We start from the raw sequence: 49,290 nt of genomic DNA on the forward strand, positions 1-49,290 counted from the left end.
TTTTAAAAAGAACTTTCGAGGAATGTGTTTCACTGTTCAGTTATCAAAGATCAGTTTTGCATTGCCGTTTGTCTCAAACAGCTTTGCTATTATATCATGTCGTTTCCTGCCTGTCAAGAACTTTTTTTAACTTTTTTGAAGTTGTTTTGCTTCTCTCTTGCAGCAACTTTGGCATCTTATCACATCCAACCGGCTGTTGTCAAGAACTTTTTTCATTTCTTTTTGACAGCTTTGTGATCTCTATGAGATCTCTCAGACGCAACTCTGATAGGATACCATTGTATACATGGTTTGTCAACAGTTATTTTCATGTTTTTTTATTTTTTTGTGAATAACCAAAATATCAGATTTTTCATGTCTTTTATTTCATTTCCCCTTCATTCGCCTCTTCCAGTGTCACTTCCGTTTCCGGTTGTCCCTGATCTTCCACATAATCGAAGCACAGGACCGCCTGTGGCCAGTTCAGGCTGATACGGGCACTTTTCTGTTTTTCTTTTCCGGCTTTCCGGATCAGTTCAAGAAGTTCTCTGAGGATCTCCCGGGTGAGATATCCTCCACGCCAGTGAAAAGTAAACACTCGACCTTTTTTTGCAGTCTGTAATGCTCGCTTATACACATCCTCCTGCTTCGTGAAGGACAGTTTCTTTTCCCTATAATAGAAGTGATCCCCATCCGTACAGTGTGGAGCCGGTGCGATCAGCGGTTCGTGATCCCGGAAGATATTTTTGTCATCCAGATTGAAGTAGTCGTAACGGATGTCATTGTGACTCAGGGAATTGTCAAAGGTGACATCCATGTGATAATATTTGCCACCCAGTTTTACGATATTCCAGGTGTGGCGGTATTTGATCCCTTTTTCCGGGTTGTTGCCGCAGATAACGATCATACACCAGAGCCCCAGTGCATCGCACAAAACTTTTACTGCCTTGGCAATCCCCTCGCAGACACCCACACCCTGTCCCAGCGGTCCGATGATCTCATGGGAATAGGCTTTCTTTAATTTATCATACCGGACATTCTCGCATATAAAGTCGTGGACAAATTTTTCTTTTTCCCACTCGGACTTACCCTTTACCGGACGTACCAGCTTTTCTACTCTCGCCTGCATGGCGCGCTGGTGTTCTTTTACTTTATTTTTCTCAAACAGATATTCCGGCACAAAGATCAGATTCGGGGAATCCTGATAATATTTGTAGCGAAATCCCGTCGCCCAAAAAATCTCCGGGTGATCCAGACGGAGCTGGAAAAACACATTGTAGAGTTCTTCCGGCTCCAGACGTGGAAGCAAGATTTCATCTGCCATGTTCTGAATTCCCTGAAGGATATTATGGTAGGCAGACTGCTGCGTTTTGTTCATGTGGTTATAATAATATGTTTCGATGACGGTTCTCCTTTGTATTTCTTCTTTTCACAAATAAGGGTGTAAAATGCGATTCTGCGCCTTTTATTTTGTTTCCTATTTTCTATATTCTTCAATCATACTTTCCTTATACGTTATACTACAACGGTCACTGCCAACAGCACAATTGCAAAGACTATATTCCATACCGTAAAATGCCGAAAATATTGCCCTTTTGTACCAGCTGTTTCATTCTTTTCACTTTCCTGTACATAAAATTTATAAGAGATCAGACTTGCCAGGGAAGCGATCAGGGTTCCCAGACCTCCAATATTCACTCCCCGGAGAAGCATAGGATAGTCTGTAGTAAAACCGGAAAGTAAAATAGCCGCCGGAACATTGCTGATGACCTGGCTGGCAGCAAAACCAAGAATAAGTTCATGTCCTTCCAGTACTTTTATCAGCAGTTCTTTTACGATTGAAATCCGCCCCATATTTCCGATAAATACAAAAAATGCAACAAAAGTAAGAAGCAGACTATAATCTACTCTCAGCGGTAAAAATTCTTCTTTTCCACTTCCGAAAAGGAACAGACAAATCAGAAGTGTAATTCCCAGAAGCACTGGCCAGGACAGCACACGTAAAACCGTTGCCAGACTTACGCAAAAAAGGAAGAGCAAAATCAGATTTTCAGCTGTTTTGTTCTTTTTGGTTTTTCTCCTGATCTGTTCTATCTGCATGCTTTCATTCTTCTGTAACAGACAGCCCCCGATCAGAAGAAGCAAAGATACCAGCGACAAAGGTCCCATGACCTTTACAAAAGACAGAGCAGACATTCCGGAGACGGAATACAAATACAGATTCTGCGGATTACCCACCGGAGTTGCCATACTTCCAAGATTGGCAGCTATCGTCTCCATGGTAATCACCGGAATCATCCGCTGATCCAGTTTTGCCATACGCAGCACCAGAATCGTAAACGGCACAAAAGTCAGAAGTGCCACATCATTGGTAATCCACATAGAGCAGAAAAAACAAAGTCCCACCAGAACCAGCATCAACTGCCGGAAAGTGTGTACCTTTTTCAGCAGTGTATTCGCCATCTGTTCAAATAACCCAGTCTTCTTAAATCCCTCCATGATCGTCATCAGACAAAACAATAAAGCCAGTACTCTGGTGTCAATATATCCTGCATAAGCTCGGTCCGGTCTGACAAAAAACATGGAAATAACAGCAAGAAAAACCGCGATACAAAGCACGGTTTCTCTTTTTAAATATACAATTACTCTCTTCATCTTCTTATACCAGTGTCAGAACCCGGCTCGTCAGGGATATGACCAGAATGATCACCGCGATGATTCCCACGATCCGGAAGATTTTTGTCTGTCGTACCGACTGATACTTCATGCCTCTTGCAAATCCTTTTGGGTTGATCGCCATGAAAAGGGCAATGGCAAGGCAGATCGTATCCAGAATAATACCTATCCAAAATTCCATAGATGTTCTCCTTTATGTTTTCTGTGTTCCAGTATACCGCAATTTTCAGGAAAAGAAAATCCTTTTATCCGATCCCCGCAATCGCCGTCAGCAGCTTCAGCACTCCTGCCAGTGCCATCACAAGTACCGGGTTCCATTTTGTTTTCCGAAGAAGGATCAGGCAGATCACAAAGATTCCCACCATCACCCAGCGGGTGTCCGCCAGTGCGATGACATCCGCCCCGTTCCAGAAGGCAGATACCAGAATCGATACGCCCGCAGACGCGATCATCGCCACAACCGCCGGTCGCAGAGACTGTAAGACGCTCTGCAACAGATCCATTTTCTGATATTTCAGATACATCCAGGCAAGTAACGTTACCAAAATGCATGAAGGCAGAATACATCCCACTGTGGAAACCACTGCTCCCGAAATCCCGGCAATCTTGGTTCCGACAAAGGTTGCGGAATTGATCGCGATGGGACCCGGTGTCATCTGGGAAATGGTGATCAGATTAGTGAATTCTCCCATGTCCAGCCATCCGTGACGGCTCACCACCTGTTCCTGAATTAACGGCATCGCGGCATAACCGCCTCCGAAGCTGAACATGCCGATCTGAAGAAAACTGAAAAATAACTGAAGATAAATCATTTCTTCCGTTTCCCCCTTCCTGCCAGTACCGTGCGGATCACTCCCATCGCAATACAGATCAGCACGATATACACCACCGGAACTTCCATCACATAAGAAGCGATAAAAGCGGCTGCCATGATCACAATCGATGTCCACTCTTTTTTCTTCGCGATCCCCGCTGCCATATCCCATACCACGGAAGCGATCACTGCTCCCACGCCAGCCTGCATCCCGTCCAGAAGCTCACTGATGATGAAATTATCCCGAAATATCTGATAAAAAACAGAGATCACAGAGATGATAAGAAAAGGGGGTAGAACTGTTCCGAAAATTGCTGTCAGTACCCCTGCAAGACCGGCCAGTTTATAGCCAACCACAATTGCTCCATTTACCGCGATCGCCCCAGGTGCCGACTGTGCAATAGCAATCAGATCCAACATCTCATTTTCTTCGATCCAATGGTACTTATCCACGAACTTATCCTTCATCAGCGTAACGATCACATATCCGCCACCAAAAGTAAAGGCACTCAGATATAACGTGGACAAAAACAATTTCCAAAGCACCTTTTGTTTTTTCCTCACATTCTTCCTCCTGATTTTCATCTGTTTTATCTTTTCAGCAACATACGCTTTTATTGTATCAGTTTCTTTTTTTCTTTACAATCACTTCCGTAGTTCAACAGAACAAAGAACGTGTTCTGACACATCCGCATGAAACATTTTTCATTTACAGAAAAGCCTTTTTTGACATAGAAAAGGGTGCATCGATTTTTACAAAAATCGATGCACCCACCTCTAATGATCCGACAGCATTTTTCTGCCTTTATTTTTTGATGCCAAATGCTTCTTTTCCCGGAAATACTGCTGCTTCACCGAGTTCTTCCTCGATTCTTAACAGCTGGTTGTATTTTGCCACACGTTCGCTTCGGCTTGGTGCACCGGTCTTGATCTGACAGGTGTTCAGTGCTACTGCGAGATCTGCGATCGTGGTGTCTTCTGTTTCACCGGAACGGTGAGAGGAAATGGCGGTATACCCTGCTTTGTGTGCCATCTTGATAGCTTCCAGTGTCTCGGATACGGAACCGATCTGGTTCAGTTTGATCAGGATGGAGTTTGCACAGCCAAGGCCGATTCCTTTTGCCAGGCGTTCGGTGTTGGTTACGAACAGATCATCGCCAACCAGCTGTACCGTATCTCCCAGCTCTTTGGTCATCATCTGCCATCCTTCCCAGTCTTCCTCATCCAGACCGTCTTCAATGGAGTAGATCGGATATTTGCTGCACAGTTCTTTCCAGTGTGCTACCAGTTCTTCCGATGTAAATTTCTTTCCGCATTTTGGCAGAACGTATTCGCCCCTCTTGCTTCCTTTCCACTCACTGGATGCTGCATCCATAGCCAGTACGAAATCTTTGCCCGGTTCATAGCCTGCTCTTTTAATCGCCTCCAGAATGCACTCGATGGCTTCTTCATCGCTGCCAAGATCCGGTGCGAATCCACCTTCGTCACCTACGGAAGTAGCCAGACCTTTCTCTTTTAACAGAGCTGCCAGTGCGTGGAAGACTTCCGTACACCAGCGCAGACCTTCTTTGAAGCTTGCTGCGCCTGCAGGCATGATCATGAATTCCTGTACATCTACCGTGTTGGCTGCATGTGCACCACCATTCAAGATGTTCATCATCGGCAGTGGCAGGCGATTGCCGTTTACACCGCCCAGGAAACGGTACAGTGGCAGATCCAGTGCGTTTGCTGCCGCTCTGGCACCTGCAATCGATACTGCCAGAATAGCGTTTGCGCCCAGATTGGATTTGTCTTTGGTTCCGTCTGCTTTGATCATAGCTGCATCTATCGCATAGATATCCAGCGCATTGACGCCTTTTAATGTTTCATTGATTACTGTGTTTACATTGGCAACCGCTTTGGATACGCCTTTGCCTCCGAATTTTTCTTTATCTCCGTCTCTCAGCTCCAGTGCTTCGAATTCTCCGGTAGATGCACCGCTGGGTGCGGTTCCTCTTCCCATGGTTCCGTCTGACAGATAAACCTCTGCTTCTACGGTAGGATTGCCTCTGGAGTCAATAATTTCACGTCCGATTACTTTTTCAATTGTCAAATGTTTCATACTATCCCTGACCCTTTCCCATGGATGATCCTCTGCTCCCATTCCGCAGAAGCAGAAAGGATCTTCCCACGACTTATTCACATGATGGTTAGCTTTTACTAACTGCAATAAGTGTATCGCAACTTTATAGGATTTTCAATAGGTTTAAACGGGATTTTTTCTCAGTAACCGTAAGATTTTGTCACTCAATTCTTCCAGCACCTGACCACGCCAGCCGAACAGTCTGACAGCATAATCGCCCTCTGCAAGCCGTGTGATTCCACCCTGGCAGTTTTTCCGCTCATCTTCCAGGAGATTCCGCACCTCTTCGCAAAAAGCTTCCCCATCCTCCGGTTTTGTCACAAACAGATTTGCCTGATGGGTAAATCCTTCCATCATACCTGTCTCTTCCATAGAAAACAGTTCCGGCTCATACCAGGTATTATCCCGGTAGATCAGCCGCCCGCCTCTGCGGATCTCCACATAATTACGAAAACTCCGGTATGCAAATCGTTCTCCTCTTGCGTATCGTCCACAGGTAAGGATCTCACACATCTGAAAAACTGCTGTTTCATCTTCCAGCTCGATCTCCATCCGGTTTTCAAAAGCGGATCCTGCAAACGGAATCGTCGGCTGCGGATGAAAACAGAAACTGCCCCCGGATGCAACCGATATTTTCGTCTCACGTTTTGCATCGCCACTGTCCATCGGATGAATCTTATCATAGGACTGTGACAGGAACTCGACCTTTGCCCCGGGTAAAATATGAAAAGAAAATGCCTGTCGGTCTCCTTCCATAATTCCCGCCGATGCAGCAAGAAGCATCACCTGAATCCCCCCGTCCGGCAGTAAAAAAGGCTGCATAATTTTATAAGGTGCCGTAAATCTCACATCAGATAAAACGGTCTTTCCCTCCCGCTTTCCTGCCTCCAGGGAAAGGGTGGATACTTTCCCAAACTGATTTTCTTTCATATCGGTATCCTTTCGTTTTCCTGTATCTTTCTGCCTTTTGTCATCCGCTGCTTCGCCTTTACATTCCTTCCAGCAGGACATTGCTTTTGATCCATGCGATCACATCATCCACATGTTCTTCCCCGCGGATATTGGTAAAAATAAACGGGCGGTCTCCCCTCATTTTTTTCGAATCCCGTTCCATCACACCAAGATCTGCGCCCACATACGGTGCCAGATCGATCTTATTGATCACCAGAAGATCCGAACGGGTGATACCGGGACCTCCTTTTCTCGGAATCTTATCACCCTCTGCCACATCAATGACAAAGATTGTTGCATCCACCAGTTCCGGTGAAAACGTGGCCGACAGATTGTCTCCTCCGCTCTCAATGAAAAGCAGCTGAATATCCTGAAATCGTTCCATCATCTCATCCACCGCTTCCAGGTTCATGGACGCATCTTCCCGGATCGCCGTGTGGGGACAGCCACCGGTCTCCACACCGATGATCCGTTCTCTCGGCATGACACTGTTTTTCGCCAGAAATTCCGCATCTTCTTTTGTATAAATATCGTTGGTGATGACACCGATACTGTATTCCTCCGCCATTCTCCTTGTCAGCGCCTCGATCAGTGCTGTTTTTCCCGAACCTACCGGTCCGGCAACTCCTATTTTGACATATGACATGACTGTCTCCTCCTTTTTTGTTACTGTTCACTCCGTTCCCAGTAACCCTTTTTTCTCTAATCTACTCTCGGAATCTCAGGACATATATAACCTGGAATACAACGTTTCATGCTGTATACACCGAAGATCAAACCCCGGCGTGGATGCACAGAGCATTTCTTCAGGCACATTATTTACCTTTTCTGTCATCTCTTCCAGCAGTGGATGCAGACGAAACAACAATTTCTGTCCTTCAGACTGACTCAGTGGAATGGTCTTTACACAGTTTGTCACCATCGCTGAAGTCTGGGCATATAAAAATCCTGCCAGAACTTCCTGCTTCTCCATACCCGCAGCCGCACATAACGTTCCATACGCACAGGGATGACACGTTGTCTTCCCCGCTCTTTTTTCCAGATAGTCCTTCCAGCGCGGAAGTTGTGAAAGTGTCTCCATCCCGTTGATGGTTTTTACAAATCTTCTTCCCAGTTTTTTCGATGCTTCCCGCACTTCCTCCGGTATGCGAGATGCTTCCATCTCCTCTTCCAGACGATCCAGTTTTCCCATCTGTTCGCCCACCGCTGCCTCATAAGCCAGTCGTACCGCCAGCAGATCCGTGTAGAAAATGCTGTAACGCAGACGATTGCGGATAAACCTGTCCGCCGTCGCTGCGTCCTTTACCAGACCATATTGAATATAGGTTTCCAGTCCATAGGAATGAGAATATCCCCCGATGGGAAACAGTGCATCATTGATCTGCAGAAGAAGAAAATGATGATTTCTTTTCTCCATATTCGCTCCTAATGATGATGATTGTGGATCGATGATGAGATCCGTTTTTCAAAGCAAAGTCTCTGTGTAACTTTTTTTACCTCCACGCCGTGAAACCGGCTTAGCATCTGAAGCATCGGCTCGTTGTACGGCGTGATAAAAGACCACGCATCCTCACCGTAAAACAGCGGGGCGTGACGGTTCCCGATCTCGTAACAGACCTTCGGAACCATCTCCGGATGATCTTTTGCAACCTGAATCACCACAACTTCACAGGGCGGTGTATGCACAGCGATCACCAGCTTCTCATCCAGATAAATCACATCCCCTTCATACAGTCCCCGGGAAAGAATGGAATCATCCATACGGATCCCCACTTCTCTTCCGCTTTCTGTCTCTTTTCTGTGAATTTTTTTAAAAGCCTCATGCCATTCGATGGGCACATACTCCACCGTTTTTCCTTCTATGTCCAGATCTTCCAGTCGTCCGACCACTGTTTCACATATCATTTTCATTCCTCCCGTCAGTCTGTCATCATTTTCTGTACTTTTCGGGGATCCATCTCTTTGGTTCTTCCCTGCAGCACGATGGAACCTTTCTCCATCACATACAGTGCATCGGAAATACCAAGTACAAAGTCCAGATACTGTTCCACGATCAGCACCGTGATATCCAGTTCTTTGTTCACTCTTCGGATCGCTTCCCCGATATCCTGAATGATCGATGGCTGAATACCCTCGGTCGGCTCATCCAGGATCAGGATTTTCGGGTCGGTCACCAGTGCTCTTGCGATTGCAAGCTGCTGCTGCTGACCACCGGAGAGGTCTCCTCCCTTTCTTTTTGCAAATTGGGGAAGGATCGGAAACAGATCATATATATACTCCGGTACCTTTCCCTTTCCGCCAAGAGCCTGCAGACCCAGTTCTATATTTTCCTGTACCGTCATCTGCGGAAAAATATCTCTTCCCTGCGGTACATAGCCAATTCCTTTTTTTACCCTGTCATAGGTTTTCATATGAATGATGTCCTGATCTGCCAGAAGAATCCTTCCTGTGGGTGTTTTCACCAGACCCATAATGCTTTTTAATGTAGTACTTTTTCCCACACCATTTCTTCCTATCAGACAGGTAATCTCTCCTTTTTTTGCCTGGAGATTCAGTCCGGGGATCACGCGGCTCTCTCCGTAATATGCATCCATCTGTTCTATCTTAAGCATTCCGTTCACCGCCCCTTCCAAGGTATACCGCCTGTACCGTCTCGTCCGCAAGTACCTGATGAATGTCACCTTCCATCAGGACTTTTCCCTCATGAAGAACGGTAACACAGTCTGCAATCTGCTTCACGAAATCCATATCGTGTTCTACCACGATAATCGTACACTCTTTTTTAATTTCTTTCAACAGTTCCCCGGTTTTAAATGTTTCCGGTTTTCCCATGCCTGCCGCCGGCTCATCCAAAAGGATGATCTCCGGTTTCTGTACAAACTGCATGGCAATCTCCAGCCACTGTTTTTCCCCATGGGCCAGAGAGCCTGCCAGAATATCCTTTCTTTTTTCCAGTCCCACTTTTTTCAGTGTTTCATCAATCAGTGCTTTTTCTTCCTCACTGGTTCTGTGAAAAACACTTTGCCACACTCCCTTATTTTCTTTCAGAGACAGTTCCATATTTTCTTCTACTGTCAGATTGACGAAAACCGAAGGAACCTGAAATTTCCGGACAACGCCTTCTTTTACAATCTTATATTCTTTCATTCCCGTCAGACGGACCTTTTCCCCATCTGCCGGATAAAAACTTACATTTCCTTCGGTAGGCTTTGTCTTTGCACAGATAATGTCCAGCAATGTGGTTTTTCCTGCACCGTTGGGACCGATAAAAAAGTGGATACTGTTACGTTTTACCTTTACATTTACATCGGTCAGTGCCTGAAAACCGTCAAAGACTACAGAAACATTCTTTATTTTCAATACAGTATCTTGTTCTTTTCCCATCGCTATTCCTCCGCTTTTACCGGTATCGGCTGATGATCTCTGCCTTCTTTTTCTGCTCTGGATCTTCTTTTCTGCAGCAATGCCGGAATCTGATCCTTTACAATTCCCACAATTCCACCTTTAAAGAACAGAATGGTGATCACAAACAGAAGTCCGATGATATATTGCCAGCTTTCCGCCATACTTCCGGAACTCAGGTTATACTCGCACAGGTTGATCAGGAAAGCACCGATCACCGCTCCGATCAGCGTTCCTCTTCCTCCGATCGCTACCCAGATGACCATGGTGATAGAATAAGTAATTGACATCTGGGTCGGTGTGATGGATCCGTTAAAATTGACAAACAGTGCTCCGGCAACCGCTGCAAAGATAGCAGACAGCATATAGATCACATTTTTATAATTGCTGACACAGTAGCCGGAAAAATACGTTCTGTTTTCTCCGTCCCGGATGGCAATCAGGATCTTTCCGAACTTTGTATGTACCAGAAAATAGGACAGTGCATAAATCAGGATCAGAACCACCAGTGCCACATAAAACAGTGTCACAAGGTTTCCTTCATTTTTCGGTCCTCGGAGGCTTCCAAGCACCGACTGTATCTGGCTGATTCCCACATTTCCGTTGGTATACGGAGACAGGGCAATAAAAATGGAATATGCCGCCCAGGTAAGTGCCTGCGAAATAATTGAAAAATAAACACCTTTTACTCTGTTTTTAAAGATGAAATATCCGATCAGCCCGGAGACCACCAGCGGTGCCAGAAAGATCATCAGAAAAGTTCCCGGAAGTGACAGAAACGGTTTCCAGATCAATGGAAGTTCTGTCAGACCTCCCACCTGCATAAAATCTGTGATTTTTCCATGGGTTTCTACCATTTTCAGATACATTCCCATACCATAAGCACCGAGGCAGAAATATAAGCCGTGTCCCAGACTTAAGATTCCGGTATATCCCCAGATCAGATCCAGTCCGATCGCCACGATGGCAAATGCCATGCATTTTCCAAGAAACAACACTGTGGTGCTTTTTACAAATCCATTCAGTAACAGCAGGGGCATCAAAGCCAGTGCGATCACAATAACAGTAAAGCACAGATTATATCCGTTCTTTTTTAACAGCTTCATCTTTCACCCCTCCTATTCGTCCAGTGCTCTGCTTCGTACGGTAAACAGTCCCTGTGGTTTTTTCTGTAAAAAGATAATAATGATCAGTAATACGATGGCTTTCGCAATAGAGGAAGATGTCATGGTTTCAAATCCTATGCTGGAGAATCCGATAATGGAAGAACCAAGTACAGTTCCAAGCAGCTTTCCTACACCGCCAAGAACGACCGCCATAAAAGTATTTACAATATAATTCTGTCCGACTGTGGAATCTATGGATCCCAGCAGTGCGATGGAACATCCGGCAATTCCCGCCAGACCGGAGCCGATGCTGAAGGTCAGGTTGTCAATTTTTCTGGAATTAATTCCCATACACTGAGCCATGGAACGGTTCTGCATAACCGCCCGCATCTGCCGTCCAAAATTGGTCCGGTACATCAGAAACCATACCAGAAGCAGACAGCAGGCAACCAGGGCGATAATAAACAGACGGGTCATGGATAAGGACGTTTTCCCGATCCGGATGCTTCCGGATAACACTTTTGGTGTCGTAACCAGAACACCCTGTGTACCGAATATGGTTCTCGCCGCCTGCTGAAGAATCAGGCTGATTCCCCAGGTAGCAAGAAGACTGTCGATCTCCCGGCCGTACAGTCTGGAAACCACCAGGGTTTCCAGAAGTGAGCCGATGAGAAAGGTGACTGCAAATGCAATAATAATAGAAAGAAAATATCCGACATCCGCACCGCTGTTTCCAAGCCAGGTCTGTAACAGATTCTGAATTACATAACTGGTGTAGGCACCGATCATCATGAACTCTCCGTGAGCCATATTGATCACCCGCATCAGACCAAAGGTAATGGCAAGTCCAAGGGATGCCAGCAATATAATAGAAGATAAACTTAATCCATTAAACAGAAGATTCATGAAGTGCCTCCTTTTCGTTGTTTATTCCAGTGGCTGTACCCCTGCTTTTACTGCCCAGTCATAAGTCGTCAGATATGGATCCGGCTCTACCGGTCCGTCTGTCGCGGATACTTCATAGATCAGACCGTCCTCTTTCACTTCACCGATACGAACCGGCTTGGAAATATGCTGATTTTCTCCGTTGACTGTGATAGTTCCTTCCGGTGCATCGATGCTCAGTCCGTCCAGTGCCTCTCTTACCGCATCCGTATCAAAACTTCCGGCTTTTTCACAGGCTGCTTTCCACATATAAACCGCATCATATGCTGCTTCTGCAAGATCTGACGTTACACGGTCTTCGCCGTATTTTTCTTTATACGCTTTTACAAATTCCTGGTTTTTCTCCGTGTCGGTTGTCTCGTAGTAATTCCAGGATACCAGGTTTCCTTTCAGGATATCTGCCCCGATGGTCTGTACTTCTTCCTCCGCGATAGAGAAAGACATGGTCATCATATCATCAGATGTGATATTTCTGTCTGCCAGCTGTTTGAAGAAAGAAACATTACCGGTACCGTTCAGTGTATTGATGATCACATCCGGCTGTGCCGCTTCGATTTTGGAAATAATGGAGGAAAATTCGGTCTGATCCATGGCCGCATATTCTTCTCCCACCACTTCTGCTCCGTCCACCGCATCGATCTGTGCGTTAATGATCATGTTAGCCGTTCTCGGGAATACATAATCCGAACCCAGCAGAAAGAATCTGGTATATCCCTGATCCAGCAGGTATTCAATCGCCGGTACGATCTGCTGATTTGGTGCTGCTCCCATATATACAATATTTTTGGAAGATTCCATTCCTTCATACTGTACCGGATACCACAGAAGGCTGTTATAATCTTCGAAAATCTGTTTTACTGCTTTTCTGGAAGAGGAAGTCCAACATCCGAACACAGTTGCCACCTCATCTTCTCCCAGCAGTTTTTCTGCTTTTGTTGCAAAGGTTGACGGCTCCGATGCACCGTCTTCCTCGATATATTCAATCTGTTTTCCCAAAACACCGCCGTCGGCATTGATCTCGTCGATGGCCAGCACTTCTGCATCTCTTATTGATCCTTCACTGATGGCCATGGAACCGGTCAGGGAGTGAAGAAGACCAACCGTTACGGTATCCTCTCCGCTGTCTGCACTTTTGTCCGTTCCGCTGCTGCCACATCCGATCATGGAAAGTGCCAGGGTCGTACAGGTAACTGCCGTAAGTAAATCTCTCATTCTTTTTTTCATAATCTCTCTCCTCCTCGTCTGGCTGATTCTGTTACTGCTGAACAGTTCTCGCCAGTCTGATATCTTTAAAATGGGCGATAATCTCTGTACAGTCATCGTAACCGATGCGTTCACTGTTCAATGTCATATCATAGGCCACCGGATCGGTCCAGGAGCCTCCTCCGGTATAATAGCTGTAATAATTGGCTCTGTATTTATCTGTCTGGTAGATCATCTGATCCGCCTCCTGTGCTGTCACATCCAGCCGTTCCATGATCGTGGCCCGGCAGGCACGCCTTGGTGCCTCCACATAGATACTGATCACATTGCTGAAATCTTTCAGAATGTAATTGGCACATTTTCCAATGATGATACAGGATTCTGTCTTGGCCAGTTCCCGGATGATCTCCGCCTGAATATTAAACAGATTCACATCCGATACAAAGTCTTTCTGACTGGGTTCTGCCAGCCGGTTGATCTTTGGAAATTTCTTCAGTGCCATGGCAATCTTTTTGCCGTTCAGTTTTTCATCGGATTTTACAAACAGTGACTTGTTGATCCCGCTGTAATCCGATGCCATCTGTAAAATCTGTTTCTCATAGCAGGGGATTCCCAGTTTTTTTGACAACCGGAGTCCGATCTGCTTTCCACCGCTGCCAAATCCTCTGGCAATGGTGATCACATAATTATCCATCTCGCAGCCTCCTTCCTTTTCCGAAACAAAGTTCTGGAACCGAAAAAGGAGCTGCTCTCTATGTTTCCATAGAAATCAGCTCCCTTGCCATCTCTTTGTTTTGATGGGACTATGATAGCATACGTTTTTTTCTTCGACAACCGGACAAATCCGGCTTTTTTCCCCGAAGAAACCGTCATCGTTACCGTCATTTCCGATACTGTACCGGTGTCTGCCCGGTATATTCTTTAAATAATTTTGAAAAATAATCTGTCGTTTTATATCCGAGTTTTTCACCGATCTCATAGATTCTGTCATCGGTATGTTCCAGAAGATACTTTGCATATTCCATCTTGTATTTCAACACAAACTGGTTAAAGTTCTCGTGCATCTGCCGTTTGAAAAGCTTCCCGAAATAATCCTTACTCAGCAAAAAAGCATCGGAAATTTCTTTCTGATTCAGGTCTGTATGTTCCTGAAAATACTGCATCAGTTTCTGTACAAATCCAGAGTGAACATCCGCACCGCAGGCAAGAAAAATCTGTTCTTCCACATTCTGCTCTCTTTCTGACTCCAGTTCCTCCCGAACCGTCCGCAGACATTCCTGCAGTTCTTCTTCCGTCACCGGTTTTAACAGATAGTCCATAGCTCCCAGTTTCATTCCCTGCCGTACATAGGAAAATTCATTATAGTTACTGACAATGATCCTCGGCGCTGTAATTCCTCTGTTTTTCAGTTCCTGTAAAAATTCCAGTCCGTTCATCACCGGCATCATCACATCCACGAAAAAAGCATCAAACTGCTCTGTTTCCATCTGCTCCAGTGCCCTTTTTCCGTTTTCTGCCTGACCGCCGATCACAAATCCTTCCTGCTGCCATACCGGAAGTTTTTCATAAAACAGCCGGTTGGTTCTGTCGTCTTCCACAATCAAGATCCGATACATCACACATCATTCTCCTTTATCACATATCTGCGGATCGCCTCCATGGTTTGTAAAAAAACGTCTGCAAATGCCTGCCAGTCTGCTTCTTTCCAGATCTGTTTTTTTATGCCGTTGAGACAGAGTTTCGCTTTTTCTTCCAGGGGACGGCAGCACAGATTACCGCTGACTCCTTTGATCCGATGCACTTCCATCTCCAGCTGTTCCCAGTTCTGCTCTTTTTGCAGCTGTTGTAACCGTTCCAGGACTCCCTCGTTATCCTCTGCAAAGATGGTCAACAGTTCACGGACTGCTTCCTGATCCCCGTAAAACTGCTGTTCCAGACTCCGGAAAGCCACCAGTTTCCCTTCTTCCCCTGTGGAATGTTCTTTTTCTGTAATATGTATTTCGTTTGTATATTCTTCCAACAGATTCTTCAGCCGTTCCATTGGTACCGGTTTGGGAAGGTAATCGTTCATCCCCGCTTCCCGCACTTTTGCCTCCACATCTTCTCCGATGTTTGCTGTCATTGCCACCAGAATCACATTGTTCCATTCCGGATTATTCCGGATCTGTCTGCTCACCTCATAGCCGCTGATCTTTGGCATGGAAAGATCCAGAAATACAAGATCATAGTCCTGCTGACGCATTCTTTCAATCACCTGTTCCCCATCGGCTTCTGTGTCTGCAACATAGCCAAATTTATGAAGCAATTCCGCTTCCAGTATCAGGTTCACCGGGTGATCGTCCACGATCAGAACCGATAACTTTCTTTTCTTCTTTTTCTGTACCGCCGTTTCCTTTTTCCGTACTTTTTCTTTTTTTCCATAGAGAAAATCCATGTCAAAGAAAAATCTGCTGCCACAGCCTTCTTCACTTTCCAGAAGAAGGCTGTACTGTCCGTGACTCATTTCTTCCACTATTTTCCGGCAAATAGGAAGGCCCAGTCCGGTACCTCCGTATTTTCGTGTGATACTCTCGTCTGCCTGGGCAAACGCGTCAAAAATCACCTGTCTCTGTTCCCGTTTGATCCCGATTCCCGTGTCTTCCACAGAAAACTCAAGAACACAATGTTTTCCGGTAAAGTGCAGACCTCGGATAGTCACTTTCACCCCTCCGGTTTTGGTGAATTTGAATCCGTTATAGACAAGGTTTGTCAGTACCTGACGAAGCCGCAGGGGATCACCGTAGATATATTCCGGTACTTCTTCTCCGATTTCCACTGTAAATGACAGATTTCTCTGTTCTGCCTCATTTTCCAGGATCCCATGCAGCGTATCGGTCAGTTGACGCAGACTGAAGTTTTTCTCCTCAAACGTCATTTTACCGGACTCCAGTTTGGAGTAATCCAGAATCTCGTTAATTTCTTCCAGCAGCAGATCCGTGGCCAGATGCATATTTTCCGCATACCGTTTCTGTTCACCGGACAGCTTTGTATCTTCCAGCAGGAAAAGATATCCCGAAATTGTATGCAGTGGAGTCCTAAGTTCATGAGACATCTGCGTCAGAAACTGACTTTTCACCCGGTTGGCTTTCTCTGCCTGTTTTTTTGCCTCCAGAAGTTCTCTTTCGATCCGCTCGGAACGATTCAATTCTGTCAACATCTCCGCGGAGAGTCCGTTAAATTCTTCAGCAAACTGTTGCAATTCCCACACGCCCGCCGGTTCCACAAACATTTTTCTTCTTCCATGCTGCCGTTCTATCGTCTTTTTATATAAGTTTACCGGACGGATATACCAGCGCTGAAACAGAGTCAGAAGCAGTACCAGCACGGCAAATTCCCCTATCCCAAAAAAAATCTGGATAAAGAATGCCTGCCGGTATTTCTGATTTGCCTGCTCTACGGTCTCATTGAGCCGCTGATTCATCCTTGTCTGGAATCTTTCCACATTAGCATCGATCAGACCCTTATATACTGTATAAGAACTTCCATACAGAATGCTCTCTGCCATATCACTTTTTTCTCCGTCCGTCACCTGGTAATCCTCTTCCAGCGGATAGTCTTTCACATAAGTGATCCATCGATTCAGAAATTCTTCTTCACTGCTGTCTGTCCTCCAGACTTTTGTGACCTCTTTCGCTTCCAGCATCAGGCGCATGGAACTGATCTCAATATGCATCAGGGTATCAGAAAAATACTTCGCTTTTTCCAGATCCCGTTCTTCCTGTGCCGGTATATCCGCTTTTTCGATTTCTTCCAGAATCTCTTCTCTCCGCATACGCTGTCTGGCTTCCCGCCAGTAATTTTCAAAATGCTGCATCTGTCCGGTGCTGGCAAAGGCGCGAACTTCATTCGTCAGATAATCGGAACACTCTTTCAGTTCCATGGCAAGCGTTTTATATTTGATCTGATTTTTGTAGGCTTCCTGCAGATTCTGGTTACTGACCATCTGGAGATGATTGCCCGCAAAAATCATAAGCATCTCCAGCGCGGCCAGAAGCAGAGCCATTCCGGTGATATATTTTGATTTTTTCCACTGTTTCCGGCTCTGCTTTTTCATTTCTGTTTTCCTTTCCCGATTCTGCTTTTTTCTTGCCGTACTTCCTGCTTCTGACTTTAAAACAAATTGTAGATCTGCGTCAGAGGCAGTTTTTCTGCTGGTTTGGAAGTGATCTGTTCCCCGTTTACCCGGACTTCATACGTCTCCGGATTGACCGTGATAGATGGTGTCTGGTCGTTATATTTCATATCTTTCTTTCCGATATTTCTGCATCCTTTTACAGGAACTACCGTTTTTTCCAGGTGGTATTTTTCTGCAACTCCATGTTCCATTCCGGCTTTTGATATAAAAGTCAGACAGGTTTTATACTTCGCCTTTCCGTGAGCCCCGAACATTGGGCGGTACATCACCGGTTCACAGGTAGGAATGGATGCATTGGCATCTCCCATCCGAGATGCGATGATCATGCCCCCTTTGATAATGATATCCGGTTTGATGCCGAAGAATGCCGGATTCCATAACACCAGATCCGCAAATTTTCCTGTCTCTACCGATCCCACGTAAGAGGATACTCCATGGGTAATGGCCGGATTGATCGTATATTTTGCCACATAGCGTTTTGCCCGGAAATTATCGTTTCCATGACCTTCGTCTTCCGGCAGCGCCCCTCGTTCCTCTTTCATCTTACTTGCCGTCTGCCAGGTTCTTGTGATCACCTCTCCCACACGACCCATCGCCTGGGAGTCGGAACTCATCATGGAGAAAACACCCATATCATGGAGCACATCTTCTGCTGCAATGGTCTCCGGACGGATTCGGGAATCGGCAAATGCCACGTCTTCCGGTATCCGTTTGTCCAGATGGTGACATACCATCAGCATATCCAGATGTTCGTCCAGCGTGTTCCTGGTATATGGCATAGTCGGGTTCGTGGAAGACGGAAGAATATTGGGTGCCGCAGCTGCCGTGATGATATCCGGTGCATGACCGCCTCCGGCACCCTCTGTATGATAGGTATGAATCGTTCTTCCTGCAATGGCCGCCAGCGTATCTTCCACACAGCCTCCTTCATTCAGGGTATCTGTATGAATCGCCACCTGGACATCATAAGCATCCGCCACGTTCAGACAATGATCAATCACCGCCGGAGTTGCCCCCCAGTCCTCATGGATCTTGAGTCCCATAGCTCCTGCTTCCACCTGTTCTGCCAGTGCTCTCTCATCCGAACAGTTTCCTTTTCCAAGCAAACCAATATTCATCGGATATTCTTCTGCCGCCTGCAGCATCCGCTCCATGTTCCACGGTCCCGGCGTGCAGGTAGTCGCATTTGTTCCGTCTGCCGGACCGCAACCACCTCCGATCATGGTCGTCACTCCACTGTACAGGGCACAATCCACCTGCTGCGGGGAGATAAAATGAATATGGGTATCCAGACCTCCTGCAGTCAGGATCAGGCCTTCACCAGCCAGTGCTTCCGTGGAAGCTCCCACAGTCATGCCCGGTGTTACCCCATCCATCACACAGGGATTGCCTGCTTTTCCGATTCCTGCGATTCTTCCATCTTTGATTCCGATATCTGCCTTATAGATTCCTGTATAGTCCAGAACCAGTGCATTCGTGATCACCAGATCCAGATCTCCGTCTTTACTTGTGGTAGTGACAGACTGTCCCATACCATCCCTGAGTGTTTTCCCACCGCCAAACTTGCTTTCATCTCCATACGTGGTATAATCTTTCTCCACTTCGATCACCAGACTGGTATCTGCAAGTCGCACTTTGTCCCCGGTGGTGGGACCATACATCATGGCATATTTATTTCCTGCTATTGTTATACTCATGCTGTTTCTCCTTCTTTTTAGCGGATAAACCCTCTCCGTTTTGCTTTCTCCACTGCTTCCTTTTTCGTCACTTCTGTGGCCTGTGCACAGGTCAGATCGTTCAGACCGAAGATCCTGCGGCTTCCTCCGATCTCCGTTACAGTCACTTCTTTTTCTTCTCCCGGTTCAAAGCGCACTGATGTTCCGGAAGGGATGTCCAGATGATAGCCATATGCTTTTTCTCTGTCAAAAACCAGGCAGCGGTTCACTTCAAAAAAATGAAAATGTGATCCTACCTGCACCGGGCGGTCGCCAATATTTGCTACCAGCAGTGTCTGTGTCTTCTTTCCTTCATTTATCACAATCTCTCTGTCCAGCGGCATGATTTCTCCGATTTTCATACTTCTCTCCTCCTTACTGAATAGGATTATGTACCGTTACCAGCTTGGTGCCGTCCGGAAACGTAGCTTCCACCTGAATCTGCGTTACCAGATCTGCTACTCCTTCCATTACGTCTTCTTTCGTCAGCAGTTTTGTTCCCAGCTGCATCAGCTCTGTTACCGTTTTTCCGTCTCTTGCCAGTTCCATCAGTTCTGAACTGATATACGCCACTGCTTCCGGATAGTTCAGCCGTAATCCTCTGGCCCGTCGTTCTTTCGCAAGATTGCCGGCCATATGCAGCAATAATTTTTCCTGTTCTTTCGGTGTAAGTCTCATGGGTACCTCCTTGTCTTACAAACTATACCAACAATGCACTTCTTGCACATTCTCGCAAATTTTGCTCGTTGCTCGCGTAAAAAAAGCAGACAACGATATCTCTTCGACATCGTTGTCTGCTTTGGAAAACAGATTAACATACTATAAAAAAGTTGTCAATTCCATCTTGTTTTTTCTCTTTTTCCAGCCTCGCCGTTTCCTTCCTGCATGCCTCCTGCAAATCTTCACCATCGGTACATACTGAAGGGGCACTCTTCAAAGGTTCTCTGCAATCTCATATGCCTGTTCATAGAAATATTCCTGGGCATTCAGCGGTTCTTCATCCGTTGGCAGGATCCGGTAAATTCCCTCACCGTTTTCCTGACGGGCCTGCTGATTGTCTTTCAGCATGATCCGGAACATTTCCAGAAGGCGCGCTTTGATTTCTTCGTCATAAACCGGAGCAGCTACTTCCACACGGCGCAGAGTGTTTCTGGTCATAAAGTCTGCGGACGCAATATAGATTTTTTCTCTTCCTTCACTTCCGAAAATATAGATTCTGGAATGTTCCAGAAAACGTCCGACGATACTTCGTACATGAATATTTTCCGTCTTGCCTGGAACCTGTGGAATCAGACAGCAGATTCCACGGATCACCATATCGATTCGTACACCGGCACAGGAGGCCTCCACCAGTTTCTCCATGATTTTCTTATCCGTAAGGGAATTCATCTTCAGTCCAATGTAAGCCGGTTCCCCTGCTCTGGCATGTGCAATCTCTTCATCAATCATATCCAGAATCTTATTCTGCAGGCATTTCGGAGCCACCAGCAGATGATCCACATGTTTGATCGTCTCTCCCATGGCAAGAGCCTGGAATACATTGGCTGCTTCCAGTCCGATATCTACATTATAAGTCATCAGCGACAGATCCGTATAAAGCCGTGAAGTTTTTTCGTTATAGTTTCCGGTACCGATCTGTGTATAATATTCAATCTGTTCATCTGTTTTTTTCGTGATCAGACAGAGTTTTGAATGAACTTTATAGCCATCCAGTCCGTAGATGACACGACACCCTGCATCCTCCAGCAAACGGGACCATCCAATATTGTTTTCTTCATCAAAACGTGCTTTCAGTTCCACCAGTACCAGCACTTCTTTTCCATTTTCTGCTGCTTCGATCAGTGCTTCTACTACTTTACTCTGTTTGGCCACACGATACAGCGTCATCTTGATAGAAACCACATCTTTATCGTTGGCTGCTTCGTGGAGCATATTCAGAAACGGATTGATACTTTCATACGGATAGGAAAGCAGTTTGTCCTTCTCTTTAATCTGATCCAGAATCGGACGGTCACCGGTAAAGGCCGGGGATTTTCTTGGTGTTCTTCTTTCATAAAATAATTCCGGAATCTTACGAAGAGCATCCTCGATCTGGAAAACGAAAGACAGATCCAGCGGTGCCTGACTGTAGAATACATACTGTGATTTTATTGCCAGATGTTCACAGATCAGTTTCACACTGCCCTCGCTGAGTTTTCTGGAAAGTTCGATCCGCACTGGTGCAAGTTTCTTTCTTTTTTTGATCAGATCTGCCATAAATTCCCGGTAATCCAGATCTTCATCGTACAGCGCATCGGCATCAATATCTGCATTTCTGGTTACACGAAGCAGGGATTTCTCTTTTACCTGATACCCCTTGAATACTTTTGGAATGTAGTGGAGGATCAGTTCTTCCGACAGCATATACGTATTGCCTCCCGGCAGGTGGATCAGCCGTTCAAATACACCGCTTCCACACGGTATAATCCCCAGACGCTCTTTTCCACTCTTGGTGGTCAGGACAACCACCGCATAGATTTCTTTATTTTTCAGGAATGGGAATGGCTGTCGTTTCCCCACAATGGTCGGTGAAATCAAGCCGGAAATCTCCATATCAAAATATGCTTCCAGAAATTTATTTTCTTCTTCCGTGATCCTACTGAAATCCACCAGACGAACGCCGTATTCCTCAATCTTTTCCATGAGTTTTCCATACACTTCATCTTTTCTCCTGTTCAGGATCTCCACCTGTGGAAGAATCGCCTGAATCTGTTCTTTCGGCGTCATATGTGTTTTATTATCTCTGGAATCTTTTGCCACCAGCATCTGATCGATCAGCGAGCCTACACGCACCATAAAGAATTCATCCAGATTGCTCTGATAGATCGATGCAAATGTCAGGCGCTCACACAGCGGCACCTTCGGGTTCTCCGCTTCCTCCAGTACACGTTCATTAAATTTCAGCCAGGACAGTTCCCGGTTCATATAAATTGTCTCGTTCATTGCTTATCCCTTTACTTTCTTCTACCTTTTATCCAATTGTCACATTTACAAAAGTACTATATCAAATTTTCTTTAATTCTATATTGACGCTCTGTAAAATTCATGTTAAAAACTCATTTTGCTACATATTATTTTCCTTTCAGTTCATACAGATCCGTTCTCCGTGCGGATAATAATGGCAGCTGTTCGCGGATCGCATCCACGCGGTCCAGATCTATTTCCGTGATCTGAATGCCCGGTTTCTCATCCATCTGTGTCACCACATCCCCCCAGGGTGACACGACAAGAGAATGGCCCCAGGAGATATATCCTGCCTGCTCGTCTCTTGCATCGGAAGTTCCGATCATATAGCACTGATTGTCCACCGCTCTTCCCCTGAACATTAACTCCCAGTGTGCCGGTCCGGTTGTCATGTTAAAGGCTGCCGGTACCAGGATCATTCTGGCGCCCCGCAATGTCATCAGCCGTACGATCTCCAGAAATCTGCAGTCAAAGCAGATACAGATTCCCATTTTCCCAAACTCCGTATCAAAAACGGTAATCTGGTCTCCGGCGGTCAGTGTCGCGGACTCCTGATAGCACTGTCCGCCCTTCACGGCGATATCAAACAGATGCACTTTGCGGTGTTTTGCAATCTGGTTGCCCTGCCGGTCGAAGACATAAGCGGTATTGTACACATGTCCTTCCTTATCTTTTTCCGGTACACTTCCGGCTGACAGATAAATCTGGTATTTTTTTGCAAGAGCACTTAACCGTTGCCAGGTTTCTCCCTGTTCCATTTCCGCATAGACCGGAAAACAAGGTGTCTGGTACGGGCAGTTGAACATTTCGCCCAGGGTTACCAGATCAATGTTTTCGTCCTTTATACGTTTCAGATTCCGCTCCAGTTCTTCCAGATTTTTGCTTTTTTCTTCATAAACATGAGCCTGAATCTGGGCGATTTTCACCTTCATTTTTTCTCCCCCTTTCTGTCACAAATATTTGTAATTCTCTGACTTTAGTATAGATTTTCCATAACTTTTTGTCAATTTATCCTTCAAAAAACGAGGGGATTTTCCTCATGAAGCTAACATATTTTACTTCCATTCGCGGTAAGTTTAAATCTGCGGCCCAGCATTTCCGCTGCACGTCTGCACATCAGCATCCGTGATCTTACATCAGGTTCACTGAAACAGATTTTAAAAAAATGATGAATCACCCTTTTACAAGTGTTCCATCATTTTATGAAATCAATATGAAATTTCAGATATCTTTTAGAAAAATCAACGTAAAATATTTTTATTTTCCCATCGACTGCTTTTCTCACTGCAGATTTCATTCCACTCACAGTCCCCGCAGATCTTCTCCCGCAATCCTGTATCGATTACCTTTTTCTGGACTTTCTGCGCAAATTCCAGAAAGTTCAGTTCTTCTCCTTCTGTCAGCCCGCAGGCCTCCAGCACGCCATGATCATACCGAAACACTTTTTCCTGCGCTTCACAGATTTCCTTTGTTTCTCCGGAATTTTCCTCATCGGTAAGGAACTGATGGTTCGGGCATGCGCTGCAGATTTCATCCAGCGAAACCACCAGACGGATCGGGACATCCTGTTCCAGAATGTGTAACATTTTCTCCATATGCGCGGAGAATCCTTCGCTGTATCCTTTTCCTATAAAATACGCCAGACACATCCCATGATGCGGACGCACCGGTATTCGTTTTTTCTCCATATGTTTCTCATTTCTCACAGCTATCTTCTGTGTTTTTCGTAACTGTCCAATACCTTTACAGTTACTATTGTTCTTTGTTTTCTCCCGCTGTTATTTCTGACTCAGGTACGCTTCCACACCCCGTTTCAGCCGCTCACAGCCATCTGCTATCCGGCTTTTCTGGCATGCCAGATTGATGCGTAAAAACTGCTCGCCGGTTTTTCCGTACTGTGCGCCTTCCGATACATAAAGACCTGTCGTTTTTCGAATCGCATCGGCAAGTTCTTTCGCACTGCATCCAAGTGCATTGCAATCCACCCAAAGAAGGTAGGTCGCATCTGCCTCTGTCACTTTCAGCTGTGGGATCTCTTTTCGGATATAATCCGTCATGTATGTCCGGTTCTCAAAGAGATACTCACGGAGTTCTTCCAGCCAGTCTTCTCCTTTTGTAAATGCCGCGATTGCCGCACCAATGGCAAATACATTCGGTTCTGCCACCTCATCCGTATTCAACGCACGCCACACTTTATGATGCAGTGCCTCGTTCGGGATCATCACGGCTGCCGTCTGGATGCCTGCAATGTTAAATGCTTTCGTCGGTGCAATACAGGTCACACTGATATTTTTACAAGTCTCGGAAGCCGCCGCAAACGGAATGTATCCGGTGCCCGGCCGGGTGATATCGCAATGGATCTCATCTGAAAGAACCGTTACGTGATATTTCTCACACAGTTCTCCCACCCGTGCCAGTGTCTCCCGCTCCCAGATTCTTCCCACCGGATTGTGCGGGTTACACAGGATCATCAACGAAGTCTGCGGATCTGATAATTTCTCCTCCAGCGCCTCAAAGTCCATCTCATAGTTTTCCCCGTCATAGGCCAGCGGGCATTCCACCACATTTCTTCCGTTATTGACGATGGAATTAAAGAAAATATTATACACCGGTGTCTGAATCAGCACGTTTTCTCCCGGTGTGGTCAGCTTGCGGACCGTACTCGAGATCGCCGGTACCACGCCGGTACAGAAGGTCAGCCATTCTTTTTTGATGGAAAACTGATGGCGTCTCTCCCACCAGTTCATATATGCCTGATACCAGTCTTCTTCCACATCCGTATAGCCGAACACGCCGTGTGCAGCCCGCTTTTCAATCGCTTCCCGCACAGCCGGAGCCGTCTGAAAATCCATATCCGCCACCCACATCGGTAATTCATTTTCTGCCACATCCCATTTCAGAGATCCGGTATTTCTCCGGTCTGTGATCTGATCAAAATCATAGTTGCTCATGCTGTATCTTCCTCTCTGTCCTTTATTCAAACGTTGATTTTTCGAACCAGGTATCGCAGTCTGTACTATGCCTCGACTTCTTTTCCCTGTACAAAGATCTTCGTCTTTGACGGGTCTACCTTATCTTTTTCTACCGTCAGTTCTTTGATCTCATCCGCACGGATCACACCACTCGACGGGTTCAGCACACTGTCGATGGTTCCGTGGATCTTGGCATCCACAGAAGAATATTCAAATGCCAAAGTCGTATTGATCAGCTTACAGTTTTTCATCACCAGATTATCAATATAGCACATACCCTGCAGACTCTCGATGGTACAGTTTATCAGTGTCAGGTTTTTTGCATTCCATCCCAGGTATTCTCCGGAGATAAAGGAATCATACACGGTTACATTCTCACTGTTCCAGAATGCATCTTTAGACAGCATTGTTGCATTGTGCACTTCCATATTTTTTACACCGTCGAAGGAATAATTTCCCACCAGACGGAAGTTTTTCAACACCAGATCCTGGCAGTTCATGCCGAAATAATCGCCTTTTGCATCCACATGATCCAGTTCCACGTTCTGACAGCTCCACAAGGTCTCTGCCGCATTCGGGAAGGTCACATTGGTCAGTTTCAGTCCGTTACACCGACGGAAATTCTTCGGTGCTTCGATCACTGCATTGTTCACTTCGATCCGGTCGGTATACCACACACCTGCGCGTGCCATATCAAACCAGGTACAGTTCTCTGCCTTGATGTCTTTCGCATACCACAGCGGATATTTCCACTTGAACATACTTCCGTATAATTCAATATTTCTGCTCTCCTTTAACGGCGACTCTCCGTCATCAAAAATCGTATCATAAATTTTCAGATTCTTTCCCTGAAACAGCGCACGCTCGCCGGTCAGGAACTCCTGATGAATCTCTTTCATTTCTCTTCCATCTCCCATAATTCTCTTCTCCCATTCTGCTGCCATTGATTTCGTTATTCTGACAGGCTTATATAGAATTATTGTATTCTATTTTGTCAGATATGGCAAATACTTGTTTTGTACCACTGCATTATTATTACGTTACTGTTCATAACGTTATTACGCCACCGCAATCCACAAAAGCACTCTGCACACAACCGGCAGCGTCACGATTCCGCATAGTGTGGTTATCATCACGCCGCCCAGCGAATATGCTCCATCGGAACCGGAGGAATTGGCGAGCATAACCACAGAGGACATAGTCGGCATCGCGGTGATCAGAGACATGGTCATACGGATCTCTTCCGATACCGAAACGAAGCTCAGGACAAGATAAAACAGTACCGGAAATATCAACATTTTGCAGATAACAATTCCGTATAATTCCATCTGTTTTACATATTTGCATATATCCATACAGGCAAACACACCGCCAAGATAGATCATCGCGAGAGGTGTCGCCGTTGCCCCAATATTCTGGAATCCAGTCTGCAAGACACCCGGAAGCTTTAGTCCGGTCAGTACGAAAAGAATTGCCAGAGCGATAGCAACCGTTGCCGGGTTGATCAGCTTTTTCGGATCAAACTTCCCTTTTCCACTCGGGGAAGTCAATTTCACCCCTACTGTCCACATCGCCAGCTGATCCACGATGGTAAATACGGATACATACAGCATGCCCCGTTCCTGGAAAATGCTGGTGATGATCGGGATTCCCATAAATCCCACATTGCCAAACATCGTCATCGCCCGGTAGATCTGTGCCCGGTCGCCTTCTACATGAAACAATTTTGTCAACACAACGCCAAGTCCATATAAGAGAGTCGAGGCCGTCACCGCCAGTCCGATGATGGACAGCGATTTTACCAGTGCCACCCGGTCTACCTGACTGACCACATTGACAAAGATCATCATCGGCAGCGAAAGTTTCATCACTACCCGGGCGATCCAGTCGAGTCCTTTATCACTCAGCACACCGGTCCGCACAAGTATCACACCGATGACAAGATAGACGATAAACAGCTCAATCTGTTCCATCAAAATCCAAAATGTATTCATTTTTTCGTTCCCTGTTTTCTTTATTTCTGTATATTTCCCGCCATATAGGATTGCAGGATTTCTTCTGTCGGCAGCCCCTCATTGTCGCCGCGGTGCTGTACCTGGATCGATCCGATCGCATTGCCCCGTTTCGCACATTCGGTCACCGGAAGACCTTTCAGCAGTCCGCTCAGTACACCAACGGCAAATCCATCTCCCGCGCCCACGGTATCCACCACTTTTTTCACCGGATATCCCGGGATCATATCTCGGACTACTTCCCCGTTTTCTTTCTTTTCGGATACATAAGCGCCGTTCTTTCCATCTTTGATCACGACAAGAGCCACGCCCTTCTGATGATAAAAATCAGCCGCTTTTTCTTTATCTGTCGTACCCGCAAGGATCTCACATTCCCCAATTCCCGGCAGTACCACATCTGCGTAATTTGCCAGATCATTCAGCACGTTTCTCATCGTCTCCCCGTTCTCCCACAGAGCCGGGCGGAGATTCGGATCAAAGGTCACCGGAATCTGAGCCTCTCTCGCCCGCTCCATCAGGCGATAGGTCGCCTCTCTTGCTTCTTTCGATAGCGCAGGCGGAATGCCTGTCACATGCACCAGCTCGATTTTCCCAAGATCCAGTGCATCGATCTCTTTTGCAGACAGATGTGATGCTGCAGATCCTTTTCGATAATATGGTGCCGCCGGATCATGTCCGTCTTCCACATATTCTTTCAGTTGAATCCCGGTTCGATAGACCGGATCATACGTCAGAAGATTCGTTCCGATCTCATTGTCTTTTAGTGCCTGTTCGATATAATGTCCAAACGGATCATCCCCAAGCCGGGTAAGATATTCCACCGGAAAGCCAAGCCTGGTAAGCCCAATCGCCACATTGACCTCCGCCCCGGACATTCTTCTTGTAAAATGCTCCACGCACTCCAACGCACCAGGTGTATCTGCCAGTAACAGAGCCATCGGCTCTCCAAATAATAGTGTTTTCTTCATACTTATTTCTCCTGACTGCCCCGTACCTCTTTTACCAGTGCCACCGCATCCGCTGTCATCTGGCGGATCGCATCAAACTGCCCGCTCTGGATCAGGTCTTTTTTCACCATCCAGCTGCCGCCACAGGCAAGGATCACATCGCTTTCCAGATAAGAACGGACATTTTTCAGATTGATACCACCGGTCGGCATAAATTTCATTCCCACATACGGAGCCGCCAGTGCTTTGATTGCTGCCAGTCCCCCGGATGTTTCTGCGGGAAAGAATTTGACAACTTCCAGTCCCCGTTTTACTGCCTGCGCCAGCTCCGATGCCGTCACACAGCCCGGAAATACCGGAATCTCTTTCTCGATACAGTAATCCACGATCTCCGGATCAAAACCCGGACTCACAATGAATCTTGCTCCTGCTTCGATTGCTTCATCCACCTGCCGTGTTGTCAGAACAGTTCCTGCTCCCACGAACATCTCCGGATATTCCTCCAGCATGATGCGGATGGATTCCTTCGCTGCCGCTGTCCGGAATGTCACCTCCGCACAAGGAAGCCCTCCTTCGCAGAGTGCCTTCGCCAGCGCTCCTGCATCCTTCTCATCTTCCAGTACCACAACCGGTACAATTCCCATTTCTTTTATTTTTTCTGCTGCTGTCATCTGTCTTCTCCTTCCCCTGTACCCGTTTGGTCAGTGACTCTTTTCTTCCCCTTTGTACCGGGCACATCGCTGCTATCATTATATCGACTTTGACAGGTGTTTTCAATTGTAAAAAAGCGATTGACATTACTTTCTGTTTGCTATATGATAGTCACGACAAATAAAGATATTTCGGTAGGTGAGGTTACCACAGGGATTTGGATTTTCCTGAGATTGCTGCCGCAAGGCTGTGGAGACACAACGCGCTGGTCAGCAGGTCATGTCGTGAAGGCATAACCTAATGCAATTGATATATGCCCTGTGATACTAAAGCTTGAACGATGGTCAGGATTTTTTTCGTGATGTATTTTGCAGATTCTTTCATTGCTCAGGCTTTGAAGGAATTTTTTAATTTACAGAAAATTGCTTTTCTGTAAATTAAAAACGCTCCGCGGGGATACGCACTGCGACGTATAAAGTAGATGTCGCAAGTGACCGCCGCAGGCGCGAGAATGTGCCAAGACACATTCTTTGTTCTTTACATAAATACAAAAAATGAAAGGTGGTGAGGACATGGACTCTGATGCCAGTTATTACGCGAAAGGCAACGATCATATACCAATAATTACATATCGGAGGTACGTTTATGATGAACAAAGATATTTTTGTAAAACTGCTCCAGGAACGCCGCTACAAATCCGTAAAAGACGTTCTGGACGTAATGAACGCAGTAGACATTGCCTCACTGCTTGGAGAATTTGATGATAAGGAACTGGCTCTTGCTTTCCGTCTGATTCCCAAAGAAAAGGCGGCAGACGTATTTGCCAACATGGAGAGTTCCCTGCAGTCTGTCCTGGTAGAAGCCTTGTCAGAAAAAGAACTGAAGGAAATCCTGAACGATCTGTACATGGATGATACCGTGGATCTGTTAGAAGAACTTCCCGCCAATCTGGTTACCCGGATCCTCGATGCCAGCGGCCCGAAGGAACGGGAAACCATCAACAAACTGTTAAATTATCCGGAAGACAGCGCCGGAAGTATCATGACAACCGAATACGTAGATCTGAAACCGTATCTGACAGTAGGACAGGCACTCGCACATATCAAGAAAACCGGTATTCACAAAGAAACCATCTATACCTGCTATGTGATCCAGCAGCGGAAACTGCTCGGTATCGTGTCAGCAAAAGATCTGATGACAACCGATGATAATGTGCTGATTGAAGATATCATGGAGACGGAGATCATCTCTGTCTCTACACTGACAGACAAAGAGGATGTGGCTCACCAGCTTCGCAAATACGACCTGCTGGCACTTCCGGTTCTTGACACCGATGGTCTGCTTGTCGGTATCGTAACATTCGATGATGCCATGGATGTCATGGTCGAAGAGGCCACCGAAGATATCACCAAGATGGCGGCCGTATCTCCCAGTGAAAAAACTTACTTTGAAGTATCCGCCTGGGAACACGCAAAACGCAGAATCCCATGGCTTCTGGTGCTGATGTTTTCTTCTATTATCACCGGAACCATCATCACCCGTTATGAAGACGCTTTCGCTGCGATCCCGCTTCTTGTATCCTTCATCCCCATGCTGATGGACACCGGCGGAAACTGCGGTTCTCAGAGTTCCACACTGATCATTCGCGGAATCGCCCTGAACCAGGTAACCTTCCATGACTTTTTCCGTGTCATCTGGAAAGAATTCCGTGTTTCCCTGATCGTAGGTGTCGTTCTGGCTGTCTCCAACGGACTTCGGATCTATCTGACCTATCAACGGGCAGGTATGGCAGTCGTCATCGCCCTGTCCCTGGTCGCAACCGTTATTTCCGCAAAACTACTCGGCTGCATCCTCCCGATGTGCGCAAAAAAAATCGGCCTGGATCCGGCACTTATGGCCTCTCCGCTGATCACTACCATAGTCGATGCAAGCTCCATTATAATTTACTTCTTTATCGCAACCAAAGTATTTCATCTGTAGAAAGCAGAAAGCATTACAAAAACCGTTACTTTTTTCTTAAATTTTTATTGTTTTTGTGTGTACATACTTATATAATAAAATTAATTATAACATTTTTTCGTATAACAGACAGTTGTTTGCTCCTGTTCGATACACTAGAGCGTGTTTGAAAAAGGCTTTTCGTGAGCTGCGAGTCCCAGTTTGTGGGAGATTTTATCCGAATGAGGGCGGCGTAGCGGGCTACGCTGAGGCTTTTTTAACTGTGCAATCGGATTCACAGACAAATGAATGCTACAGTTATTTCGAAAACGATGTACCAGATGCAGAAAGGAATTGCAAGTATGAATATCAATGAATGTTATCAGGCTATGGGCGCGGATTACGAAGAAGTCTTCGGACGTCTCCGCAATGAAAAACTGATCGCCAAATTCGTCCTGAAATTTCCTGACGATCCCAGTTTTTCCCAGCTGAAAAACAGCCTTGCAGAAAAAAATACAAAAGAAGCGTTCCGTGCCGCCCACACTTTAAAAGGTGTCGCACAAAACCTGGGATTCACCCCACTCTATGAAACCGCAGCCGCCATCACCGAAGTCCTCCGCACAGGCAACCTGCCAGACGGTGAAAGTATGATGAATGCGGTTACGAAAGAATATGAGAGAACGATTGCTGCGATTGTGCAGTTGGATGCGTAAATAAAAATGCTCCTGATAATTAATCAGGAGCATTTTTATTTACGCGAGCAACGAGTCAAAGTCTGTACTTGCGCGAGACCTTGGCATCTGCTGCAATTACCGTATTCTTTTCTTTATCATCGGTCCGATGATCATTGCAATGATCATTTTTACCAGGTCTGCAGGGATGAATGGGATTACACAGACTGCGAGAGCTGCCTGGAAGGTGTAACCTGCAACTATACAGAACCATACGGTTCCGAAAAGGTAACATACGATGGTTCCGACGATCATACCGATAAGCTGGATCCATGGTTTGCGGCAGTTGTCGATGAACAGTCCGGCAATGACTGCCATTACGATAAATCCGATGATATATCCACCTGTGGGCCCTGCCAATTTCGCCGGACCACCAGTGAAACCGGAGAATACCGGAAGCCCAACAAGACCGATCAAAAGATAGATCAGATAACTGATGGTTCCTTTTTTCCATCCGAGAAGATACAGGGACAGATAAATCGCCAGATTGGTGAATGAAATCGGAACCGGCCCGATTGGAATGGACATCGGAGCAAGAATACAGGTGACTGCTGTCATCAGAGCTGTTATGGTTATTTCATAGGTTTTACTGCGGGATATCGTACTGCTTTGTGTCTGATCCATGTTAATACTTCTCCTTCTAAAGTTTGTCAATTATGCTGATTCAATCTCATAAGTAAATCCGGCATCCGTAATCGTTTTCAGAGTATCTTCGATCCCCTGACCATCTTCTGTCAGATAACCTGAAGCAAAGATAGAATCCACTACGCTAAGCAGTTTCTTTTCTTCCCCTTTAAAATATACTTCTCTTCCGGCGGCGCAGCGGATATCTGCTTTTGGCACAAGAAGTCTTGCAAGGCAGAGAACTTTCATGCAGTATTCGGTTGTCAGCATGGAGATATCGGCATCTCCGAGCGGAGTTCCTTTGATCGGCAGGAGGAAATTAATCGGCAGTGCCTCCGGCTGAATCTCACGCAGTTCAAGGAGCATGTCAACTACATCTTCTTTACTTTCACCCATACCGATGATCCCGCCACTGCAGATTTCAAAACCAATTCCCTGAAGCATGCGGATATTCTGTACACGCTGCTCGAAAGTATGTGTACTGCAGATATTATGATAATAAGAACGACTGCTGTTCAGATTATGATTGATCCGGTCCAAACCGGCTTCCCTGAGCATTCTGGCCTGTTTTTCTGTCAGAAAACCGATGGAGCAGCAAAGATGCGTTCCTTGTTCTTTCATCTTCCGGATCCGGCGGGCAAGTTCTTCAATCTCTTTATCCGTAAATTTCATACCACTCAGACCGATACAATGTCTGGATAAATGATACTCATTTACGAAATCATTATCCTGATACAGCTTATCTTCATCTACCCATTTGTACTTATCAATATCTGCGGTAGAACGACATGACTGTGCACAGTAAGCACAATCTTGAGAACAGTTGCCGCTGCGGGCATTGGTAAGAATATGAATACTTACACGATTCCCCTTATATCGATATCGTAAACTCTTCGCGCGATCGATCAGCACATCCAGTTCTTCATCCGGCGTGTTCAATATAGCGATCGCATCCTCCCTGGAAAGAACAGGTGCCTCTTTTTCATAAAATTCGGAATTCATAACATATCCTTTCATTTGTCACGGGCAAAATGCCCTTTCATTTTTCGTACGGATATCACTTTAACACATAAAAGTATTAATTGTCAACTTATTTTAATTTTAAGTTTACATTTCACATGTGTAAATTCAAATATCGAATATTCTTCCCCCTCTGGTGTATCCCTATGTCTCAATTGGATGTGTAGGATTATGTATGTTGTAGTGTCTTGAAACCCGGACGTGGAAGGAGCAGGTTCTGGGGTGGGGCAACATGGGCAGGGGAACTTTAAGCTAGCCGCTAACTTCGGCTATATTCACGATGCCCAGCTGACCATCGTGAAATCCTGCATAAGCGTCGGATCTTAAAGCTTCCCCTAACCGCCCATAAAATGTTGCCCCACCCCAGAACCTGCTCCTTCCACTGTTAAATTTCTATTCGACATAAGTAAACTGAAATGACTCAACAACCTCAATCGAAAAAAGCCGGCATCAACACCGTAAAGGAAACACTCACATCAAGACCCTCTCGTCCACCAATCCACAGAAATGGAGCGCCTGCCCGTAAGCTGCAGACAGCCTTTTGCTGGTGCCCTTAGCAAAGATGAGATCCATCGTTTACGGAATCTTAGGCTCGGGCGCTCTCGCGAGAGTCTTAGATGCAATTAACGATTAGCTCAGATTTGCGTTACCAGCGGTTGTCTGCAGCTTACGGGCAGGCGCTCCATTTCGTCCGGCGTAAAAGAAAACTACAAGAAAACCTAAGCCTCCCTGACAGCATCCTTCATAGCCTTCACATACTCCTTCACATAAGGAACACACTCCACCCCATACTGTCCGCAAAGCTTCACGATCGCCGATCCGACGATCACACCATCCGACTGCCCGGCCATCTTTTTCGCCTGCTCCGGATTCGAAATACCAAAACCAACGGCACAGGGAATATCCTTCGCCTTCTTCACCAGTTCCACCATCGCTCCGATATCCGTTGTAATCTGAGACCGCATACCCGTAACCCCCAGAGAAGAAACACAGTACACAAACCCCTGAGCTTCTTTGGCGATCATGGAGATCCGCTCATGAGAAGTCGGTGCAATCAGAGAAATCAGATCCAGCCCGTACTCCTTGCAGACTCCGTCAAACTCCTCTTTCTCTTCAAACGGTACATCCGGTAAGATCAGTCCGTCCATGCCAACTTCTGCTGCCTTTTTCACAAAACGCTCTGTTCCATAAGAAAACACTACATTTGCATATGTCATAAACACCATCGGAATACTCGAATTCTTCCGGATCTTCTCAACCATATCAAAAACCTTGTCCGTCGTAACGCCACCGGACAGTGCACGGATATTTGCCGCCTGAATCACCGGACCCTCTGCGGTCGGGTCAGAAAACGGGATTCCCAGTTCGATCAGATCTGCCCCTGCTTCCTCCATGGCATATACAAGCTGCTCTGTCACCTCCAGTGACGGATCCCCGCAGGTAATAAACGGAATAAATGCTTTCCCTTTTGTAAAACTCTCTGTAATTCTCTTATTCATAGATATCCTCCCCTCTGTAGCGGGCAATCGCTGCACAGTCTTTATCTCCCCTTCCGGAGATGGTAATTACTACAATCTGATCCTTTCCCATCGTCGGCACCAGCTTCTTCGCATACGCAACTGCATGGGCACTCTCGATCGCCGGGATAATACCTTCAACCTTAGACAAATATTCAAAGGCATCTACTGCCTCATCATCCGTGACCGGCACATACTCCGCACGTCCGGTGTCATACAGATGGGCATGCTCCGGTCCCACACCCGGATAATCCAGTCCGGCTGAGATCGAATATACCGGTGCGATCTGACCATATTCATCCTGGCAGAAATAAGATTTCATTCCATGGAAGATACCAAGCTTTCCGGTAGCGATCGTTGCTGCAGTTTCTGCCGTATTAATACCCCGTCCAGCTGCCTCACAGCCGATCAGACGTACACCTTCATCTTCGATAAAATTATAAAAGGTTCCGATCGCATTCGATCCGCCGCCGACACACGCCAGCACAGCGTCCGGAAGCCGTCCCTCTTTCTCCAGAATCTGCTCCTTGATCTCTTTGGAAATTACCGCCTGAAAATCTCTGACAATCGTCGGAAACGGATGCGGTCCCATCGCAGAACCCAGCACATAATGCGTATCTGCGATCCGGTTTGTCCACTCTCTCATGGTCTCGGAAACTGCATCTTTTAACGTGGCAGTTCCGGAAGTAACCGCATGAACTTTCGCTCCCAGAAGGCGCATCCGATACACGTTCAGCGCCTGACGCTCCATATCCTCTTTTCCCATAAATACTTCACATTCCATACCCATCATGGCAGCTGCAGTAGCTGTCGCCACCCCATGCTGACCGGCTCCTGTCTCTGCGATCACACGGGTTTTTCCCATTTTCTTTGCCAGCAGTACCTGCCCCAGCACGTTATTAATCTTATGTGCACCGGTATGGTTCAGATCCTCTCTCTTCAGATACACTTTCGCTCCGCCGAGATCCTCTGTCATATGTGCCGCATAGTACAGACGGGATGGTCTTCCCGCATACTCATTCAGAAGTTCTGATAGTTCCCGGTTGAATTCCGGGTCATTTTTATAATGATTATAGGCTTCCTCCAGTTCCAGAACCGCGTTCATCAGCGTTTCCGGAATATACTGTCCGCCGTGTACTCCAAATCTACCTTTTGACATCTTTTGTTTCCTCCATTCTCACGATTTCCACTGCCTGACGGATCCGTCCGGCGTCTTTTCTTCCATCAATTTCCAGGCTGCTGCTCAGATCCACCGCCCATGGATGAAGCATCCCGATCGCTTCCCTCAGATTTTCCACATCGAGACCTCCGGCCAGAAAATACGGTCGTCCGACTTCACCCACCAGAGACCAGTCAAACACTTTTCCCGTTCCGCCGCTTCCCTGATCCAGTAAAATATAATCCGCCACACTCTCCCGGGCCCGCTCCACATCTTCCTTCGACTTTATGGAAAATGCCTGAATCAGCGGTTTTTCTGTCAGTACCTTTAATTCCTGTATATATTCCTGCGATTCCTGTCCGTGAAGCTGTGCTATCTGTATCGTTCCCTCCTCGAGAAGCTCTGCCACCAGCTCTTTCGGTGCATTGACAAATACACCTACCGGAACAATTTCCTCCCGCAGTCCCCGTACCAGTTCCCGTAATGTTGCCCGGTCGATACTCCGTCTGCTTTTGGGATATTCCACAATAAATCCACAGTAATCCGGCCTTGCCTCATTGACCGCCGCGATATCCTCCGGCCGCCGCAGACCGCATATTTTTATTCTGCTCATGCTTAATCTCTCCTGCTGCTTTTTACCCCGATATGCGTTATACAGGATTTCCCTTCCTTACCCGCATCCGCTCTCTCATTTACCGGGAAAGTGGTTTCCCGTTCAGCGTCTCAAGCACCGCCTTTTTATCCGGGCTTCGCATCAGCGTTTCTCCGATCAGCACGGCATCCACCCGGTTATCATATAACAGATTGATATCTGCACTCGTCCTGATTCCGCTTTCTGATACAAAGACCACTTCCTCCGGTGCCAGATTCCGCAGCCGGATGCTGTTATTCATATCCACCCGGAATGTCCGAAGATCCCGGTTATTGACTCCTACGATCTTCGCTCCGGCTTCCAATGCCCGCTCTACTTCCCGCTCATCATGTGCTTCCACCAGCGCATCCAGCCCCAGACTTTCTGCCAGCTGCCGGTACTCTCTCAGCTGTACATCATCGAGGATCGCACAGATCAGAAGTACTGCTGATGCACCAAAGGCTTTCGCCTGATAGATCATATACTCATCTACCGTAAAATCTTTCCGGAGTACCGGAATATTCACTGCCGCTGTAATCTCTTCCAGATACCGGTCGGATCCCTGAAAATAAAAGGGCTCTGTCAGACAGGAAATCGCCGATGCACCCGCTGCCTCATATTCTTTTGCGATCTCCACATACGGAAAATCCGGTGCAATCAGTCCTTTTGACGGAGATGCTTTCTTCACCTCACAGATATAGGACATCCCTTCTTTTTTCAATGCCTGATAAAAAGACGTTGTCGGAAGAATCGCCGGATTCTGTTCCCGGTCCCGGATCCTTTCCTTTAATTCTGCAACAGATACCTTACCTTTTTCCTGGTCAATCCGCTCTCTTGTCTTTCCTGCAATTTCTTCTAATATATTCATGCTTCATTACTCTCCCGAATGAATGCTTCCAGTTTCTTCAGTGCTGCACCGCTGTCGATCAGTTGCTCTGCCAGACGTACACCTTCTTCCAGTGTCCCTGCTTTTCCTGCCACATACAGCGCGGCTCCGGCGTTCATGCACACGGCCTGTCGTTTCGCCCCCTGTTCACTGCCATCGAGGATTGCTCGGGTGATGGTCGCATTTTCCTGCGGAGTGTCACCTTTTAACTCGTCTTTCTCGCATTTTTTGTAACCAAACTGTTCCGGAACTATCTCATAAGGAGCTAATTTACCATCACAGATCTCACACACAGCAGTCGGTGCACTCATCGAGATCTCATCCAGGCTGTCCGTACCATACACAACCATACCATTTTTCACGCCCAGTTTCACCAGAACCTGTGCCATCGGCTCTACCAGCTCTTCACTGTAGACACCCATGATCTGCATGTTTGCATTTGCCGGGTTCGTCAGCGGGCCGAGAATGTTAAACACTGTGCGGATACCCAGTTCTTTTCTGACCGGTGCCACATATTTCATCGCGGTGTGATAAGTCTGTGCAAACAGGAAACAGATCCCGATCTTTTCCAGTATTTTTTCACTCTGTTCCGGTGTCAGCGTGATCTTTACACCCAGGGCTTCCAGTACATCCGCTGCTCCTGATTTGGAAGATGCCGCACGGTTTCCATGTTTTGCTACCGGAACACCACCTGCTGCGATGACCAGAGAAGCGGTTGTGGAAATATTAAAAGAATTGGAACCGTCCCCACCGGTACCGACAATCTCCAGGACATCCATATCATGTTTTAACTGCAGGGCATGGGAACGCATACCTTCGGCAGATCCTGTGATCTCATCAATGGTTTCACCCTTCATAGCTAAGGCTGTCAGATATGCCGCCGTCTGTACCTGAGAAGTTTCTCCATCCATGATCTCATTCATAACAGCTTTTGATTCTTCATATGTCAGATCTTCTTTTTTTGCCACTTTGATAATTGCTTCTTTGATCATTGTTCTCTTCCCCCTCTGACTACATCCATAAAGTTCTCTATCATAATCTTGCCATCCGGTGTCATCACCGATTCCGGGTGAAACTGTACACCGTAGATCGGATATTTTGTGTGTTCTACCGCCATCACTTCTCCGTCTTCCGACTCCGCAGTCACTTTCAGTTCTTCCGGCAGTTTTTCCTTTAATGCTGCCAGTGAGTGATACCGCGCTGCCGGAAATGTCTCCGGCAGCCCCTGAAACAGCTGATTTTCACCGATCTGATGAATCTCTTTCTGTTTTCCGTGCATCAGTTCTTTCGCATAGGACACCGTTCCACCAAATGCTTCGCAGATTGCCTGATGTCCCAGACACACACCAAAGACCGGAACCTTTCCTGCAAAATACCGGATCGCCTCAATACAGATTCCTGCATCGGACGGTTTTCCGGGTCCCGGAGAAAGGATGATGGCTTCCGGTTTCATCGCCTCGATCTCTTCCACCGTATATGCATCGTTTCGTACAACTTTGACGTCCGGCTCCACGGAACCGATCAGCTGATATAAGTTATAAGAAAAACTGTCGTAATTATCAATCAGTACTATCATTCCAATCCCTCCTGTGCCTGTGCAATTGCCTGAACCACGGCCCGTGCCTTGTTGCAGCATTCTTCAAATTCTTTCTCCGGTACGCTGTCCGCCACGATACCGGCACCGGAACGAATACAGATTTCGCCCTTCTTTTTATAAACCAGGCGAATCGCGATACAGGTGTCCAGATTTCCTGTAAAATCAAGATAACCGATCGCCCCACCGTAGATGCCACGTTTGCTGTGTTCCAGTTCTTCGATGATCTGACAGGCCCGGAACTTCGGTGCTCCGGAGAGTGTTCCGGCCGGCAGGATCGCATCAACGGCATCCACCGCATCTTTATCCTCTCGCAGATCTCCGACTACCGTAGAACCAAGATGCATGACATGTGAAAAATGTTCCACACACATGTATTTTTCCACTTTCACACTGCCGATCTTACTGATCTTTCCGATATCATTTCTTCCCAGATCCACCAGCATGTTGTGTTCTGCCCGTTCTTTTTCATCTTTTAAAAGTCCGGCTTCCAGTTCCCTGTCTTCTTCCCTTGTCTTTCCTCTCGGTCTGGTTCCGGCCAACGGGAAAGTACTCAGATTCCCGGCTTCCAGTTTTACCAGAGTCTCCGGAGATGCTCCCGCAATCTCAATATCGTCGCTGGAAAAATAGAACATATACGGAGATGGGTTTGTCGCCCTCAACACCCGGTAGGTATCGAAAAGATTTCCTGTCGCTTTCGCCCGCATCGGATTCGATAATACCACCTGGAAAATATCACCCTCACGGATGTAATGTTTGGCTTTCTCCACCATCTTACAGTATTCCGCTTCCGGAAACTGTGGCCGGATATCGGACTCCAGCTTCAGTTTTTCGAATTCCATATGCGGTCCGGTTTTCAGAAGCTGTGCCATCTCTTCCAGTTTTCCTTCTGCCTTCTGATAAGACGCTTCCAGATCATCGGTCATCACTCCGGCGATCAGCAACACTTTCTGACGGTAATGATCAAAGGCAATCACCTGATCGAACAACATCAGATCCATATCCCTGAAATCCTGCTGCTCTTTATCTTCGAGTTTTAATTTCTGTTCGCTGTATTTGATATAGTCATAGGAAAAGTACCCTACCAGCCCGCCGGTAAATGGTGGGAGTTCTTCCATCACCGGTGTTTTATACTGTTCAATAATCTCCCGCAGAGTATCGCCCGGATGTTCCACTTTCTTTGTCACAACCATATCCTCCCCGGTTTTGCGGATATTCAGGACTCCATCCGTACAGGTGATCTCCATCGCCGGCTCATAACCGAGAAAAGAAAATCTTCCCCACACCTCCGTCTGACTGGCACTCTCGAGCAGATAACAATGCTTACTTGCTTTCCGCAAAACCCGCATCACTTCTACGGGTGTATATCGATCCGCATATAACTCCTTACATACGGGAATTCTGCGATACTCTCCACTGGCTGCGATTTCTTTTACCTTTTCTAATGTTGGATACATTCGGGCACCTCCTGTAAATCTTTTCTGTTACTGTCTTTCCCTTTGTTTTTCTGTCCTGCCGCGAAAGTCTCAGGCAAGCATGAACCTTGACTTGTTGCCCGCGAATCAAAATTGATTCACCGGATCAATTATTGATACACAACGCGAAAAAACGCCCGCCCTCGACAGAAACTTGTTCTTCTGTCAAGGACGAGCGTATGATAAACTACCCGCGGTACCACCTTGTTTCACAGTTTGCACTGTGCGCTTTGCGGAATACCTGCATATTCCCGGCAACTGACGTATGCCCCACGTCGCAGAATACTGAGCCGATTCGAAATAATGACTGTTCACTGCGCCCTCAGCGGTCCATTTGGCAGCCTGCATCTCCACCCGGCTCTCACCCTCCCGGACTCTCTGTGCGCGCATAACTGCTTTGATCTCCGCTTCAACGGTTTACTACACTAAACTTTTCTATAAATTACCACATACATATATATTTGTCAAACACTTTTTCAAATTTTATTGTTTACTTTTTTCTTAATTCCATATCATCCAGCTGTCTACTTTGATATAATACCAGTAGAAACATCATCATAACCATGATTTTCACTGTTCCAGGCAGAATGTAAAAAACTCCGGAACTCATTCAAGCGGATATTCGCAATCCGCTTCGCTACTTGCTCATAACTGAACAGCTGCAAATTTTCTATACAGGAGGTACATACTATGCGTTATGAAATTCAGGGCGACACCTTGCCCGTTGTCATCTGTTATCTGGACGGCGGCGAAAGAATGATCACAGAAAAAGGAGCTATGAGCTGGATGTCACCGAACATGCACATGGCAACTTCTACCAACGGCGGCATCGGAAAGGCTTTCGGACGAATGTTTTCCGGTGAATCCATGTTTCAGAATATCTATACTGCCCAGGGCGGTCCCGGCATGATTGCTTTTGCCTCCTGCTTCCCGGGAAGTATTCTTCCTTACCAGATTTTCCCCGGGCGGGAACTGATTGTACAAAAGTCCGGTTTTCTCGCTTCCGAAGCCGGGGTAAACCTTTCTGTTTTCTTCCAGAAACGCTTCGGTTCCGGACTCTTCGGCGGTGAGGGATTTATCATGCAGCGCCTTGCCGGAGAAGGGATGGTATTCCTGGAATTTGACGGCCACGTTGTCGAATACGACCTGCAGCCCGGTCAGCAGATCATCGTGGATACCGGTTATCTGGCTGCTATGGAAGCCACCTGTTCCATGGATATCCAGACCGTTCCCGGTGTGAAAAATATGCTTTTTGGCGGGGAAGGCATCTTCAACACCGTCATCACCGGTCCGGGACATATATGGCTCCAGACCATGCCGATCTCGAATGTAGCAGGAGCGATTGCACCGTTTATTCCGTCAAAGTCTTAATTCGCAGAATCCATTCGCCAGACAGCACTGAAAACCTGCACATCCCTGCCTGTTATCACAGTAATTTTCTTGTGTAAATACAGACTTTAACTCGTTTTTGCTCAAATAAATCAACAGCCGGTATATGTTTCCATAAGACTCTGAAACATACACCGGCTGATTTTTCAGACACGCTCTAGTATATCGTTTCATAAATAACTGTATCATCTACGCAAGATACCTTCGCATATGATCAACTATCCAGACGCACCCTTTCCCCGGCTTTCAAAAATACCATTCTGCTCTCCTGCTCTTTCACGCGTACCCGAACTTTTTGCTCTGTCTTACTCGTCAGCCAACAGCTCACGTGTGCTCCTTCCCATGCAATATCCACCGTAATCGCACCCCGGGCGATCAGCCCCTGTACAGAGCCTCGTTTCCACTTTGGCGATACCGCCGGAAGGATCACGAGTTCTCCTCCGTGGCTTTGCAGCAGCATCTCTGCGATTCCCGCAGTAAATCCAAGATTTCCGTCAATCTGGAACGGTGGATGTGCACAAAACAGGTTCGGGTATACACCACCACCCTGGACAGACATCTCTGCAAACGGATCTCGAACCTGCAACATCTGCGCCACCTGTTTTGCCGCATGCGCGCCGTCTTCCATCCTTGCCCACATCAGGATCTTCCAAGCCAGACTCCAGCCGGTTCCCTCGTCACCACGGACAAGCAGACTTTTTCGCACTCCTTCCAGAAGTTCCGGCGTCTCCTTCGTGATTCCCCGTCCCGGATGAAATTCATACAGATGCGATAAATGTCTGTGTTCTACTTCCGCCTCTGGGAATTCCTCATTCCACTCCAGAATCCTTCCGTCACCTCCCAGCTGTGTCGGTACGATCGCGGGCAGTTGTTCACGGATCGTTCCTGAAAGAACACCCTCTTTTTTCAATACTTCGCATCCTTCCAGATAATCACGGAACAGATTTCGAATAATTGCCAGAGTATTTTCTGTATACAGTGCCACCGGCACTGCTTCTCCCTGATCTAGGAAACAATTTTCCGGCGATGTCGCCGGAACCACTGCCAGTCCTTTATCCGTCTTTTGTAACATGTTGCTGCAAAATCTGGCATGTTCCTCCAGCACCGGAAAAATCTCCTGCAAATACTCTCTGTCCAGCGTAAACAGATACTCCTCATAGAGATTCCGGCACATCCATGCTCCGCCAAACGGCCAGAATGCCCAGTTTGCCAGTCCAGCAGCCGGTGATGTCTTTCTCCACAGATCCACGTTATGAAAGCACGCCGCACCCTCACAGTGAAAATACTTCTGCGCTGTCTCCCTCGCATTTTCCAGCAGTTCCCGGTTCATCCGCACCAGCGGCTCTGCCAGTTCATGAAGATTACACGGACCGGTCATCCAGTAGTTCATCTCGGTATTGATATTTACCGTATAATCGCTCTTCCAGGCCGGGATTCGGTCGCAGTTCCAGACTCCCTGCAGATTTGCCGCCTGTGTCCCCGGTCGGGAACAGGAAATCAGCAGATACCGACCATAATCAAACAACAGCTGCTCCAGTCCCGGATCCTCGCCGTCTTTTTTATACTGTTCCAGCCGTTTTGAAAGATCCATTCCGTCTCTGCTGTCATCTCCAAGCGTCAGTTTCACTCTCTGAAAATACTTCTGATACTCTCCGACATGTTCTTTCCACAACTCTTCTACGGATATCCCGGTCTGCTCCCGATCCTGAAGTAAAAGCTTTGCGGGATCATTTCCTTGCGTATACGGATGTCTGGAAACACCTGCAAACCCGGAACGAATCAGTATCCGCATAGTAATTTCACGAACGTTGACACAGCGAACTCCCATCTCTGTCGGAACAATCTCCCCGTTTTCCGTCTCAAACATGCACCAACCTTCGTACGGCATTCCTTTTTCCTGCGGATTTTCCGAAAAAATAAACTCGCTGCCGTCCCCTTCTTTCGCTCCCACAGGAATCTTACTTTTTCCCGGCATCTGCCCCTGCATTTTCCATATTTTTCCGTCCCAGCTGTTTCCCGTAAGAAACCCATCGTCTGCCGTGACCACTATGGTAAATGCTTCCTCTGCCCGGATCTGATACACCAGAACCTGTGACGGTGCACTGCAAAAACAACGATGTTCATAAGATTGCCCGTGATTTCGATATGTCACCCGGGCAGTTGCTGTCTCGAGATCCAGTTCTCTGTGATAGTCCGCAATTTCCCGTTCTCCCTCAAACCGGATCCGTACCGTGCCGAAAGGCTCATACATCTCTACATCTTCCGCCATCTCCTGTGCCTGATTCAACACCTGTGTAGCCTGAAGGTAACTCCCTTCTTTTGCATACACTTCTGCTTTTTTAATATCCTCATATCCCATACCGGTGCGCGGATCCCCCGGATAGCCCGACCAGAGGGTATCTTCATTCAGGCAAAGTGTCTCTGCCTCCCCGTCCCCGAACATCAGCGCTCCTATCCGCCCGTTTCCCAGCGGAAATGCCTCCTGCCAGACAGTTGCCGGTGCCTCAAATATCATTTTCATACTCCATTCCCCGTTTTTCAACTTCTTATTTTTCCTGTTACCTGCTACTTTCTTCATATCCCGTTTTTATCTGATTTCACATTGTCTCAGCGGATACTTTTCATTATCGTTCGTAATTGTTCAATCTCTTCACAGTTGCAAGCCAATACGCCTCGTGAAATACTGCCTACTGAATAATTATTACTGTTCTATCTTCCATACAATCGCAATCGGCGTCTCTCCCTCACGATACTCTTGGGAAATCACCACCTGTATTCCTTCCTCCGTCATCTTCCATTCAGCCTCTTTCTTCGTATCTACCATGGAAATCCCGCGGATTTTCCCCTGATAGGGAATCAAAAGTTTCTCTTCTACTGCTTCCCTTTCCTCCGGATACAGCCGGATCGCATAGACGGTATCGCCTTTTTGCGTAAATGCCAGATTTCCGCTCTGATACGGTGCACAGATTCTCGTTCCATAGATGGCTTCCCCATATGTCTGCATCCACACGCCCAGTCCCCGCAGGCTCTCCCAAGCTTCCACCGGGATCCTTCCGTCTGGCTGAGGGCTTATATTTAATGCCAAATTTCCGCCCTTCGCCACAATATTGACCAGAAGATTTACCAGTTCTCTCGGTGATTTATAATGATCTCCGTACGCATAATTAAAATCAGCTCCCAGCGTCAGGCAACTCTCCCAGGGCACACGCAGCGGTTTTTCCGGCACACACATCTCCGGTGTGACATAATTCTCATAAGCACCGCCCACCGTCCGGTCTACTGCCAGCACCCAGGGCTGCGTTTTTCGCACTTCCTCCACGATCTCTCCCAGCCGGATATCCTGTCCGTTTGTTGCTGCCACCCATCCGGCATCAAACCAGAGGATATCCAGCCTTCCATACTGCTTTCCAAGTTCCAGGATCTGATCGCGGGTAAATGCACGGAACCGCTCCCAGGCTTCCGGATTTTCTTTTGGATCATAGGTGGGATTCCTTGTCGTTTTTCCGGTAAATACTTTCTCTTTTTCCCAATAATCCGGACAGTGCCAGTCCGCCTTTGAATAATACACCCCGATCCCAAGTCCCTCTTTTCGAAACGCGTCAAACATGGCACGGACGATATCCGCATACTTATGTGTATGAAACGGACAGTCCTCTGCCGTCGTCTTGTATTCTGTATATGCTGTGTCCCACAGACAGAAACCGTCGTGATGTTTTGTGGTCAGAATCAGATACCGGAACCCACATTTCTTTGCCATCTTCGCCCATTCCTCCGGCTGAAAAGCCACCGGATCAAACGCACGGTTTAATGCTCGGTATTGCCTCTTAAAAACCTCCCCGTCATCCGTCCAGTCCACCGTCTTTCTGGACCACTCCGCATCCTCATCGCTAAGTGCCCAGCTCGCCACCATGCCAAGCTGATTGTACACTCCCCAGTGCACCATCAACGCCAGTTTCTGATCCTGAAACCACTCCAGCTGCTCCCTCAAAATAGGCTCCTGTGGCCAGACATAAGATTCCTCCTGACTGTATGTATGAACCCCCTGATTCACAATTTCCTGTTTCTGCTCTGTCTCTTTTCCCATTTCTCTTCTCCGTTCGCATACTTATTTTCTAATATTGTTTAGTCCTGACTGCCCCATAGCTTTTCAGTCACTTCCTGACATCATACCCCATATACTTTGTCATTCTATTCTATAGTGTACAAGAAAGAGGTAGCAGATTCAATCTTTTCCGACTGAATCTGCCACCTTTTTGCTGTCCATTTCGTGCTGATAACACGCTTCGCAGAATATTACCATTGACCAGTAATCCCTGTTTTCATATTCATCAAATAACATACATATGCTTCGCGAATTCTACACGTTATCGCAGCAGTCACCAAGTTCTCATGTAGGCATGAACTTTGGCTCGTTACTTGCGTAAATTATTTCGGTAATTTTACCTCAACAAGATCTTCTTCCCCCGGTTCCTGTAGATTTCCGCCCGGTTTCACATACAACAGACTGTTGATCTGCTCCGCTTCCACAATCTGATCCGTTGCATATTTCACTGTATAGGCTTCCGTTGTCTCATCATCATATCCCTGCTCCTGAGACTGGAAAACCATTTGCCGGACAGTTCCGTCTTCCATACGAAATCCATACAAAAACCACGGTTCTTCATATGTTTCCCATGTAGTCACCCCATCATCGCCATATGATTGTTTTGTAATCTTCTTTCTTGGCATATCATAATGGATCGTCAGAGACAGCGGTGTAATCTCTATGGATTTTACTACCGTATCCGTATCTCCGATCGTCTGATTGACCGACAATCCTTCCTCTTTTTCCGTGCCTGCAAGTTCCCAGTCCAGCGTCCAGGTTCCTTTCACACCCGAGACAAATTCTGCCTGTTTATTTACCGTACCTAAATTTTCTAAGATTACCTGGATCTTCTTACCTGCCAGCCCGTTTTCTTCGTTCGAATCAATCTGCATGAGATATTCCATCGTTCCATCCGCTTTCTGATAGCCCGGCATATCCTCTTCACCAAAATTCCGGAAACTTCCGGAAGCATTTACTTCTTTTCCATCCACCTTCACAATCACCTGCTCAAAGTCTGGCTGTTCTTTCGTTTCTGCCGAGTATCCTTTTACCGAAAACGCCAGATGGCTGAAATTCTGATCGGTAATACTCTGCAACACAGTAACCGTGATTCCCTGACTGGTGCAGGATGCTTCTGTCGATTCTGCCGCCCCTATTTCTTCCAGCTCTTTTTCCTGCGTTCTTGTCAGCTGCAACTTCTCTTTTAAACCTTCCGACCACCGGATATATACCCCGGCTGCCACAGATACCGTTGCCAGAGAAAGGGTAGCCACTGCCAGAATGATAGCCACTTTCTTTTTCGAAACTACAGTTTTTCCGCGTTCATTTTTCTGCCCTTCTATCTCTTCATGCATCCGTTTCTCCTGGCGGATCTGACCGTATGCCAGCTGCATCTTCTTCCGTACAACTTCCGGTATTTCTGCTTTCTTCTGTAAAATTTCTATTTTTTCCCGTTCCGTCATAAAGTCCTCCCCCTTTCCATCTTCATCTCATCCGCCAGCTGTTTTCTCCCACGTACCAGTCGGGTCTTTACCGTTGCCGCCGGAATATCCAATATTTCACTGACCTCGCGTATCTTAAACCCATCCACATAATAGAGAAGCATCACTAGGCGATACTTTTCATCAAGACCTTGTAACACCTGTTCCCACTCTGCCATTCCATATCCATCTTCCCGTGCATCTGCTTCTGACACAGTATCTTCCGTCAGCAAAAGTTCTTTTTTTCTCAGCAGATCATAGCATTTATTCATCAATATCCGTATCATCCATGTCTTCACATATCGGTTCTCCTTCAACGTAGAAAGCTTTTCCCAACAGACCAGAACCGTCTCCGCCATTGCATCAGCCACATCTTCCTCATTTTTCAAAATGGTTTTCGCCATCTTATACATACAGTCCGACTGCGACTCCATTAACCGAATAAATGCCTCCTCGTCCCCGCTCTTCGCTCTTTTTACCAATTCCAAATGCTCTGTCACAGCGTCACCTCCTCTTTTCGTCTTTCTGTTGATTAGACGGAGTATTTCTCAAAAAAGTTTCAAATTTTTATCAGGATGTATTTCATAAATGGAAATGCGTATAGGATTCGTCTTTATCATGCAATGCAAAAAGAAAAGCTTTAGTTATCTGTAACTAAAGCTTTTTAAGAGGCGCAGACCGGATTTGAACCGGTGGATACTGGTGTTGCAGACCATTGCCTTACCACTTGGCTACTGCGCCATTATGAAATTGTAGAAAAATCTTCCTCAGATTTTTCAATGACTCCGACGGGAATCGAACCCGTGTTACCGCCGTGAAAGGGCGATGTCTTAACCGCTTGACCACGGAGCCTTGTTTTTTTGTTTGTGTCGTATCTCAGTGACGAATGTTATTCTATCATAGGTTTCAGAAAAATGCAAGCACTTTTTTAAAAAAATTGTATCTTTTTTTCAGAAATTCCTGTACAATAACAAATGTATGGATCATACAGCGAATTATGCTATCATTCTACGACATAATTGTGCTGTAACCGAGTCAGGCGGATATTCGCAATTCGCTTCGCTGCTTGCTCATAACCGAACAACTGCTTATTGCTCTTCGCAATCTACTTAATGATACGTAAGGAAAAAGCTGATTGCAAAGATCCATTCAATATAATTTTCAGGAGGAAAATATAAAGATGAAGGAAACTATCTTACTTTTCAATATAACCGACCGTAACACCAAACTGAAATTAGAACGCATTCTCTTGCCGCTGAAGCTCCGGATCCGGCGGATCCCGGTGTCTCAGTATGGACAGACACTGGCTGCGCTGTGTGGTCTGGAAGAACCTGTTGCTCTGCCCTCCGAGAGCGCTGTTACCCCGTCTTTTTCCGATCCTATGATGATCTTTGCAGGTTTATCTGAAATGACCCTGGATCGCGTTCTGACGGGCTTACGCACGCAGCAGATCCGTATTCCTTATAAAGCTATTCTGACGCCCACCAACCAGCACTGGACACCGGAGGAATGTTTTATCGAGATCAAAAAAGAACACGAGCAGATGCATGGAATCAGCCAGTGATGCCATTTGCACTTTCTATAAACGAATATGTTTGTTTGCACTTGCAGTGGTATACAACCACAAGGGAATAGCCGGTTTGAAATTTGTTGCTACGAACCGGTCCAGAATACCTGTAATACATGATTTGTCAACAATCTGTAAAACATAAAAAACCTGCAGGATACATTCATTTGTATCTTACAGGTCTATTCTATCTCATTCCTCCCGGAGCTTTCCCTGCCCTTCCGGCATAAAAAAGCTCCCCCAGTTGGACTCGAACCAACGACACTGCGGTTAACAGCCGCATGCTCTACCGACTGAGCTATGGAGGATCATTCTCTTTCTCTCTTTTCTCTCCATGTACCTTCAAAACTGCACACACGTAACATCCTTCTTCTCTTGTTTGCGATCGACCGTTCCAGGTCAAACCCTCGACCGATTAGTAACAGTCAGCTCCATACATTACTGCACTTCCACCTCTGCCCTATCTACCTCGTCGTCTTCAAGGGGTCTTACTTCTTTCGAATGGGATATCTCATCTTGAGG

At 46.6% G+C, this 49,290-nt stretch carries 47 protein-coding genes, 3 tRNA genes, 1 rRNA gene, 1 pseudogene and 1 riboswitch; of the genes and pseudogenes, 5 read left to right on the forward strand and 47 right to left on the reverse strand.

Annotated features, from left to right (window positions below; genetic code table 11):
* Positions 1 to 361 precede the first annotated feature (361 nt).
* The 29 genes from FYJ57_RS11025 to FYJ57_RS11170 form a co-directional block, all read right to left on the reverse strand.
* Positions 362 to 1,381, reverse strand: a complete 1,020-nt coding sequence (locus FYJ57_RS11025) for a transglutaminase domain-containing protein (protein ID WP_328597479.1) — start codon at positions 1,379 to 1,381, stop codon at positions 362 to 364.
* 113 nt (positions 1,382 to 1,494) lie between these two features.
* Positions 1,495 to 2,634: an SLC13 family permease gene (locus tag FYJ57_RS11030; RefSeq protein ID WP_154432680.1), complete on the reverse strand. Its 1,140-nt coding sequence runs from the start codon at positions 2,632 to 2,634 to the stop codon at positions 1,495 to 1,497.
* A 4-nt stretch (positions 2,635 to 2,638) separates the two neighbouring features.
* A complete protein-coding gene (locus FYJ57_RS11035; RefSeq protein ID WP_022171276.1) occupies positions 2,639 to 2,836 on the reverse strand; it encodes a hypothetical protein in 198 nt (65 codons plus the stop codon).
* A 64-nt stretch (positions 2,837 to 2,900) separates the two neighbouring features.
* Positions 2,901 to 3,467 (reverse strand): chromate transporter, encoded by a 567-nt coding sequence (locus FYJ57_RS11040; RefSeq protein WP_154432681.1) that lies wholly within the window; start codon positions 3,465 to 3,467, stop codon positions 2,901 to 2,903.
* Entirely contained in the window at positions 3,464 to 4,054 is a 591-nt protein-coding gene (locus tag FYJ57_RS11045; RefSeq protein ID WP_154432682.1) for a chromate transporter, read from the reverse strand. Before FYJ57_RS11045 ends, FYJ57_RS11040 begins: the two co-directional genes overlap by 4 nt.
* A gap of 220 nt (positions 4,055 to 4,274) precedes the next feature.
* Positions 4,275 to 5,570, reverse strand: coding sequence for a phosphopyruvate hydratase (gene eno / locus FYJ57_RS11050; protein ID WP_154432683.1), 1,296 nt, complete (start codon positions 5,568 to 5,570; stop codon positions 4,275 to 4,277).
* A gap of 144 nt (positions 5,571 to 5,714) precedes the next feature.
* Positions 5,715 to 6,602 carry an urease accessory protein UreD gene (locus FYJ57_RS11055; RefSeq protein WP_235904562.1) on the reverse strand — a complete coding sequence of 296 codons (888 nt, stop codon included), beginning with the start codon at positions 6,600 to 6,602 and terminating at the stop codon, positions 5,715 to 5,717.
* Positions 6,580 to 7,188, reverse strand: coding sequence for an urease accessory protein UreG (gene ureG / locus FYJ57_RS11060; protein ID WP_154432684.1), 609 nt, complete (start codon positions 7,186 to 7,188; stop codon positions 6,580 to 6,582). The genes FYJ57_RS11055 and ureG overlap by 23 nt, the downstream gene beginning before the upstream one ends.
* A gap of 75 nt (positions 7,189 to 7,263) precedes the next feature.
* A complete protein-coding gene (locus FYJ57_RS11065) occupies positions 7,264 to 7,959 on the reverse strand; it encodes an urease accessory protein UreF (RefSeq protein WP_154432685.1) in 696 nt (231 codons plus the stop codon).
* An 8-nt stretch (positions 7,960 to 7,967) separates the two neighbouring features.
* Complete coding sequence (locus FYJ57_RS11070; protein ID WP_154432686.1) at positions 7,968 to 8,447, reverse strand: urease accessory protein UreE; 480 nt, start codon at positions 8,445 to 8,447, stop codon at positions 7,968 to 7,970.
* A 14-nt stretch (positions 8,448 to 8,461) separates the two neighbouring features.
* Positions 8,462 to 9,154 (reverse strand): urea ABC transporter ATP-binding subunit UrtE, encoded by a 693-nt coding sequence (gene urtE / locus FYJ57_RS11075; protein ID WP_154432687.1) that lies wholly within the window; start codon positions 9,152 to 9,154, stop codon positions 8,462 to 8,464.
* Positions 9,147 to 9,926, reverse strand: a complete 780-nt coding sequence (gene urtD / locus FYJ57_RS11080) for an urea ABC transporter ATP-binding protein UrtD (protein WP_154432688.1) — start codon at positions 9,924 to 9,926, stop codon at positions 9,147 to 9,149. Before urtD ends, urtE begins: the two co-directional genes overlap by 8 nt.
* 2 nt (positions 9,927 to 9,928) lie before the next feature.
* Positions 9,929 to 11,050, reverse strand: a complete 1,122-nt coding sequence (gene urtC, locus FYJ57_RS11085) for an urea ABC transporter permease subunit UrtC (RefSeq protein WP_154432689.1) — start codon at positions 11,048 to 11,050, stop codon at positions 9,929 to 9,931.
* Between the two features lie 12 nt (positions 11,051 to 11,062).
* Positions 11,063 to 11,956 (reverse strand): urea ABC transporter permease subunit UrtB, encoded by an 894-nt coding sequence (gene urtB, locus FYJ57_RS11090; protein ID WP_154432690.1) that lies wholly within the window; start codon positions 11,954 to 11,956, stop codon positions 11,063 to 11,065.
* A gap of 21 nt (positions 11,957 to 11,977) precedes the next feature.
* A complete protein-coding gene (urtA, locus tag FYJ57_RS11095; protein WP_154432691.1) occupies positions 11,978 to 13,219 on the reverse strand; it encodes an urea ABC transporter substrate-binding protein in 1,242 nt (413 codons plus the stop codon).
* 31 nt (positions 13,220 to 13,250) lie between these two features.
* Positions 13,251 to 13,892 carry a cytidylate kinase-like family protein gene (locus FYJ57_RS11100; protein ID WP_154432692.1) on the reverse strand — a complete coding sequence of 214 codons (642 nt, stop codon included), beginning with the start codon at positions 13,890 to 13,892 and terminating at the stop codon, positions 13,251 to 13,253.
* Between the two features lie 187 nt (positions 13,893 to 14,079).
* Positions 14,080 to 14,814 (reverse strand): response regulator transcription factor, encoded by a 735-nt coding sequence (locus tag FYJ57_RS11105; protein ID WP_235904564.1) that lies wholly within the window; start codon positions 14,812 to 14,814, stop codon positions 14,080 to 14,082.
* Positions 14,814 to 17,291, reverse strand: a complete 2,478-nt coding sequence (locus FYJ57_RS11110) for a response regulator (RefSeq protein WP_154432694.1) — start codon at positions 17,289 to 17,291, stop codon at positions 14,814 to 14,816. Before FYJ57_RS11110 ends, FYJ57_RS11105 begins: the two co-directional genes overlap by 1 nt.
* 56 nt (positions 17,292 to 17,347) lie before the next feature.
* Positions 17,348 to 19,069, reverse strand: a complete 1,722-nt coding sequence (gene ureB, locus FYJ57_RS11115; RefSeq protein ID WP_154432695.1) for an urease subunit beta — start codon at positions 19,067 to 19,069, stop codon at positions 17,348 to 17,350.
* A 17-nt stretch (positions 19,070 to 19,086) separates the two neighbouring features.
* Entirely contained in the window at positions 19,087 to 19,449 is a 363-nt protein-coding gene (ureB, locus tag FYJ57_RS11120) for an urease subunit beta (RefSeq protein ID WP_154432696.1), read from the reverse strand.
* Between the two features lie 13 nt (positions 19,450 to 19,462).
* Positions 19,463 to 19,765: an urease subunit gamma gene (gene ureA, locus FYJ57_RS11125; protein WP_154432697.1), complete on the reverse strand. Its 303-nt coding sequence runs from the start codon at positions 19,763 to 19,765 to the stop codon at positions 19,463 to 19,465.
* A gap of 255 nt (positions 19,766 to 20,020) precedes the next feature.
* Positions 20,021 to 22,069 carry a polyphosphate kinase 1 gene (ppk1, locus tag FYJ57_RS11130; RefSeq protein ID WP_154432698.1) on the reverse strand — a complete coding sequence of 683 codons (2,049 nt, stop codon included), beginning with the start codon at positions 22,067 to 22,069 and terminating at the stop codon, positions 20,021 to 20,023.
* Between the two features lie 128 nt (positions 22,070 to 22,197).
* Positions 22,198 to 23,022 carry a carbon-nitrogen hydrolase family protein gene (locus tag FYJ57_RS11135; RefSeq protein ID WP_154432699.1) on the reverse strand — a complete coding sequence of 275 codons (825 nt, stop codon included), beginning with the start codon at positions 23,020 to 23,022 and terminating at the stop codon, positions 22,198 to 22,200.
* A gap of 309 nt (positions 23,023 to 23,331) precedes the next feature.
* Positions 23,332 to 23,778, reverse strand: coding sequence for a DUF1284 domain-containing protein (locus tag FYJ57_RS11145; protein ID WP_154432700.1), 447 nt, complete (start codon positions 23,776 to 23,778; stop codon positions 23,332 to 23,334).
* Positions 23,779 to 23,868: 90 nt separating this feature from the next.
* A complete protein-coding gene (locus FYJ57_RS11150; RefSeq protein ID WP_154432701.1) occupies positions 23,869 to 25,041 on the reverse strand; it encodes a MalY/PatB family protein in 1,173 nt (390 codons plus the stop codon).
* A 65-nt stretch (positions 25,042 to 25,106) separates the two neighbouring features.
* Complete coding sequence (locus tag FYJ57_RS11155) at positions 25,107 to 25,979, reverse strand: DUF3737 family protein (RefSeq protein WP_331466658.1); 873 nt, start codon at positions 25,977 to 25,979, stop codon at positions 25,107 to 25,109.
* Between the two features lie 141 nt (positions 25,980 to 26,120).
* The gene (locus FYJ57_RS11160; RefSeq protein ID WP_154432702.1) at positions 26,121 to 27,056 is read right to left on the reverse strand and encodes an AEC family transporter; all 936 of its coding nucleotides are present in this window, start codon (positions 27,054 to 27,056) and stop codon (positions 26,121 to 26,123) included.
* Between the two features lie 20 nt (positions 27,057 to 27,076).
* Positions 27,077 to 28,042, reverse strand: a complete 966-nt coding sequence (locus FYJ57_RS11165; protein WP_154432703.1) for a sugar kinase — start codon at positions 28,040 to 28,042, stop codon at positions 27,077 to 27,079.
* A gap of 2 nt (positions 28,043 to 28,044) precedes the next feature.
* Positions 28,045 to 28,692 carry a bifunctional 4-hydroxy-2-oxoglutarate aldolase/2-dehydro-3-deoxy-phosphogluconate aldolase gene (locus FYJ57_RS11170; protein ID WP_154432704.1) on the reverse strand — a complete coding sequence of 216 codons (648 nt, stop codon included), beginning with the start codon at positions 28,690 to 28,692 and terminating at the stop codon, positions 28,045 to 28,047.
* Positions 28,693 to 28,855: 163 nt separating this feature from the next.
* A riboswitch (M-box (ykoK) riboswitch) is annotated at positions 28,856 to 29,025 on the forward strand.
* Between the two features lie 295 nt (positions 29,026 to 29,320).
* Here FYJ57_RS11170 and mgtE point away from each other — a divergent pair.
* A complete protein-coding gene (gene mgtE, locus FYJ57_RS11175; RefSeq protein WP_154432719.1) occupies positions 29,321 to 30,652 on the forward strand; it encodes a magnesium transporter in 1,332 nt (443 codons plus the stop codon).
* Positions 30,653 to 30,719: 67 nt separating this feature from the next.
* On the opposite strand, the pseudogene FYJ57_RS16565 reads toward mgtE, so the two are convergent.
* Positions 30,720 to 30,872, reverse strand: a pseudogene (locus FYJ57_RS16565) (DUF6783 domain-containing protein); the annotation flags it as partial.
* Here FYJ57_RS16565 and FYJ57_RS16570 point away from each other — a divergent pair.
* Together FYJ57_RS16570 and FYJ57_RS11180 are read left to right on the forward strand one after the other, a co-directional pair.
* Positions 30,819 to 30,986, forward strand: a complete 168-nt coding sequence (locus FYJ57_RS16570) for a DUF6783 domain-containing protein (RefSeq protein WP_408636471.1) — start codon at positions 30,819 to 30,821, stop codon at positions 30,984 to 30,986. The pseudogene FYJ57_RS16565 and the gene FYJ57_RS16570 overlap by 54 nt on opposite strands.
* A complete protein-coding gene (locus tag FYJ57_RS11180; protein ID WP_117525875.1) occupies positions 30,973 to 31,323 on the forward strand; it encodes an Hpt domain-containing protein in 351 nt (116 codons plus the stop codon). The genes FYJ57_RS16570 and FYJ57_RS11180 overlap by 14 nt, the downstream gene beginning before the upstream one ends.
* A 96-nt stretch (positions 31,324 to 31,419) precedes the next feature.
* Here FYJ57_RS11180 and FYJ57_RS11185 read toward each other — a convergent pair whose 3' ends face one another.
* The 9 genes from FYJ57_RS11185 to trpE form a co-directional block, all read right to left on the reverse strand.
* Entirely contained in the window at positions 31,420 to 31,965 is a 546-nt protein-coding gene (locus tag FYJ57_RS11185; protein WP_154432705.1) for a biotin transporter BioY, read from the reverse strand.
* Between the two features lie 30 nt (positions 31,966 to 31,995).
* Complete coding sequence (bioB, locus tag FYJ57_RS11190; protein WP_154432706.1) at positions 31,996 to 32,967, reverse strand: biotin synthase BioB; 972 nt, start codon at positions 32,965 to 32,967, stop codon at positions 31,996 to 31,998.
* A 737-nt stretch (positions 32,968 to 33,704) separates the two neighbouring features.
* Positions 33,705 to 34,484, reverse strand: a complete 780-nt coding sequence (gene trpA, locus FYJ57_RS11195) for a tryptophan synthase subunit alpha (RefSeq protein ID WP_154432707.1) — start codon at positions 34,482 to 34,484, stop codon at positions 33,705 to 33,707.
* The gene (gene trpB, locus FYJ57_RS11200) at positions 34,477 to 35,661 is read right to left on the reverse strand and encodes a tryptophan synthase subunit beta (protein WP_154432708.1); all 1,185 of its coding nucleotides are present in this window, start codon (positions 35,659 to 35,661) and stop codon (positions 34,477 to 34,479) included. Before trpB ends, trpA begins: the two co-directional genes overlap by 8 nt.
* Positions 35,648 to 36,274, reverse strand: coding sequence for a phosphoribosylanthranilate isomerase (locus tag FYJ57_RS11205; protein WP_154432709.1), 627 nt, complete (start codon positions 36,272 to 36,274; stop codon positions 35,648 to 35,650). The genes trpB and FYJ57_RS11205 overlap by 14 nt, the downstream gene beginning before the upstream one ends.
* Positions 36,275 to 36,353: 79 nt before the next feature.
* Positions 36,354 to 37,160 (reverse strand): indole-3-glycerol phosphate synthase TrpC, encoded by an 807-nt coding sequence (gene trpC, locus FYJ57_RS11210; RefSeq protein WP_154432710.1) that lies wholly within the window; start codon positions 37,158 to 37,160, stop codon positions 36,354 to 36,356.
* The gene (gene trpD, locus FYJ57_RS11215; protein ID WP_154432711.1) at positions 37,157 to 38,170 is read right to left on the reverse strand and encodes an anthranilate phosphoribosyltransferase; all 1,014 of its coding nucleotides are present in this window, start codon (positions 38,168 to 38,170) and stop codon (positions 37,157 to 37,159) included. Before trpD ends, trpC begins: the two co-directional genes overlap by 4 nt.
* The gene (locus FYJ57_RS11220; RefSeq protein WP_118568620.1) at positions 38,167 to 38,754 is read right to left on the reverse strand and encodes an anthranilate synthase component II; all 588 of its coding nucleotides are present in this window, start codon (positions 38,752 to 38,754) and stop codon (positions 38,167 to 38,169) included. Before FYJ57_RS11220 ends, trpD begins: the two co-directional genes overlap by 4 nt.
* Complete coding sequence (gene trpE / locus FYJ57_RS11225; protein WP_154432712.1) at positions 38,751 to 40,229, reverse strand: anthranilate synthase component I; 1,479 nt, start codon at positions 40,227 to 40,229, stop codon at positions 38,751 to 38,753. The genes FYJ57_RS11220 and trpE overlap by 4 nt, the downstream gene beginning before the upstream one ends.
* 708 nt (positions 40,230 to 40,937) lie before the next feature.
* Between trpE and FYJ57_RS11230 the strand changes: the two genes are divergently transcribed.
* Positions 40,938 to 41,618, forward strand: coding sequence for a TIGR00266 family protein (locus FYJ57_RS11230; protein ID WP_154432713.1), 681 nt, complete (start codon positions 40,938 to 40,940; stop codon positions 41,616 to 41,618).
* Positions 41,619 to 41,850: 232 nt separating this feature from the next.
* On the opposite strand, the gene FYJ57_RS11235 is transcribed toward FYJ57_RS11230, so the two are convergent.
* The 6 genes from FYJ57_RS11235 to FYJ57_RS11260 form a co-directional block, all read right to left on the reverse strand.
* On the reverse strand, positions 41,851 to 44,157 hold the full coding sequence (locus tag FYJ57_RS11235; RefSeq protein ID WP_205839963.1) for a glycosyl hydrolase family 95 catalytic domain-containing protein: 2,307 nt from the start codon (positions 44,155 to 44,157) through the stop codon (positions 41,851 to 41,853).
* A gap of 180 nt (positions 44,158 to 44,337) precedes the next feature.
* Positions 44,338 to 45,720: an alpha-L-fucosidase gene (locus FYJ57_RS11240; protein WP_154432715.1), complete on the reverse strand. Its 1,383-nt coding sequence runs from the start codon at positions 45,718 to 45,720 to the stop codon at positions 44,338 to 44,340.
* A gap of 341 nt (positions 45,721 to 46,061) precedes the next feature.
* On the reverse strand, positions 46,062 to 47,183 hold the full coding sequence (locus FYJ57_RS11245; protein WP_154432716.1) for a DUF4179 domain-containing protein: 1,122 nt from the start codon (positions 47,181 to 47,183) through the stop codon (positions 46,062 to 46,064).
* Complete coding sequence (locus tag FYJ57_RS11250) at positions 47,180 to 47,701, reverse strand: RNA polymerase sigma factor (protein ID WP_277663436.1); 522 nt, start codon at positions 47,699 to 47,701, stop codon at positions 47,180 to 47,182. The genes FYJ57_RS11245 and FYJ57_RS11250 overlap by 4 nt, the downstream gene beginning before the upstream one ends.
* Positions 47,702 to 47,870: 169 nt before the next feature.
* Positions 47,871 to 47,942: transfer RNA gene (locus FYJ57_RS11255), tRNA-Cys, on the reverse strand.
* Between the two features lie 39 nt (positions 47,943 to 47,981).
* Positions 47,982 to 48,053: transfer RNA gene (locus FYJ57_RS11260), tRNA-Glu, on the reverse strand.
* 328 nt (positions 48,054 to 48,381) lie between these two features.
* Between FYJ57_RS11260 and FYJ57_RS11265 the strand changes: the two genes are divergently transcribed.
* Positions 48,382 to 48,765, forward strand: coding sequence for a DUF3783 domain-containing protein (locus FYJ57_RS11265; protein ID WP_154432717.1), 384 nt, complete (start codon positions 48,382 to 48,384; stop codon positions 48,763 to 48,765).
* Positions 48,766 to 49,003: 238 nt separating this feature from the next.
* Here FYJ57_RS11265 and FYJ57_RS11270 read toward each other — a convergent pair.
* Positions 49,004 to 49,076, reverse strand: a tRNA-Asn gene (locus tag FYJ57_RS11270).
* Between the two features lie 87 nt (positions 49,077 to 49,163).
* Positions 49,164 to 49,290, reverse strand: a 23S ribosomal RNA gene (locus tag FYJ57_RS11275); the annotation flags it as partial.

The organism is Oliverpabstia intestinalis (genome assembly GCF_009696065.1).
GTDB classification, from domain to species: domain Bacteria; phylum Bacillota; class Clostridia; order Lachnospirales; family Lachnospiraceae; genus Oliverpabstia; species Oliverpabstia intestinalis.

Coding starts and splice junctions, on each gene's coding strand:
- FYJ57_RS11030 (WP_154432680.1), bottom strand. CDS start 2,634: ATGAAGAGAGTAATTGTATATTTAAAAAGAGAAACCGTGCTTTGTATC.
- FYJ57_RS11035 (WP_022171276.1), bottom strand. CDS start 2,836: ATGGAATTTTGGATAGGTATTATTCTGGATACGATCTGCCTTGCCATT.
- FYJ57_RS11040 (WP_154432681.1), bottom strand. CDS start 3,467: ATGATTTATCTTCAGTTATTTTTCAGTTTTCTTCAGATCGGCATGTTC.
- FYJ57_RS11045 (WP_154432682.1), bottom strand. CDS start 4,054: ATGAAAATCAGGAGGAAGAATGTGAGGAAAAAACAAAAGGTGCTTTGG.
- eno (WP_154432683.1), bottom strand. CDS start 5,570: ATGAAACATTTGACAATTGAAAAAGTAATCGGACGTGAAATTATTGAC.
- FYJ57_RS11055 (WP_235904562.1), bottom strand. CDS start 6,602: ATGTCCTGCTGGAAGGAATGTAAAGGCGAAGCAGCGGATGACAAAAGG.
- ureG (WP_154432684.1), bottom strand. CDS start 7,188: ATGTCATATGTCAAAATAGGAGTTGCCGGACCGGTAGGTTCGGGAAAA.
- FYJ57_RS11065 (WP_154432685.1), bottom strand. CDS start 7,959: ATGGAGAAAAGAAATCATCATTTTCTTCTTCTGCAGATCAATGATGCA.
- FYJ57_RS11070 (WP_154432686.1), bottom strand. CDS start 8,447: ATGATATGTGAAACAGTGGTCGGACGACTGGAAGATCTGGACATAGAA.
- urtE (WP_154432687.1), bottom strand. CDS start 9,154: ATGCTTAAGATAGAACAGATGGATGCATATTACGGAGAGAGCCGCGTG.
- urtD (WP_154432688.1), bottom strand. CDS start 9,926: ATGGGAAAAGAACAAGATACTGTATTGAAAATAAAGAATGTTTCTGTA.
- urtC (WP_154432689.1), bottom strand. CDS start 11,050: ATGAAGCTGTTAAAAAAGAACGGATATAATCTGTGCTTTACTGTTATT.
- urtB (WP_154432690.1), bottom strand. CDS start 11,956: ATGAATCTTCTGTTTAATGGATTAAGTTTATCTTCTATTATATTGCTG.
- urtA (WP_154432691.1), bottom strand. CDS start 13,219: ATGAAAAAAAGAATGAGAGATTTACTTACGGCAGTTACCTGTACGACC.
- FYJ57_RS11100 (WP_154432692.1), bottom strand. CDS start 13,892: ATGGATAATTATGTGATCACCATTGCCAGAGGATTTGGCAGCGGTGGA.
- FYJ57_RS11105 (WP_235904564.1), bottom strand. CDS start 14,814: ATGTATCGGATCTTGATTGTGGAAGACGACAGAACCAACCGGCTGTTT.
- FYJ57_RS11110 (WP_154432694.1), bottom strand. CDS start 17,291: ATGAAAAAGCAGAGCCGGAAACAGTGGAAAAAATCAAAATATATCACC.
- ureB (WP_154432695.1), bottom strand. CDS start 19,069: ATGAGTATAACAATAGCAGGAAATAAATATGCCATGATGTATGGTCCC.
- ureB (WP_154432696.1), bottom strand. CDS start 19,449: ATGAAAATCGGAGAAATCATGCCGCTGGACAGAGAGATTGTGATAAAT.
- ureA (WP_154432697.1), bottom strand. CDS start 19,765: ATGAGACTTACACCGAAAGAACAGGAAAAATTATTGCTGCATATGGCC.
- ppk1 (WP_154432698.1), bottom strand. CDS start 22,069: ATGAACGAGACAATTTATATGAACCGGGAACTGTCCTGGCTGAAATTT.
- FYJ57_RS11135 (WP_154432699.1), bottom strand. CDS start 23,022: ATGAAGGTGAAAATCGCCCAGATTCAGGCTCATGTTTATGAAGAAAAA.
- FYJ57_RS11145 (WP_154432700.1), bottom strand. CDS start 23,778: ATGGAGAAAAAACGAATACCGGTGCGTCCGCATCATGGGATGTGTCTG.
- FYJ57_RS11150 (WP_154432701.1), bottom strand. CDS start 25,041: ATGAGCAACTATGATTTTGATCAGATCACAGACCGGAGAAATACCGGA.
- FYJ57_RS11155 (WP_331466658.1), bottom strand. CDS start 25,979: ATGGGAGATGGAAGAGAAATGAAAGAGATTCATCAGGAGTTCCTGACC.
- FYJ57_RS11160 (WP_154432702.1), bottom strand. CDS start 27,056: ATGAATACATTTTGGATTTTGATGGAACAGATTGAGCTGTTTATCGTC.
- FYJ57_RS11165 (WP_154432703.1), bottom strand. CDS start 28,042: ATGAAGAAAACACTATTATTTGGAGAGCCGATGGCTCTGTTACTGGCA.
- FYJ57_RS11170 (WP_154432704.1), bottom strand. CDS start 28,692: ATGACAGCAGCAGAAAAAATAAAAGAAATGGGAATTGTACCGGTTGTG.
- mgtE (WP_154432719.1), top strand. CDS start 29,321: ATGAACAAAGATATTTTTGTAAAACTGCTCCAGGAACGCCGCTACAAA.
- FYJ57_RS11180 (WP_117525875.1), top strand. CDS start 30,973: ATGAATATCAATGAATGTTATCAGGCTATGGGCGCGGATTACGAAGAA.
- FYJ57_RS11185 (WP_154432705.1), bottom strand. CDS start 31,965: ATGGATCAGACACAAAGCAGTACGATATCCCGCAGTAAAACCTATGAA.
- bioB (WP_154432706.1), bottom strand. CDS start 32,967: ATGAATTCCGAATTTTATGAAAAAGAGGCACCTGTTCTTTCCAGGGAG.
- trpA (WP_154432707.1), bottom strand. CDS start 34,484: ATGAATAAGAGAATTACAGAGAGTTTTACAAAAGGGAAAGCATTTATT.
- trpB (WP_154432708.1), bottom strand. CDS start 35,661: ATGTCAAAAGGTAGATTTGGAGTACACGGCGGACAGTATATTCCGGAA.
- FYJ57_RS11205 (WP_154432709.1), bottom strand. CDS start 36,274: ATGAGCAGAATAAAAATATGCGGTCTGCGGCGGCCGGAGGATATCGCG.
- trpC (WP_154432710.1), bottom strand. CDS start 37,160: ATGAATATATTAGAAGAAATTGCAGGAAAGACAAGAGAGCGGATTGAC.
- trpD (WP_154432711.1), bottom strand. CDS start 38,170: ATGATCAAAGAAGCAATTATCAAAGTGGCAAAAAAAGAAGATCTGACA.
- FYJ57_RS11220 (WP_118568620.1), bottom strand. CDS start 38,754: ATGATAGTACTGATTGATAATTACGACAGTTTTTCTTATAACTTATAT.
- trpE (WP_154432712.1), bottom strand. CDS start 40,229: ATGTATCCAACATTAGAAAAGGTAAAAGAAATCGCAGCCAGTGGAGAG.
- FYJ57_RS11230 (WP_154432713.1), top strand. CDS start 40,938: ATGCGTTATGAAATTCAGGGCGACACCTTGCCCGTTGTCATCTGTTAT.
- FYJ57_RS11235 (WP_205839963.1), bottom strand. CDS start 44,157: ATGAAAATGATATTTGAGGCACCGGCAACTGTCTGGCAGGAGGCATTT.
- FYJ57_RS11240 (WP_154432715.1), bottom strand. CDS start 45,720: ATGGGAAAAGAGACAGAGCAGAAACAGGAAATTGTGAATCAGGGGGTT.
- FYJ57_RS11245 (WP_154432716.1), bottom strand. CDS start 47,183: ATGACGGAACGGGAAAAAATAGAAATTTTACAGAAGAAAGCAGAAATA.
- FYJ57_RS11265 (WP_154432717.1), top strand. CDS start 48,382: ATGAAGGAAACTATCTTACTTTTCAATATAACCGACCGTAACACCAAA.